At 72.9% G+C, this 53739-nt stretch carries 43 protein-coding genes and 1 pseudogene; 19 read left to right on the forward strand and 25 right to left on the reverse strand.

Features of this window, described 5'->3' with window-relative positions:
- The 4 genes from WA788_RS32675 to WA788_RS32690 all read right to left on the reverse strand — a co-directional run.
- A partial coding sequence (locus tag WA788_RS32675; protein WP_335983747.1) for a helix-turn-helix domain-containing protein occupies positions 1-664 on the reverse strand: 664 nt, incomplete at its 3' end.
- Entirely contained in the window at positions 661-1062 is a 402-nt protein-coding gene (locus tag WA788_RS32680) for a DUF6907 domain-containing protein (RefSeq protein WP_335983749.1), read from the reverse strand. The genes WA788_RS32680 and WA788_RS32675, both read right to left, overlap by 4 nt.
- 74 nt (positions 1063-1136) lie before the next feature.
- Complete coding sequence (locus WA788_RS32685; RefSeq protein WP_335983751.1) at positions 1137-1643, reverse strand: hypothetical protein; 507 nt, start codon at positions 1641-1643, stop codon at positions 1137-1139.
- Between the two features lie 262 nt (positions 1644-1905).
- Positions 1906-2586 (reverse strand): ATP-binding protein, encoded by a 681-nt coding sequence (locus WA788_RS32690; RefSeq protein ID WP_335983752.1) that lies wholly within the window; start codon positions 2584-2586, stop codon positions 1906-1908.
- Between the two features lie 214 nt (positions 2587-2800).
- On the opposite strand from WA788_RS32690, the gene WA788_RS32695 reads away from it, so the two are divergent.
- Positions 2801-4057, forward strand: a complete 1257-nt coding sequence (locus tag WA788_RS32695; protein WP_335983828.1) for a helix-turn-helix domain-containing protein — start codon at positions 2801-2803, stop codon at positions 4055-4057.
- Positions 4058-4060: 3 nt separating this feature from the next.
- Here the strand turns inward: WA788_RS32695 and WA788_RS32700 are convergent, their stop codons facing one another.
- Complete coding sequence (locus WA788_RS32700; RefSeq protein WP_335983754.1) at positions 4061-4594, reverse strand: NUDIX hydrolase; 534 nt, start codon at positions 4592-4594, stop codon at positions 4061-4063.
- Between the two features lie 263 nt (positions 4595-4857).
- Between WA788_RS32700 and WA788_RS32705 the strand changes: the two genes are divergently transcribed.
- The 5 genes from WA788_RS32705 (at position 4858) to WA788_RS32725 (ending at position 20492) form a co-directional block, all read left to right on the forward strand.
- Positions 4858-5394 (forward strand): GNAT family N-acetyltransferase, encoded by a 537-nt coding sequence (locus WA788_RS32705; protein ID WP_335983756.1) that lies wholly within the window; start codon positions 4858-4860, stop codon positions 5392-5394.
- 360 nt (positions 5395-5754) lie between these two features.
- Positions 5755-12651 carry a glycoside hydrolase domain-containing protein gene (locus tag WA788_RS32710; protein WP_443034133.1) on the forward strand — a complete coding sequence of 2299 codons (6897 nt, stop codon included), beginning with the start codon at positions 5755-5757 and terminating at the stop codon, positions 12649-12651.
- Between the two features lie 255 nt (positions 12652-12906).
- A complete protein-coding gene (locus WA788_RS32715; RefSeq protein ID WP_335983761.1) occupies positions 12907-15768 on the forward strand; it encodes an ATP-binding protein in 2862 nt (953 codons plus the stop codon).
- Positions 15769-16261: 493 nt separating this feature from the next.
- A complete protein-coding gene (locus WA788_RS32720; protein ID WP_335983764.1) occupies positions 16262-16435 on the forward strand; it encodes a hypothetical protein in 174 nt (57 codons plus the stop codon).
- Positions 16436-16544: 109 nt separating this feature from the next.
- A complete protein-coding gene (locus WA788_RS32725; protein WP_335983766.1) occupies positions 16545-20492 on the forward strand; it encodes a kelch repeat-containing protein in 3948 nt (1315 codons plus the stop codon).
- A gap of 61 nt (positions 20493-20553) precedes the next feature.
- On the opposite strand, the gene WA788_RS32730 is transcribed toward WA788_RS32725, so the two are convergent.
- The 6 genes from WA788_RS32730 to WA788_RS32755 form a co-directional block, all read right to left on the reverse strand.
- Positions 20554-21078 (reverse strand): hypothetical protein, encoded by a 525-nt coding sequence (locus WA788_RS32730; RefSeq protein WP_335983768.1) that lies wholly within the window; start codon positions 21076-21078, stop codon positions 20554-20556.
- Complete coding sequence (locus WA788_RS32735) at positions 21062-21553, reverse strand: RNA polymerase sigma factor (protein ID WP_335983770.1); 492 nt, start codon at positions 21551-21553, stop codon at positions 21062-21064. The genes WA788_RS32730 and WA788_RS32735 overlap by 17 nt, the downstream gene beginning before the upstream one ends.
- 139 nt (positions 21554-21692) lie before the next feature.
- A complete protein-coding gene (locus WA788_RS32740; protein WP_335983772.1) occupies positions 21693-22316 on the reverse strand; it encodes a class F sortase in 624 nt (207 codons plus the stop codon).
- A complete protein-coding gene (locus WA788_RS32745) occupies positions 22313-22693 on the reverse strand; it encodes a sortase-dependent protein (protein ID WP_335983773.1) in 381 nt (126 codons plus the stop codon). The genes WA788_RS32740 and WA788_RS32745 overlap by 4 nt, the downstream gene beginning before the upstream one ends.
- A 163-nt stretch (positions 22694-22856) precedes the next feature.
- Positions 22857-24239, reverse strand: coding sequence for a DUF2252 domain-containing protein (locus tag WA788_RS32750; RefSeq protein ID WP_335983829.1), 1383 nt, complete (start codon positions 24237-24239; stop codon positions 22857-22859).
- Between the two features lie 323 nt (positions 24240-24562).
- Entirely contained in the window at positions 24563-25936 is a 1374-nt protein-coding gene (locus tag WA788_RS32755) for a cation:dicarboxylate symporter family transporter (RefSeq protein ID WP_335983775.1), read from the reverse strand.
- A 128-nt stretch (positions 25937-26064) separates the two neighbouring features.
- Here WA788_RS32755 and WA788_RS32760 point away from each other — a divergent pair, with 128 nt between their 5' ends.
- From WA788_RS32760 to WA788_RS32770, 3 genes are all read left to right on the forward strand, one after another.
- Entirely contained in the window at positions 26065-27819 is a 1755-nt protein-coding gene (locus WA788_RS32760) for a sensor histidine kinase (RefSeq protein ID WP_335983777.1), read from the forward strand.
- Positions 27816-28499, forward strand: a complete 684-nt coding sequence (locus WA788_RS32765; protein WP_335983779.1) for a response regulator — start codon at positions 27816-27818, stop codon at positions 28497-28499. Before WA788_RS32760 ends, WA788_RS32765 begins: the two co-directional genes overlap by 4 nt.
- Before the next feature lie 253 nt (positions 28500-28752).
- Positions 28753-30429: a ricin-type beta-trefoil lectin domain protein gene (locus WA788_RS32770; protein ID WP_335983781.1), complete on the forward strand. Its 1677-nt coding sequence runs from the start codon at positions 28753-28755 to the stop codon at positions 30427-30429.
- An 89-nt stretch (positions 30430-30518) separates the two neighbouring features.
- On the opposite strand, the gene WA788_RS32775 is transcribed toward WA788_RS32770, so the two are convergent.
- From WA788_RS32775 to WA788_RS32785, 3 genes are read right to left on the reverse strand one after another with little or no spacing between them, the layout of a single operon-like run.
- The gene (locus WA788_RS32775) at positions 30519-31022 is read right to left on the reverse strand and encodes a DUF4913 domain-containing protein (RefSeq protein ID WP_335983783.1); all 504 of its coding nucleotides are present in this window, start codon (positions 31020-31022) and stop codon (positions 30519-30521) included.
- A complete protein-coding gene (locus WA788_RS32780; RefSeq protein ID WP_335983785.1) occupies positions 31019-35074 on the reverse strand; it encodes a hypothetical protein in 4056 nt (1351 codons plus the stop codon). The genes WA788_RS32775 and WA788_RS32780 overlap by 4 nt, the downstream gene beginning before the upstream one ends.
- A gap of 6 nt (positions 35075-35080) precedes the next feature.
- Entirely contained in the window at positions 35081-35389 is a 309-nt protein-coding gene (locus tag WA788_RS32785) for a trypco2 family protein (protein WP_335983787.1), read from the reverse strand.
- A 175-nt stretch (positions 35390-35564) separates the two neighbouring features.
- Between WA788_RS32785 and WA788_RS32790 the strand changes: the two genes are divergently transcribed.
- Positions 35565-36227: a restriction endonuclease gene (locus tag WA788_RS32790; RefSeq protein ID WP_335983789.1), complete on the forward strand. Its 663-nt coding sequence runs from the start codon at positions 35565-35567 to the stop codon at positions 36225-36227.
- A gap of 64 nt (positions 36228-36291) precedes the next feature.
- Complete coding sequence (locus tag WA788_RS32795; protein WP_335983791.1) at positions 36292-37497, forward strand: AAA family ATPase; 1206 nt, start codon at positions 36292-36294, stop codon at positions 37495-37497.
- A 284-nt stretch (positions 37498-37781) separates the two neighbouring features.
- Here WA788_RS32795 and WA788_RS32800 read toward each other — a convergent pair whose 3' ends face one another.
- Positions 37782-38537, reverse strand: a complete 756-nt coding sequence (locus tag WA788_RS32800; RefSeq protein ID WP_335983794.1) for an SDR family NAD(P)-dependent oxidoreductase — start codon at positions 38535-38537, stop codon at positions 37782-37784.
- Positions 38538-38655: 118 nt separating this feature from the next.
- On the opposite strand from WA788_RS32800, the gene WA788_RS32805 reads away from it, so the two are divergent.
- Together WA788_RS32805 and WA788_RS32810 are read left to right on the forward strand one after the other, a co-directional pair.
- Positions 38656-39084 (forward strand): Rrf2 family transcriptional regulator, encoded by a 429-nt coding sequence (locus WA788_RS32805; RefSeq protein ID WP_335983796.1) that lies wholly within the window; start codon positions 38656-38658, stop codon positions 39082-39084.
- 548 nt (positions 39085-39632) lie between these two features.
- Complete coding sequence (locus WA788_RS32810; RefSeq protein ID WP_335983798.1) at positions 39633-40511, forward strand: MOSC domain-containing protein; 879 nt, start codon at positions 39633-39635, stop codon at positions 40509-40511.
- 60 nt (positions 40512-40571) lie between these two features.
- Here the strand turns inward: WA788_RS32810 and WA788_RS32815 are convergent.
- The 4 genes and pseudogenes from WA788_RS32815 to WA788_RS32830 all read right to left on the reverse strand — a co-directional run.
- A pseudogene (locus tag WA788_RS32815) lies at positions 40572-41157 on the reverse strand (IS5 family transposase); the annotation flags it as partial.
- 180 nt (positions 41158-41337) lie between these two features.
- A complete protein-coding gene (locus WA788_RS32820; protein WP_335983800.1) occupies positions 41338-41958 on the reverse strand; it encodes a DUF6461 domain-containing protein in 621 nt (206 codons plus the stop codon).
- 72 nt (positions 41959-42030) lie between these two features.
- Positions 42031-42702, reverse strand: a complete 672-nt coding sequence (locus WA788_RS32825) for an MBL fold metallo-hydrolase (RefSeq protein ID WP_335983802.1) — start codon at positions 42700-42702, stop codon at positions 42031-42033.
- 127 nt (positions 42703-42829) lie between these two features.
- A complete protein-coding gene (locus tag WA788_RS32830; RefSeq protein ID WP_335983804.1) occupies positions 42830-43435 on the reverse strand; it encodes a TetR/AcrR family transcriptional regulator in 606 nt (201 codons plus the stop codon).
- Positions 43436-43519: 84 nt separating this feature from the next.
- Here WA788_RS32830 and WA788_RS32835 point away from each other — a divergent pair, with 84 nt between their 5' ends.
- Together WA788_RS32835 and WA788_RS32840 are read left to right on the forward strand one after the other, a co-directional pair.
- Positions 43520-44257: an SDR family NAD(P)-dependent oxidoreductase gene (locus tag WA788_RS32835; protein ID WP_335983806.1), complete on the forward strand. Its 738-nt coding sequence runs from the start codon at positions 43520-43522 to the stop codon at positions 44255-44257.
- A gap of 309 nt (positions 44258-44566) precedes the next feature.
- Complete coding sequence (locus tag WA788_RS32840; protein ID WP_335983808.1) at positions 44567-45613, forward strand: trypsin-like serine peptidase; 1047 nt, start codon at positions 44567-44569, stop codon at positions 45611-45613.
- Between the two features lie 102 nt (positions 45614-45715).
- On the opposite strand, the gene WA788_RS32845 is transcribed toward WA788_RS32840, so the two are convergent.
- Together WA788_RS32845 and WA788_RS32850 are read right to left on the reverse strand one after the other, a co-directional pair.
- Positions 45716-46384, reverse strand: coding sequence for a DUF4232 domain-containing protein (locus WA788_RS32845; protein WP_335983809.1), 669 nt, complete (start codon positions 46382-46384; stop codon positions 45716-45718).
- A 171-nt stretch (positions 46385-46555) separates the two neighbouring features.
- Complete coding sequence (locus tag WA788_RS32850) at positions 46556-47233, reverse strand: TetR/AcrR family transcriptional regulator (RefSeq protein WP_335983811.1); 678 nt, start codon at positions 47231-47233, stop codon at positions 46556-46558.
- 130 nt (positions 47234-47363) lie between these two features.
- Here WA788_RS32850 and WA788_RS32855 point away from each other — a divergent pair, with 130 nt between their 5' ends.
- Positions 47364-47984: an NAD(P)-dependent oxidoreductase gene (locus WA788_RS32855; protein WP_335983813.1), complete on the forward strand. Its 621-nt coding sequence runs from the start codon at positions 47364-47366 to the stop codon at positions 47982-47984.
- A 231-nt stretch (positions 47985-48215) separates the two neighbouring features.
- Here the strand turns inward: WA788_RS32855 and WA788_RS32860 are convergent, their stop codons facing one another.
- Together WA788_RS32860 and WA788_RS32865 are read right to left on the reverse strand one after the other, a co-directional pair.
- The gene (locus WA788_RS32860; protein ID WP_335983815.1) at positions 48216-48962 is read right to left on the reverse strand and encodes a DUF2071 domain-containing protein; all 747 of its coding nucleotides are present in this window, start codon (positions 48960-48962) and stop codon (positions 48216-48218) included.
- A gap of 99 nt (positions 48963-49061) precedes the next feature.
- Positions 49062-50027, reverse strand: coding sequence for an AraC family transcriptional regulator (locus WA788_RS32865; RefSeq protein WP_335983818.1), 966 nt, complete (start codon positions 50025-50027; stop codon positions 49062-49064).
- Positions 50028-50399: 372 nt separating this feature from the next.
- Between WA788_RS32865 and WA788_RS32870 the strand changes: the two genes are divergently transcribed.
- Positions 50400-50855, forward strand: coding sequence for a hypothetical protein (locus WA788_RS32870; protein WP_335983820.1), 456 nt, complete (start codon positions 50400-50402; stop codon positions 50853-50855).
- A 131-nt stretch (positions 50856-50986) separates the two neighbouring features.
- On the opposite strand, the gene WA788_RS32875 is transcribed toward WA788_RS32870, so the two are convergent.
- Positions 50987-51226, reverse strand: coding sequence for a DUF397 domain-containing protein (locus tag WA788_RS32875; protein WP_335983830.1), 240 nt, complete (start codon positions 51224-51226; stop codon positions 50987-50989).
- Positions 51227-51239: 13 nt separating this feature from the next.
- The gene (locus tag WA788_RS32880; RefSeq protein ID WP_335983822.1) at positions 51240-52124 is read right to left on the reverse strand and encodes a helix-turn-helix domain-containing protein; all 885 of its coding nucleotides are present in this window, start codon (positions 52122-52124) and stop codon (positions 51240-51242) included.
- Between the two features lie 295 nt (positions 52125-52419).
- Here WA788_RS32880 and WA788_RS32885 point away from each other — a divergent pair, with 295 nt between their 5' ends.
- The gene (locus tag WA788_RS32885; RefSeq protein ID WP_335983824.1) at positions 52420-52965 is read left to right on the forward strand and encodes an ATP-binding protein; all 546 of its coding nucleotides are present in this window, start codon (positions 52420-52422) and stop codon (positions 52963-52965) included.
- 74 nt (positions 52966-53039) lie between these two features.
- Positions 53040-53739, forward strand: a 700-nt coding sequence (locus WA788_RS32890) for a helix-turn-helix domain-containing protein (protein WP_335983826.1), incomplete at its 3' end; no start/stop codon positions are given.

The following is a 53739-nucleotide window of genomic DNA, read 5'->3' on the forward strand; positions in this document are numbered from 1 at the left end:
GGGGGAGGAGTTGGAGGGTGACGTTGGGGGTCTGGGCGGTGGTGATGAGGTGGTCGAGTTGGCCGTCCCAGGTGGCGGGGTTGCGGGCGGCGCGGTGGAGGACCAACTCGTCGAGGACGGCGCGGTAGCGGAGGGGGTGGGGTGTGGGCTCGGTGAGGCGGGCTTGGCGTTGGAGGAGTGCGTCGATCTGTGCGGTCAGGGCTTCCGCCGGCTGCGGGCTGGTGGTGACGAACTGCTCTTCGGCGTAGGCGGGCGTCTGGAGCAGAGCTGGGATGGTGGTGAGGGCGTATTCCTGGAGGCTCGTCGCGGCGGCTTCCAGGGCGGTGAGTCCGTTTGCGGCGTGTTTGGCTTCGCGTTTGGCTAGGCGCCAGAGGGCGGCGAGGAGGGTGCCGGTTGCGTAGTAGCGGTCGAGGGCTTGGGCGACGGTGAGGGTGCCGAGGCGGCCGCCGGTTTCCAGGCGGTGGAGGTAGGACTGTTCGTAGTGGCACTGGTCGGCCAGTCCTTGGAGGGAGAGGCCGGCCTTTTCGCGGAGGAACGCGAGGTGGTGGGCGTACAGGGCGCGGGCGCTGACCTGACCGGCCGCGAACGACACAGCGATGCGAGCGAGTTGGTTGGTGCTGGTGCTCTGGGGGTCCGCGGCGGCGGGTGTGGTGTCGGTGCTCACGGGCGGGCCCCCGTCCGATAGGTGTGGTGGGTGGTCCAAGCGGCGCGGATGTCGTTGAGGTGGGGGATGGCGACGTGGTCGAGTCGGTCGGCGACGGAGCGCAGGCTCTGGACGATCTCGGCCGGTCCCGTCGGGTCGAGGTCGGCGATCTGGTAGGCGTCGGCGACCCACACCGTGGCGACGGGGATGGCCGGCTCGGGCGCGGCAGCGTGCGGCGTGAAGGTGATGCCGGCGCGCAGGATCTCCAACCCCGCCGGCCCGGGGAACTCGGCGACGTGGCCGAGGCCGGCGAGGCGCGCGGCCATCTCGTCCGGAAGCAGGTCTTGTTCGCTGGGGTCCTCGGCCGCCCAGGGCGGCAGGTAGCCGGTGGTGCGCTCACCGGTGGTCGTGGTGATCACCCACTGCCGCACCGAGCGGGCTGCGCCATCGGACTCGGTGGCAGGTAAGGCGGAAGGCAAGGGGGCCGCGGGGTTCATCGTGCGGGGTTCTTCCTGTTCTTGGTCGGTCGGTGGAAACGGGAGGCGGCGTCGAGCACACGGCCGTCGGGTGGCCGCGCCTGCTGGGTGAGGAGCGGACCGAAGGTCATGAGGAGAGCGGGCGGCAGGACCGGGTCGGCCAACTCCCAGCTGTGCGTGCCGGGGTGCCCGGCGAACTCGCTGCACCCCTCGTCACCGTCGGCGGTCGTGGCGGGGCAATCGGGAAGCAGCACGGCGAGGCAAGGCTCGGCGCCGTCGCGCCAGGCCGCCCAGACGGTGCCGGCGTTCGGACCCCGCAGGTTCAGCACCACTCCGTGGTGGACCCGACCGCGGTGGGACTGGAGCGTGCAGGTCAGCAGTGTGCCGACGTCGTCAGCCACGTGCACCAGCCCGTCCCAGGCCGGAGGCACGCTGTTGGCCATGCCCAGGGCCGCGGTGACGAGGCCGGGTGGCACGAAGGTCCGCTGGCCGCAGGTGAAGCCGCGGGGGTGACGGCTGGGCATCCGGATCAACTCCTTCGTCGGATCGCTGGGTACGGGGTTTGGGTGGGGCCCGCTCCGGCCACGGGCAGGTGCCGTGAGTCCGTCACGCCCCGGGGGCAGGCGGGGCGTGGATGCCTGCTTGACTCGGCGTGGCCGAAGCGGGGAAGGACCGCTCCAGCAGCAAGAGGTGCCCGCTGCCGCCCGCACGGGGACGGGAGTGCGTACGGCGACAGTGGGTGACGCCTGCGGGCATGCTGCTGGAGCGGAGCAAAAAAGGGGGTGGCTACCGCGGGTGCGTGTCGTGCGCAGCGGCGGATCGGCCCCCTGAGCGCCGTCGCAGGTTCTCCAGAGCCGCGCGGTACCTGCCGTTCAGCCCGAGCCAATGCACCGCGCGAACGCGCCCACGGAAGTCGGTACCCCACCTCCTCCGCCACTTGGCGCCGGCCCGCCCAGGGACGTGACCGGTCGTGGGCGACCCGGCTTCGAGACGCAGAGCGGCCCAGACGACCTTCCCCGGACCATCCACGCGGGGGTAGAAGCCCCACGCTCCGTCGGACAGCCCGGCAACCAGCCGCAATCCACGGCCCGCCTCGGCATCTTCGGATGCGGGGTGCACGACCGGGGCCTGGTCACTGCCGTCATGAACCGCGACGTACAGAACGCCGGCCGCGACCCGCAGATCAAGGAGGAGCGGAGGCTCGCCAGCCGCCCTCACCCCCGGGACGAGGCATGCACCCGCGTGCCGCACCGCGTTCGTCGCCAACTCCGAGACGACGGTCAAGGCGTCGTCCACCGTGCCCTCGGCCAACGCCCACTCCGCGAACTTCCGCGAAGCGTCGGCCCGGACACCGCGAATCGCCGACGGCGCACAACGGAAGCCCACGCGGTACCGCTCGGTGGACGGTGGCCGGATCTGCACGTGCAGCTTCGGCCGAAAGCCGGGGTGGCGGAACTGAGCGGGCATGACGTGCTCCTTCGGAACGCGTGACCGTGGCACCGTGACGCCCCCGTCACGCAGGAGCGCGGCGCTGCGTCGATGGTTGCCGAGCAGCGATCACGCAATCAGGCCACGGTGATTACCCAACGTGGGTAATGTCGTGAAGCAATCGGGAGAGGGGGTGACAGCCGTGCCCGAGAAGCAACCAGGCTTTCCCGCCACCGCCTTGGCGGACCCGCAGATGCAAAAGGCATGTAGGGAACGCGACTTCGGCCTGATCTTCCGGCTCGCGAAGGCCCGCGCCGGCATCTACCCGTCCCGCATCGCCTCGTTGTGCGGGATGACTCCGAGCCGGGTAGGCGAGATCATGTCCGGGCAGCGCCGCCTCGCCCACATCGACGTCATCGAACGGGTCGCCGACGGACTCCGCATCCCCGGAGCGATGTTGGGCCTCGCCCACCGCCCCTGGGAACTGCCCCACAGCACCGCCGCACCCGTCCGCGAAGCCGACCCCGCCCCGCCCGTTTCCACGCCGGCGGCCAGACGCGCCCCGGACCGTGCGGACCTGGACGACCTCCTCACCGCCGTCGAAGGACCTGTCACGCGCTCCTCGCTCGTGGCCATGCAGTCGTCGATCGAGGACTACTGGCGCAGGGACGACCAGCACGGCGGCGCGTCCCTCCGCCCCGCGGTCGTCGGTCACCTGCGTTACGTGACCAGCCGGTTGGCGCATGTGCCCGCCGGGCCCTTGGCTGACGACCTCCGTGCCCTCGCCGCGGAACTGGCCCGTATGGCCGGCTGGGCGTACTTCGACGCGCGGCAGTACAGCACCGCCCGCACCTACTTCCGCCAGGCGCTCGACCTCGCGCGCGAGACGGGCGACGCCTCCTTCACCGCGAACGTCCTGTCGTGCCTGAGCCTGCAAGCGACCTACGAGAACAGGGAGACCGAGGCAGTCGCGCTGGCCTCGGCCGCACAGGACGTCGCACGGCGAGGGACCACGTCGCGACTCGTCGTCTCCATGCTCGCCATGCGCGAAGCGTTCGCCCACGCCGCGCTCCGCGACGCCGCCGCCTGCCACGACGCCCTCCGCCGCGCCAACGACGCCTTCGCCGCAGCGGAACCGCCCACCGAAGCACCAGCCTGGGTGCGCTACTTCGACGAGACCAAGCTCATCGTCGACACCGGCATCGCACTCGGCCAACTCGGCGAGGCGAGCCGCGCGGAGTCCCTGATCACCGAGGGACTGCGGCGCGAACGCGTCGACCAGCAGCGCGGACGGGCGTTCCACACCGTCTGGCTCGCCGACGTCCAGCTCCAGCAGGGCAAGCTCGACGCCGCAGTCGTTTCCGCCACGGCCGCACTCGACCTGACCGCGACCCTCGACTCACCCCGCGTGGCCGGGCACCTGCGCGAATTCCACACCCGGCTCGCACCGTTCGCACGCGAGCCGGCCGTGCTCGGCTTCGAGGAGCGCATGCGCTCAGCCCTCGCGTGACGATCAGACGCGGGTGCTGTCCAGCAGCAGGTGCAGAAGCCCGACCAGGCTGCCGCTGCTCACGATCTCCCGGCGGTCGATCATCCCCCGGATGTCCTTCAACGGAATCCACTCGATCCGGTCGGACTCGTTCTGCTCCGTAGGCGGCCCCGCGTACGTAGCCCCGTCCGCCCGGAACACGTAGTGCTCGGAGTCCGTGATGCCGTTCGCCGGCTGCGCGTACACCAGCGGCTTCATCGACTCCACCCGCCAGCCGGTCTCCTCCAACACCTCACGCGCCGCCGCCTCTTCCGGCGACTCGTCCGCCTCGATCAACCCCATCGGCAGCTCCCACGCCCACGTGTCCGTGATGAACCGGTGCCGCCACATCATCAACACCCGCTGCTGCTCATCCACCACCGCGGCAACCGCCAGGTGCCGCATCCGCACCACATGGTGTTCCCACCGACGCCCATCAGGCTGCTGCACATCGACCAACCACAGGTTGACCCACGGATTGTCGTAGATCTGCCGCTCACCGTGCACCTGCCACCGCATCCCGCCAACTCCCCACCTCGTCGCCCGGCTTCCAGGATGACACTTGGCGTGTGGCAACGGGCGAAAACGATCACTCGTCCGGTTCTCCTTGGGGGTTGGCAGAGGAAGGAGTTGCATCTCTAATGCGAACGACCGATTTCAGCCGCGTAGCGCTGCGAGCCGCGGAGGCGGAGTGGCTCTGCGGAGCGAGGGGTCGTCCAGGCACCGCACAGCCGGGCGGCGAAGGACTGGAACGACCGCACCTCGACGCGAAGGGACACCTCGTGACGGCAAGGACTTTTGAACTGCGCCACTTCCACGACATCGAACCGGCCTGGGACACATTGATCGAGCTCTACGCCGACGTGCGGGCGGACCGGTTGCACGACCCGCACTACTCGGTGGAGCGCTACGCCGAACGCCTTGCCCGCCACGCGCACGAGCCGGGCTGGGAGGCCGTCATCGGATACGACGGGGACGAAGCCGTCGGATACGCGTACGCCAACACCGTCGAGCAGGACGACCGGTACTGGAAGAGGATCACCTCGCCCCTCGCCGAGCCGGTCACCTCCGTTGCGACGCTGGCCCTCAAGGAACTGGGCGTACGCGTCCCCTGGCGAAAGACCGGGGTGTCCAAGGCGATTCACGACAGCCTCCTGACCGCACGCGGTGAGCCGCAGGCGACCTTGATGGTCAACCCCGAGGCGGGGGACGGCAAGGTCCATGACCTGTACGTCTCCTGGGGGTACCAGGACCTCGGGGTGAGCCGGCCATCGCCCGACTCGCCGGTCCTGACCGACATGGTGCGGGCCCTTCCCTGACGAGGACGGCCCGCCCCCTCCCCGCCCCCCGGGGACCGCACCCCCGCCCCGTGCCCGGGGACGGCACCCCCGCGCACCGTCCACCGCACCCGGCCCAGCAAACCCACCGGGCCCACCCCCTCACCGCCCCGACAACAAAAGATGAGGTCACAGCGTTGTGCGAAACCGCTTGTGCGGATTCCGTTTAGACGCTGTACTCCTGCCGGGTGTGTGATGACACACGTCCACAACCGTGCGGGGCGCTCCCGCACGTCCCTATCCGTCTCGTTCCGCACGCCCCGGAATTGGTGGCTGACAACGATGTCTGCTGTCCCCGCCGTCGCCGGGGCATGCGGACGGGCCGCACTCCGGAGAGGCGACATGCACGCCAGATCCCAACCACCCTTGCCCGCGGTGGCGTTCGCGAGAAGCGACCGCCGCGGCAGACGGCCGATACGCGCGGCCCTCGCCGCGCTGGTCGCCGGCACGCTCGGCGTCGCCGCCCTCGCGGGCGCCGGCACCGCCGCGGCGTCCCCCGCGGCCTCCACCACGTCGACGGGCTCGTCCGGCACGGACTACACCAAGCTCGTCGACCCGTTCGTGTCGACCGCCGGCGACGACGGCAACGACCTGCCGGGCGCGGAGGCGCCGCACAGCCTCGCCAAGGTCAACCCGATGACCACGCCGGACCGCAACCACTCCGGCTACGACTACAACCAGAGCCACATCGCCGGGTTCACCGCGACGGACCTCGACGGCGTCGGCGGCTCGGGCGGCGGCGGCGACCTGCTGGTCGTCCCCACGTCCGTGCAGTACAGCAAGCGCCCGGCGACCAGCACGTACGCGCACCCGTTCAGCCACGACGACGAGACCGCGACGCCCGGCTACTACCAGGTCGGGCTGGGCTCGGTGTCGGGCACCGACTCCTCGGTGACGCAGGACAGCGGGACGATCGACGCGGAGATGACCGCGACGACGCGCACCGCGCTGGAGCGCTACAGCTTCCCGGCCGGGTCGAAGCCCGAACTCGTCCTGGACCTGGCGAACAACTACACCAGCCGCACCCGCGCGACGATGAAGGCGACCACCCTCGCCGACGGCACCACCCGCATCACCGGGCTGATCGCCGGCTCCTTCAACGGCGCCGCCTACCAGATGTACTACGCGGCCACCACGAACGTGCCCGTCACCTCGCTGAAGAGCTGGGGCGGCGACGGCACGCTGGGCGACGCGACGACGCAGGACGGCACCGACACCGGCGCCGTGCTCGGCTTCGACCCGTCCGCGGGCAGCGACGTCGAACTGCGCATCACGCTCTCGCCGATCAGCACCGACCAGGCCGTCACCGACCAGCAGAACGAGGTCGGCGGCCTCACCTTCGACCAGGCCCGCGCGCAGACCAAGGCGGACTGGAACAGCACCCTCGGCGCGGTCGACGTGCACGCCTCGGCGGCGTCGGACCCCAAGTCGACGCTGACGAAGGAGTTCTACACGCACCTGTACCGGATGTACGGGCTGCCGGTGAACGCCACCAGCACCAGCGGCACCTACCGCGGCGTGGACGGCGCGGTGCACAAGACGAACGGCTTCACGTACTACGACGGCTGGTCCACCTGGGACGACTTCCGCAAGTACTCCGTGGAGGCGTACGTCGACCCGGCCACCTACCGGGACATGGTGCAGTCGCTGATCGAGCTGTTCGCCGACGCGCACACCTCCGGCAAGAGCCTGAGCAGCCTCACCCAGTCGGTGCCGTCGGTGCGCTGGGAGCGCTCGGAGGTGGTGATCGCCGACGCGCTGTCGAAGGGCTACAAGAACTTCGACCGGCTCGACGAGGCGTACCCCGCGCTGGAGTCGCTCGCCGGCTACTACACCGGCGCGCAGCTGCGCCAGGGGTACATCAGCAGTGACCCCGGCAGCACTGTGCAGCGCGGCTACGACCAGTGGGCGCTGTCCATCATCGCCACCGCGCTCGGCAAGGACGCGGACGCGAAGAAGCTGCGGACCCAGTCCACGATGGCGATCGACAACCTCATGAAGTCCGACGCCTGGACCGCCTCCGACGGCACGAAGGTGGGCCTGCTCACCCCGCGTGCCACCGGCGGCGACTGGCAGAGCACGGACTACGAGAAGTTCGAGGACGCCGGGCTCTACCAGGGCACGCTGTGGCAGTACAACTGGTACGACGCCTACGACATGGGCGGCCTGATCAAGGCGATGGGCGGCAGCAAGGCCGGCAAGGCCGCCGTGGAGCACATGTTCGGCGAGGACTCCAGCGCCGACGACGGCTCCACGATGCTGCACTCCAACGCCAACGAGATCGACCTCCAGGCCCCGTACCTGTTCAACTACGTCGGCGAGCCGAGCCTGACGCAGAAGTGGGTGCGCGCGATCTACACCGGCACCACCTGGAACCGGTACATCGCGACGGGCTCCACCAACGAAGCGCCCAGCGCGGGCGGTGAGTTCACCCCGCCGATCGACACGCAGGTGTACAAGCTGTCCCCGAACGGCTTCCTGCCGACCATGGACAACGACGCCGGCACCATGTCGACGATGTTCGTGGCCGCCGCGCTCGGCCTGTTCCCGGTGACCGCGGGCTCCAGCCAGTTCCAGATCGGCAGCCCGTTCTTCGACTCCACCACGATCACCTACGCCAATGGCAGCAAGTTCACCGTGAAGGCCGACGGCGTCTCGTCGAGCAACTACTACGTGCAGTCCGCCAAGCTCAACGGCGCGAAGTTCGACAACACGTGGCTGGACTACTCGCAGATCATCGCGGGCGGCACGCTGGACTTCACGATGGGCGCCAAGCCGTCCAAGTGGGGCACCGACACCAAGCCCGCGTACTCGCTGGACACCGACACCGGCAGCACCGGCACCCATCTGGGCGGCACCACCGTCTCGGCGAAGCCGGCGACCGTGGCCACCGCCGCGGACGGCAGCGTCAAGGGCAGCGTGCAGTTGACCCTGTCCGGGCCGGCGGTCTTCGCCGCCCGCAAGGGGACCAGCCTGACGAAGTCCGGCGCGGCGACCGTCACCGGGCTGCCCAAGGGCGTCACCGCCGACCTGACCGTCAGCGGCAACCGGACGGCGACGGTGACGCTGAGCGGCACCGCGACCGTCGACGCCCGCTACAGCATCTCCTTCGCCGACGCGGCCTTCGCCCACGGCACCTCGGCCTCGACGGTCACCGGCACCGGGGTCTCCCCGACCGACCCGCTGATCATCTCCGCCGCCGCGGTGTACCGCACCTCGCTCGCCGCGCTCATCGACCAGGCGTCCCTGGTCCGCACCGGCAACTACGCGGAGGGCGCCTGGAACCAGTTCCAGACCGCGCTGGAGCACGCCCGCTCGGTGCTGGCGGACACCTCCTCGGGCACCGGCACGCTGATGGCCGCGCAGGACGCCCTGAACTCCGCGGCCTCCTCGCTCACCATCGACGAGGGCGGCTACGCCGTCCTCCAGGCCGAGAGCCCCGACAGCAAGGACGGCCCCAGCCTCAAGGCCGAGGCGTACTACTCCGACGGCGACCTCGGCGGTGTCACCGACGGCGCCTGGGAGCAGTACGGCAAGCTGGACTTCGGCGGCGTCGCGCCGCAGAGCATCTCGGTCCGGTACGCCAACTCGCAGGCCACCGATGCCGCGCCGAGCAGCGTCGACATCCACGCCGGCGACGCCGACGGGCCGGTCGTCGGCACCGTCTCGCTGCCGGGCACCGGCGGCTGGCAGTACTACTCCACCGTCCAGGCCACGATCACCGCCCCCGACGTGCTGCTCAGCGCGGCGAAGGCGACGTTCGTCTTCCACGCCCCGGCCGGCCAGGACTGGGTGTCGAACTTCGACTGGTACCAGTTCTCGCCGAACCCGGTCACCTCCTCGCCCACCACCACGGTCGCCTCGCTGACCGCGCCGACCGCCACCGCCACCGGTGACGGCTCGCTCGCGCTGAAGCTGTCGGACGGCATCTTCGAGAACGTGTCGAACGGCGCGTGGGCGGAGTGGAAGGGCACGGACCTCGGCGACGGCGCCGACACCGTGACCGTCAGCTACGACAAGCCCCAGTCGCGGGCCGCGTCGGACTCCCACATCGAACTGCACCTCGCCGCGAAGGACGGCGAGAAGAAGGTCGACATCCCGCTGGCCTACACCGGTTCGGGCTGGGGCACCGTGGCCACCACGTCCGTGCAGCTCGACCCGAGCGTCTTCACCGGCGTCCAGGACGTGTACGCGGACTTCGTCTCCAGCACCCAGACCTCCGACCAGCCGTACGTCGCCAACGTCTACGGGCTGACCCTGACCCGCAGCGCCGACACCCCGGTGGGCTTCGACGCGACCGCGTTCACCACCAGCAGCGGCGGCACCCTCAAGAGCGAGGCGGCCGGCTGGAGCGACGCGGGTTCGGCCACCGACCTCGGCGGCACCTACGACGGCGCCTGGCTCGCGTACGGGGACATCGACTTCGGTACCTCCGAGAAGAACACCGTCACCCTCACCTACGTCAACAACTCCGCGCGCTGCGGCACCGGTTCGGCCGTCGAGCTCTACCTCGACTCCTTCGACTCCGCCGACCCGGGCACGCCGTACGCGACCATCGCGCTGCCGGTCACCGGAAGCGCGTGGTCCTCGGGCGGCACCACCAGCGTCACGCTGCCGAAGTCCCTCACCGGCAAGCACGCGGTGTACCTGCGGCTGACCACGACCCCGGACTCCTCGCACCCCTACGTCGCGAACCTGGGCCGGGTCACCTTCAGCCACACGGACACCCCGGCGGCGACGGACACCTCCGCGCTGAGCAAGGCGGTCGACCAGTACGCCGGGCTGGCGGACGACGCGTCGCGCTACGACGCGATCGACTTCGCCGTGTACCAGCGTGAACTGGCCGCCGCCCGGGCCCTGCTAGCCGCCGACGGCGCGACCCAGATCGAAGTCGACACGCAGACGCGTACGTTGACGCTCGCCGCCGACCAGCTGGTGCCGCTGGCGCGGCTGAAGCTGGAGGCCCTGGTCACGACCGCGTCGGCGCTCACCGACGCGCGCTACACCGACGCGTCGTGGCAGGCGTTCAGCACGGCCCTGACCGCGGCCAAGACCGCGGTCGCGGACGGCCAGGCCACCGACGCGACGCTCACCGCCCGCTACACGGCACTGCAAAAGGCTCAGGCCGCGCTCGTCACCAAGCCGAAGACGGTGCCGGCGGTGCCCGGCGCGGTGTCGGCGACGGCGTCCGGCACGAGCGTGACCGTCGTGTGGTCCGCACCCGAGGACGACGGCGGTTCGCCGGTCACCGGGTACCGGATCAGCCTCGACGACGGCCACGAGGTCACCGTCAAGGACGCGGACAGCCGCAGCACCACCTTCACCTGGCTGACGGCCGACCGGTCGTACCGGGCGCAGGTCCAGGCGGTGAACGCGGTCGGCGCCTCGGCCAAGAGCGCCGCCACGGCGCCGGTGGTCACCGGCACCGCCAAGCCGCAGCAGCCGACCGTCACGAGCGTCGTCACCCACGGCAAGCAGGTCCGCGTGAGCTGGCTGCCGGCCGGCGACGGCGGGTTCCCCGTCCTCGGCTACGTCGTGACCCTGGACGACGGCACCACGGCGCACGTGCCCGGCACGGCGACGACGGCGCTGCTGACCACCAAGAAGGCGGCCAAGGCCCACACGGCGACGGTGACCGCGGTCACCCTGGCCGGGACCTCCGCGGACAGCGCGGCCACCTCGGCCACGTCCACCTCCGCCACCGCGACGCCGGCTGCCTCCTCGGCCGCGGACGCCGCGGCCACGGACGACGACGGCTCCGACCCGTCGTCGTACACGCCCTCGCCCTTCCCCTCCGACACCCTGAACGCCGACTACGCGTCCGACGCGTGGCCCAAGACCGACGACGGGAGCGACTACTTCAACGACCTGCTCAGCGGCATCAAGGACCTGGGCACCGGCACCCTCGGCGCCAACTCCACCGTGGCGAACGGCACCACGCTGACCGCGGAGAACGACAAGATCGCGGTCGGCATCAACAACGCCGCCACGCAGGCCCAGGTGGACCGGGCCGAGATCGACGCGAACAACAGCGCCACCGTCACGATGGCCGACGGCCTCGGCTCCAGGCTCGGCAAGATCTACAGCGACGCCCTGAGCAGCGGCGACCTGCCGAAGACCAACGCCCTGTTCGGCCGGGTCACCCAGGACATCGACACCCACGACGCGGCGAAGAACTACTACGACTACCTGCGCCCGTACGTGCGGCTCGGGTTCGTCGGTGACGGCGGCGACATCTACGAGTCGCAGGACGGCTCGTACAGCAGCCTCGCCACCAGCGGCTCGTACCCCAGCGGCCACACCTACGGCGGCTACGAGGCGGGCACCATCCTCGCCACGCTGCTGCCGGAGCTGGCGCCGTCGATCCTGGCGCGGACCTCGGAGTACGGCAACAACCGCATCGTGCTCGGGTTCCACTACCCGCTCGACGTGATGGGCGGCCGCATCACCGGCCAGGCCACCGTCGCGCACCGGTGGGCGGACCCCGACTTCGCGGCCCTGCTGACGCAGGCCCACACCGAGATCGAGAACGTGCTGCTCGCGCAGTGCCAGAAGGAGGGGTACGACACGCTCGCCGCCTGCGAGGGCGACACCTACGACGGGCTGACCACCGCGCAGGACGTCGACCTGTACACGCAGCGGCTCAGCTACGGGTTCTCCCGCACCGGCAAGGCCGGCCAGACCCTGCAGGTGCCGTCCGACGCGGCGGCGCTGCTGGTCACGGCGTTCCCGAACCTCACCACCGAACAGCGCACGCAGGTCCTGGAGCAGACCGCGACGGACTCCGGCTACCCGCTGGACCTCACCGCGGACGGCCAGGCGAGCTGGGAGCGGATCAACCTGGCGGCGGCGATGACGGCGGACGTCGTGGTCAACGCCGACGGGTCGGTCACCGTGACGAACGTCGCGGACGCCACCAAGGCGAGCGTCGCGGACGCCACCGGCATCAAGGTCGGCGGCACCGCGATCGACGGGTTCGACAAGGACACCGCGACCTACGTCGTCGACTGGCCGAAGAACGCCAAGATCCCGTCCGTCACCGCGGTGCCCGCGGAGGCCGGCGAGCGGGTGAAGGTCACCGACGGGAGCCAGGTGCTCAGTTCGACCGGGTCCAAGCTCACCACGCGGACGATCACGGTGACGTCGGCGAACGGCTCGGTCACCCGGACGTACACGGTCGGGTTCGCCCTGACGGCCAAGGACCACCGGCCGTCGGCGGCGGGCGGAAAGGGGCACTGAACCGGTGGTCCCGGGGGCGCCGCTCCCGGGACCACCACCGCCGTACCCAACGGCCCCTCCGGGCGGACGCGTTCGTCCGCCCGGAGGGGCCTTCGCCGTCGAGGGCGCCGGTCGGGCGGGATACCGGGGCGGGTTCCGCGCAGGGGCCGTGCGGGGGCCGTGCGGGGTGCCGTGCGAGGTGCTGTGCGTCACGAAAAGCCGGGATTTGAGCGCGGCTTGGCACAATGTGTGCTCTCGGCCGGAGCGGAGGCGCAGATGAGTGCAGCAAACAGTGCCGGTGGCGGCCCGGCGCGGCGGCCCGACCTCGCCGTGCCCCGCCTGGCCGGCCGCGCGCGCGACCTGTCGCTGTTCGGGCAGGCCCTGGACGGGCGGTCCGGGCTCGTCGCCGTCGCCGGCGAGGCCGGCATCGGGAAGACCCGGCTGCTGCACGAACTGCTGGCGCGGCGGCCGGAGTCCGCGCTCGTCGCGGTGTGCCCGCCGTTCCGGGAGCCGTACACCCTCGGGCCGGTCGTGGACGCGGTGCGCCGGCTGGCCGGGAGCGTGGCGGGCCTGCCGCTGACCGGGTTGGCCGGGGCGCTGCGCCCGCTCTTCCCGGAGTGGGCCGGCCAACTGCCGCCCGCACCCGAGCCGCTGGCCGACGACTCGGCCGCCCGGCACCGCCTGCTGCGCGCGCTCGCCGAACTCGTCGACGCCCTGGGCGTCGGGCTGTTCGTGGTGGAGGACGCGCACTGGGCCGACGAGACCACCCTCGAACTGCTGCTGTTCCTGCGCTCGCGCTGGGAGCACGGCCCGCGCCTCGTCCTCACCTACCGGCCCGAGGACGTCCCCGCGCGGTCGCTGCTGCGGCGGATGGTCGCGCAGGCGGGCACCACCCGGCTGGAACCCGCGCCGCTCGACCCCGCGGCCACCGCCGACCTCATCTCCTCGATGCTCGGCGGGGAGCCGGTCTCCGCGGAGTTCGCCGAGTTCCTGCACGCCCGCACCGACGGGCTGCCGCTCGCCGTCGAGGAGTGCGTCCGGCTGCTGTACGACCGCGCCGACCTCGTCCACGAGGACGGCACATGGCTGCGGCGCGAGGTCGCCGAACTCGACGTGCCGCCCGGCATCCGCGAAGCCGTACTGGAGCGGACCTCCCGGTTGCGGCCGGCCGCGGCCGGGGCGCTGGCCGCGCTCGCCGTACTGGAGGGGGAGCGGTCCCCGGGCCTCGTCGCCGAGGTCGCCGCCATGCCCGCGGCGGACGTCGAACAGGGCCTGGCCGAGGCGCTTTCCGGCGGACTGCTGGCCGAGGACCGCGACGGGCGGGTCGGGTTCCGCCACGTGCTGGCCGCCCGCAGCGTCTACCACGCGCTCGGCGCCCTGGAACGCGGCCGCCTGCACCACCGCGCCGGGCTGGCGCTGGAACGCGAGCCGGTGCTGCGCTCGGCCGAGCTGGCACGGCACTTCAAGGAGGCGGCCGACCCCGGGCGGTGGGCGGCGCACGCCCGGCGCGCCGCGGACGACGCGATCGCCTCCGGCGACCCGCGCACGGCCTTCGGGCTGCTGCTGGACCTGCTGGTCGGCGGCGCCGTCCGCGGCGCGGCGGTCGCCCCCGTGGTGCAGCGCATGCCGCTGTACGCCGCGCCCGGCGACGGCCCGCTGCGCGAACTGGTCGCGGTGCTGCGCGCGACCGCCGAGGGCGAACTCACCCGCGAGGAGCGGACCGCGGCGACCTGGCAGCTGGCCCGGCTGATGTTCCACGTCGGCGACAGCGAGGCCGCGGCCGCCGCGATGGAGCAGGCCGTGCCGGGGCTGGTCCAGGACCGCCCGGTCGCCGCCGTGCACGCCATGATGATGCTCGCCCGGCCGCTGGGCACCCCGCGCCCGGCCGCACAGCACCGTGCCTGGCTGGAGCGGGCCGGACGGCTCTTCGCGACCTGCTCGGGCGCGCCGCAGGAGCGGCTGTCCTTCCTCGCGGAGCGCGCCGCCACCCTGCTGGTGCTCGGCGACCCCGCCGGCTGGGAAGCGGCCCGCGACCTGCCCGCCGGCGGGGACAGCCCAGGAGAGGTGTTCCAGCGCGCCCGGGGATACGCCAACATCGGCGAGGCCGCGATGCTGTGGGGCCGCTACGACGACGCGCGGCACCTGCTCGACGCGGCCGCCGCGCTGGCCGAGGAGCACCGGCACCTGCGGCTGCGCGACCTCGTCGCGGGGACCCTCGCCCATCTGGACTGGCTCACCGGGCGCTGGGCGGGGCTGGAACCGTGGGCGGCCGCGGCCCTCGAATCCGACGAACCCGTGCTGCGCGCCGACGCGTTGCAGATCGGCGGTCTGCTCGCCGCCGCCCGCGGCGACCACGCCCGCATGCGCGAGCAGACCCGCGCCGCCGCCGCGACCGGGCGGCCGCGCGGACCCGCCGACGGGTTCCGCGACCCGTCCGCCGCGCTCGCCCGGCTGGCGCTGGCCGACGACCGGCCCGCGGACGCGCTGGCCGCGACCGATGCGGCGTGGCGGCTGATCGAGGCCAAGGGGCTGTGGCTGTGGGCCGCGGAGATCGCGCCGCTGCGGGTCGACGCGCTGCTCCGGGACGGCCGCGCGGCCGAAGCGGCGGCCGCGGCCGAGTCCTTCGGCGCGGGGACCCGCGGGCTCGGCGCCCCGACCGCCACCGCGGCCGGGCTGCTCACCGCCGCGCTCCTCACCCGCGACCGCGGCGAACCCGCCCCCGCGGCAGCCCTCTTCGACGAGGCGGCCGCCGCCTGGCAGGCCCTGCCCCGCCCCTACGACGCCCTCCTCGCCCGGGAAGCCGCCGCCGACTGCCGCAACACCGACGGCTCCGCGCTCCGCGCCCTCCTCCCCGACCTCACCGCCCTCGGCGCCACCGGCGACGCCGACCGCATCCGCCGCCGCGCCGGCGGCCGCCCCGGCCGCCCCGGCTACGGCGACCGGCTCTCCCCCCGCGAACTCGACGTCGTCCGCCTCCTCGCCCAGGGCCGCACCAGCGCGCAGATCGCCCGCGTCCTCGGGCTCTCCCCCCGCACCGTCGACAAACACGTCCAGACCGCCATGCGCAAACGCGCCGCCCCCTCCCGCACCGCCCTCGCCATCGCCGCGGTGGCCTCCGGCGACATCCCCGCCCCCTGACGACCCCGCGTCCAGCCGCCGACGCTTCGGCGGTTCCTCGGGAGGCGGCACCCGAAGCCGCGGGCCGGGCGCGGGGTGGCCAACCGGCCCTTGTCTGCCAGGCGTTGGTGGGCTGCCCCCGTGGTGCCTTTCCGTAGGTTGCGGCGCGCGCCGCCCCGGGTTGCCTCGGGTGGTTTCGGCGGGTCCGCCGCCTGCGGCGGATGACCGGGCCGGTCACAGCGGCTGCGCGCCGGCCCGGCCAACCCGCGCTCAGCCGCCGTACGTTGGCGGCCCGCCGCCGTTGCGCGTGCCGTCGGTCAGGCGTGGGTCGGTGGTGCCGGGACGTGCCGGGGCGGCGGTAGGCGGTTCTCGGGGGCCTGCGGTGGGGGCGGGTCGGGAGGTGTTGACGCAGGTGGGGAGGGGGGTGGGGGATTTCCCGGGTAGTTCTGCGCATTGCCGCCTGCTCGCCGCGCAGCGTTCACTGCTGGGTCTGGGACAGAACGGAGCAGCCGCGATGACTACTGGCAACGGCGCCGAACCGTCAGGCGGGGAACCTGCGGCCGAGCCCGACGACGGCTCCAGCGAGGAGGAGTCCGTCGGGGAGGCCGTCGACCCGTCTGCTGAGGCGACCGAGGAGGCACCGCCTCCGCCCCGGCGCAAGGCCGGCGTGGAGTACCGGCCGGTCTGACCCGCACCCCACCCGCACCCACGCCCGTACGCACCCCACCCGCACACCACCCGCACGCACCCCGACCCGCGCCGGCCCGCCCGGCCGGCGGAACCTCCCGAGGAGTCCGATGCACAGACCCATACGCATGGGTGCCGCCGCCGTGGCGGCCGCCTGCGCGGTGGCGTTCGGCCTGACGGCCGCCGCCCCGGCACAGGCGGCGGCCGCCGCGAGCGACGGCACCGCGCCGAGCACGGCGGCCTACCGGCCCGCGGCCTGCGCCGAACCGGTGCCCGCCAGTGAGCAGAAGGGCTCCGCGCCCTACGCCACCTGCGACCTGATGGACGTGACCGACAGCCACGGCCTGGCGGCCGCCGGCTCCCCGACGCCGCCCGCCGCGGCCCTGACCCCGAGCGACCTGCGGGCCGCGTACGACATGCCGGCCGGCGGCACCGGCGAGACCGTCGCCATCGTGGACGCGGGCGGCTACGCGACCGCCGAAGCGGACCTCGCGGTGTTCCGCAAGACCTACGGCCTTTCCGCGTGTACCACGGCGAACGGCTGCTTCACCAAGCTGGACCAGGACGGCGGGCACAGCTACCCGCCGGAGGACGCCAGTTGGTCCCTGGAGACCGCGCTCGACCTGGACGCGGTCTCCGCGGCGTGTCCGGACTGCCGCATCCTGCTGGTGGAAGCCGACTCCGCCGCCATCGACGACCTCGGCCGGGCCGTGGACACCGCCGCCGCACTGCACCCGGCGGCGATCTCCAACTCCTACGGCGTGCCGGGTGAGTTGGCGGACCCGTCGGCGTACGAGCAGCACTACGACCACCCCGGTATCGCGGTCACCGCGTCCACCGGCGACTACGGCAACATCGTCAACTGGCCCGCCTCGAACCCGAACGTGGTGGCCGTCGGCGGCACGACCCTGACCCGCGACGGGTCCACCGCGCGCGGCTGGACCGAGTCGGCGTGGTCCTCGGGCGGTTCGGGCTGCTCGGGCGTGGAGCCCAAGCCGGCGTACCAGCAGACCCTGGACACCGGCTGCGCCAACCGCGCCATCGGCGACATCTCCGCCGACGCCGACCCGGCCACGGGCCTGGGCATCTACAACTCCAGCGCGGTCGGCGGCTGGGAGCAGGTGGGCGGCACCTCGCTGTCCTCGCCGTTGGTCGCCGCGATGTACGCCCTGGCGGGCACCCCGACCCCCGGCACGTACCCGGTGACGTACCCGTACGACGACACGGACAAGGCGGACCTGACCGACGTCACGGCGGGCTCCGACGGCACCTGCGGCACCCAGCTGTGCACCGCCCGCGCCGGCTGGGACGGCCCCACCGGGCTCGGCAGCCCCGCCGGGGTCGGCGCACTGCGCCAGGGCCCGCACGGCACCGTGACCGGCACCGTACGCGGCACCGGGGCGGGTACGGCCGCCGGGCCGGTGAAGGGCGCGGCGGTCACCGCCACGACCGCGGACGGCCGCACCACCACCACGACCACCGACGCGTCGGGCGCCTTCACGCTCGCCCCCGCGGTCGGCTCCGCCACGCTCACGGTGACGGAGTTCGGCTACGCGAAGGCCACCGCGAAGGTGAAGATCACCCAGGGCCGCACGCTGAAGGAGCCGTTCACGCTGCACGCGCTGCCCAGCCACACGGTCTCCGGCACCGTCACCGACGCCTCGGGCCACGGCTGGCCGCTGGCCGCGTCGATCACGGTCGACGGCTACCCGGGCGGCGCGATCGCCACCGACCCGGCCACCGGCCGGTACTCCGTACGGCTGCCGGACGGCGCGAGCTACGCGCTGCACGTCGCCTCGGCGCTGCCCGGCTACGTCGGCGCGGACACCACCGTCGCCGTCGGCACCCGCGACGTCAGCCGCGACGTGGCGCTCACGACGGACGCCTCCCTGTGCACCGCGCCGGGCTACCACTTCGGCTACCAGGGCACCACCACCGACTTCGAGGGCTGGTCCGCCGGCACCCCGCAGGACGGCTGGACGGTCACCGACGACAGCGGCTCCGGCGTCACCTGGCGCTTCGACGACCCGTCCGGCAGCGGCAACGACACCGGCGGCACCGGCGCGTTCGCCGAGGTCGACTCGCTCGACGCCGGCATCTCGACCCATGAGACGACGAGCCTGGTCTCGCCGGCCCTCGACCTGAGCGGCGACGCCACCCCGATCGTCTCCTTCGCCGACTCCTTCACCTCGCCGCTGTACAACTCCAACGCCTACGTGGACGTCAGCACCGACGGCGGCGCCACCTGGACCGCGGTCTGGCACCTGTCCAGGACGATCGCCCACGGCCCGGAGACCGTCGCGCTCCCGCAGGCCGCGGGCGAGAAGGACGTACGGGTCCGCTTCCGCTACGACGCCGTGCACTCCTGGTACTGGAAGGTCGACGACGTCTTCGTGGGCGACCGCTCCTGCGATGCGACCGCGGGCGGGCTGGTGGCCGGGACCGTCTCCGACGCGCAGACCGGCAAGGCGCTGTCCGGCGCCACCGTGAGCGTCGCGGGCACGGCGGCGGCCGCGACCGCGGCGGACGGCACGTACGAGCTGTTCGCCCCCGCGACGGCCGCCGGCCGCGACGGCCGCACCGCGCTGGGCGTCACCGACGGCGCCTACACCGCCGCGACCGCGAAGGCGGCCGTGGCGCGTGACCGGGTCACCGGCAAGGACTGGAGCCTGGGCGCGGGCCGGATCACCGTCTCCGGCGGCACGTTGAGCGCCACCCAGGCCCTGGGCCGCTCGACGACCCGTACGGTGACGCTCCGCAACACCGGCACCGCGCCGGTCCATGTGGTCCTCAACTCCCAGGAAAGTTCCTACACTCCGGCCTCGCACGCCGGAACGTCGGACACGTCGGGCACCTCCGGCACCCCTGGTAAGGGCTCGGCCGTCCGGCACGCCACCGGTGACTTCACCACCGGCCCGCTGCCGGCAGGCAGCAACAGCACCAACGGCACGGCGGCGACCGGCAGTACGGCGACCGGCACCTCGGCGGGCACCACCGCGTGGACGACTGCCGACGCCCTCCCGTCCGAACTCCAGGACAGCGGCGCGACGGCAGTCGACGGCAAGGTCTACGTCTTCGGCGGGACCGACGGCTCCGGCCCGCTGTCCAAGGCCCTCGTCCACGACCCGGCGGCCGGCGGCTGGCAGCGGCTGGCCCCGATGCCGGCGAACCTGGAGAAGCCCGGCGTGGAGGCGCTCGGCGGGCAGATCTACGTCCTCGGCGGCTGGACCGGCAGCGGCGCCGTCTCGGCCGCGGTCTACCGCTACGACCCGCGGGCGGACACCTGGGCCTCGGCCGCGCCGCTGCCCTCGGGCGTGGTCGCCGGCGGCACCGCGGTCCTCGGCGGCCGGCTCTACGTGGTCGCGGGCTGCGGCGGCAACTGCGCCCCCGCCTCGCAGGCGACATACGCCTACGACCCCGGGACCGACACCTGGAGCCGCGTGGCGGACTACCCGGCCACCGACTCGTGGCTGTCCTGCGCGGGCGCCGGCGGCCAGGTCGTCTGCGCGGGCGGCACCGACCCGGTCACCGGCCAGGCCACGGCGGCGACGTACGCCTTCGACCCGGGCACCGGCGCCTGGACGGCGCGGGCCGCGCTGCCGTACACCCTCTGGGGCGCGGCGGTCGCCTCCTCCGGCGGGCGGCTGCAACTGGTCGGCGGCGTCGGCGACGGCGAACTGACCAACCAGGCCGAGGAGTACGACCCGGCCACCGACTCCTGGTCGGCGCTCCCGGCGGCGGGCGCGCTCGTCTACCGGGCGGCCGGGGCCTGCGGCCTGTATGTCGCCGGCGGCTCGGACGCGGCCGGCGAACCGACCGCGGGCGTCGAGCAGTTGCCCGGCTACGCCGACTGCGGCAGTTCCGGTGCCGCCGGCTGGCTGTCGGCGCCGCACACCGTCACCGTCGCCCCCGGGGCGGCCGTGCAGGTGCGGGTGACCCTCGACGCGGGCGCGGTGGACCGGGCCGGCACGTACACCAGCGGGCTGACCGTCGGCACCGACTCGCCGTACGCCGTCCCGTCGTTGGCGGTGGCGATGAAGGTGACCGCCGGGCACTGACGGCACCGCACGCGGAACACGTCCGGCCGGCCTCGGGGGAGGCCGGCCGGACGTGCGCGGTTCAGCGGCGGTTCGCGGTGGCGGGGACCGTGGCGGGGACCGAGGGGCTCGGCGGGGACTCGGCGGAGGGGACGGAGGTGGCGGTGGCGGCGGTGGTGGCCGCGCGGCGGTCCTGGCTCGGTCGGGCCGGGGTGGCGGTACGGCGTGCGGGGGCCTGCCGGGTGGGGTGGGCGCTCGGGGTGGGGCGGCCGGTGGTGGGCGTGGGGACGGGCGCCGGTCCGGTGGGTCCGGTGGGTCCGGTGGTGGCGCCGCTCGCGGGCGCAGGGACGGGCGGCCCCGCGGGGGAGGCGGGGCCGGCGGGCCCGCCGGACCCGGCCAGTCGCAGCGGCAGCACCGCGAGCGCGGCGGCCGCGCCGCACAGGCCGAGGCCGAGCACGGCCCGGCGCATCCGGCGGCGGGCGGCGCCGCGGCGGACCTTCTCGTACCGGCCCGGGGGCAGGCCGAGGTAGTCCGGCCCGGGCCGCAGGATCACGGTGAGCGGGTCGTCGGGGTCGAAGTCCTGACCGTCGTCAGACTGAGTGATCAAGGCTTCTCCTCAGATGGGCGCGCAGCAGTTCCCTGGCTTTGTGCAGGTCGGACATGATCGTGCCCTCCCGGCGGCCGGTGAGCCGGGAGATCTCCCGGATCGGGAGGTCGGCGTAGTAGTGCAGCAGGATCGGTACGCGCAGCCGCTCGGGCAGCGACTGCACGAGCAGGCGCAGTGACGGGTCGGCCGGCTCGGTCTGCGGCCGGATCGCGGCCTCCACGGTGGCCCGGCGCACCGCCCGCCGTTCGCGCTCCAGCTTGCGCCAGTGGTCGCGGACGAGGTTGGTGGCGGTGACGTAGAGGAACCCGCGCGGCTCCGCCACCGCTGTCCACCGCGCCCACAGCCGCATGAACGCCTCCGAGGCGATCTCGTGGGCCGTCTCGTCGTCGTCGACCAGGCGGCGGCACCAGCCGGCGAGGCGCGGGTAGAAGGCGGTGAACAGCTCGGACGCTGCCTTCTCGCGGGACCGTTTCAACGCTCTCCATGTCGTGGGGCCACGGGTCGGACGGACGGGCGGGTGCGGGTGGGGGCTGGGGCTCCCCGGTGGCAGGGTCCCGGGCCGCACGGGGGTGCGGCGGCCCGGGACCCTGCGGTCGGTCGGTCGGCGGCCGGTGTCAGGTGCCCGCCGGGGCCAGCTCGGCGAAGACGATCACGTTGTCGAGGTAGCCGGTGCCGGTGCGCGGGCCGCCGCAGGTGATCAGCCGCAGTTCGGGGCGGTCCACGTCGCCGTAGACCGCGTCCGTCGGGAACTTCGACTTGGCGACCGTGCGCACGGAGGTGACCGTGAACCGCGGTGCCGTGCCGTCCGCCCGCCGCGCCACGACACCGTCGCCCGGGCGCAGTTGGGCGAGGTGGCGGAAGACCCCGTCGCCGTAGGCGCCGAGCGTGACATGGGCGAGGATCACCGACGGGCCGGTCTGGCCGGGCGTCGGGGAGTTCCGGTACCAGCCCGCGCGGTCGTGCGGCGCGATCGGCGGCACCTGGACGGTGCCGTCGGCGGCCAGCCCCAGCTGCATCAGCGGGGTGTCGACCCCGATCGCGGGGACCTGGAGCCGGACCGGGACCGAACGCCCCAGCGCGCGTACGGACTTGGCGGTGGGCGGCGGCGCGGTCGCGGAGCCGCTGCCGCCCGCCGGGCGGCCGGTGGCCGCCGCACGGCCGGCGCGGTGGCCACCGCAGCCCGCGACCAGCGCGGCCGTCGCCGCCGCGGTGAACGCGCGCCGGGAGAGCGGGGTCACGCCCCGGTCGCCCGCCTGCGGCGTACGAGGAAGGTCGCGCCGCCGCCGAGGACGAGTGCCGCGGCGGCGCCGCCGCCGATCAGCCCGCCGCCGGGGCCGCTGTGCGAGGACGCCACGGGCGCCAGGCCGGTGTCGGGGGCACCCTTCGGCACGGCGGCGACCTGGCCCGGCCGGGCCGCGCGGGTCGGGGCGGGGGCGGCGGTGGCGGCGCGCGTCGAGGGCACGGCGGAGGGGGCCGCCGCGCTCGCCGACGGGGTGGCGGCCTGGCTCTGCGCGGGGGCCGGGGACGGGGCGGACCCGTCGGCGAACGCGGGGACGGTGCCCGCCAGCACCGCGGTGCAGGCAAGGGCCAGGGCGCTCAGGGCAGTTCGGCGCATGGGGCGCATGGATCGCTCTCTTTCGTCGGTCCGCCCGCGCGAGGACGCGCGGGGCTCGCTTGCGGATCGACTCCATTGACGAGGCGGCACCCGGGCCGATTGTAAAGTCCCGGCAAAGTCCTGTGAGTTGCCCCAGCGCCGGCCGCCAGGCCGGCGAACCGCGTCAGCCCTGCTCGGTCTTGACCCGGCCCGAGCGGGCGGCCTTCGCCAGGGCCGCGTGGTCCCGCTCGTTCTGGTCGGCGTACGCCTCCGCGAAGTCGGCCACCGCGCGGTCGAAGACGTCACCGCTGCCCAGGTAGGCGGCGATCGCGATCCGGTCCCCGGTCCTGGCGTGGGCGCGCGCGAGGGTGGCCCCGCACAGCTCCCCGAAGACGCGCAGGCCGCGCGGCACCATCCGCGAGGGGTCCACGACGCCCTTCCAGTCGCGCAACTGGCGGACGTAGAAGTCGCGTTGCACCCCGTCGAGGCCGAGCGTGCGCTCCCAGCCGAGGAAGATGTCGCCCGCCGCCTGCATGAGCCGCTGGCCGACCGCGACCCGACGGCCCTGCAAGGCGTAGCGGCTCGCGCCCGCGTACGGCGCCAGCACCGAGGTGTCCGCCTCCTTGGCCTGGAGGAACAGCGGGTCGCCGCTGTCCCGGCCGACCAGCAGCACGATCCAGCAGCGGGTGCCGACGCTGCCGACGCCGACCACCTTCCGCGCGATGTCCACCACCCCGAACTGCTCCAGCAGATGCTGCCGGTCCGGCGCCAGGGACCGCTGATAGCCGGTGAGGAGGCCGCGCAGCAGTTCCTCCACCCGGGCCGCGTCCGCGCCGGGCAGCAGGTCCTCCAGGCGGCGCAGCGTCGGCGGGTCGGAGATGATGCGCGTCCTGCCACCGACGGACTCGGTGAGCTTGCGGGCGGCCTGGAGGCTGTCCCGGCCGCGCGCCTTGGCGAGTTCCGCGGCGAGCCTGCGGCGCCCGCGCGCCTGCAACCGGCCCGCGGCCAGCTCCCTGAGCAGGTCGGCGTCGGCCCGCGCGTACCAGACGTCGAGGTCGCGCATCCCGGCGAACCGCCGCATCTGCTCGCGGTAGGACCGTACGGTGGCGCGCACGGTGCTGCGGCGCTGCGCGGTGCTGAAGCCGTTCTCCCGCGCGGCGATCACCATGCTGGCCGCCAGCCGTTTCAGGTCCCACTCCCAGGGGCCGGGGAGCGTCTCGTCGAAGTCGTTGAGGTCGAAGAGCAGGTTGCGCTCGGCGGAGGCCAGCAGCCGGAAGTTCATCAGGTGGGCGTCGCCGCACAGTTGGGCGCGCAGGCCCGACACGGGGGTGCGGGAGAGGTCCTCGGCCATGATGGCGGCCGCGCCCCGGTAGAAGCGGAACGGCGACTGGAGCATCCGGCCGTAGCGCAGCGGCACCAGCTCCGGCACCCGGGTGGCCGACTGCCGCTCCAGGGTGTCCACCGGGTCGGTGCGGTCCGGGGCGGGGGCGTACTCGGCGTGGGAGGAGCGCGGCGCCCGGGCCCGGGCCGCCCGGCCCTGCCGGGCCCGCTCCTCGGGGGTGCGCATGGCCGCGCCGCTGACGGTGACGATCCGCCGGGTGTCCTCGGGCGCGTCGCCGGTCGCCCCGGTCCCGCTTGCCCCGCTTGCCCCGGTCTCCTTGGTCGCCTTCATCGCCGGACCTTCCTGACCTCTGCGCGCACGGAGCCGGTGTCGCGCGGGTTCGCCGAGTTTCGCCCGATTTCGCGCCCCTCCGTCCGGACTCTAGGGCAAAGGGCGGCGGCCCACCTCCCGGGCACGGGGCCAGGGAGGGGGCCGCAGGGGGGCCAGCAAGGGGCCAGGGAGGGGGCCCGCGAGGGGGCCGGGCGCCGAAAAGGGCTGCCGCGCCGCCGTCACCCGTACGCCGGGTCCGGGGCGCCGCCGGGGACTGGGACCCGGGGGGAGGGCTCCTCCTCGGCGTCCACGAGGGTGCGCTCGTCGAACGGGAGGTCGCCCGCCAGCACCCGGCTGACCCGCTCGCGGTCCACCTCGCGCACCCAGGTCCCCACCAGCAGCGTGGCGACCGCGTTCCCGGCGAAGTTGGTCAGGGCCCGCGCCTCGCTCATGAAGCGGTCGATCCCCACGATCAGGCCGACGCCGTCCACCAGCGCGGGCTGGTGCGACTGGAGGCCGCTGGCCAGCACCGCGATCCCGGAGCCCGACACCCCGGCCGCGCCCTTGGAGGCGATCATCATGAACAGCAGCAGGCCGATCTGCTGGCCCAGGCCCAGCGGCCGGTCCAGCGCGTCCGCGATGAACAGCGAGGCCATGGTCAGGTAGATCATGGTGCCGTCGAGGTTGAAGGAGTAGCCGGCCGGCACCGTGACGCCGACGACCGGGCGGCTGACGCCCAGGTGCTCCATCTTGGCGATGAGCCGGGGCAGCGCGGACTCCGAGGACGAGGTGGAGAGGATCAGCAGGAACTCCCGGCCGAGGTAGCGCAGCAGCCGGAAGAGGTTCACGCCGGTGACCAGCCGCAGCACCGTGCCGAGCACCACGACGACGAACAGCAGGCAGGTCGTGTAGAAGCCGATCATGATGGTGGCCAGCGCCTTCAGCGCGTCGGTGCCGGTCTCGCCGACGACCGCGGCCATCGCCCCGAACGCGCCGACCGGGGCGGCCCACAGGATCATCGACAGCACCCGGAAGACCAGCTTCTGGAGGTGGCCGATGCCGCGCAGCACCGGCTCGCCGGAGCGGCCCATCGCCTGGAGGCCGAAGCCGACCAGCAGGGCGACCAGCAGTGTCTGGAGCACCTCGCCGTCGGTGAGGGCCGACACCATGCTGGTGGGGATGATGCCCAGCAGGAAGTCGACCGCTCCGACATGGGCGTTCGCCGCCGCGGTGTGGCCGAGGTGCCGGGTCGCCTCGGTCAGGTGCAGCCCGGAGCCCGGGTGCAGGATGTTGCCGACGACCAGGCCGATGGCCAGCGCCACCGCCGACATCACCATGAAGTAGACGAGCGCCAGGCCGCCGACCCGGCCGACCTTCGCCGCCTGCCGGACCGAGCCGACGCCCAGGGCGATGGTGCAGAAGATCACCGGCGAGATCATCATCTCGATCAGCGAGACGAAGCCGGTGCCGAGCGGCTTCAGCTCCCGGGCGAAGTGCGGCCACAGGAAACCGGTGGCGACGCCGAGCAGCACCGCGACGATCACGGCGAGGTACAGGTACCGGGTACGGTCCCGCCGGGCGGCGGGCGGGGTCTGGGCGAGCGGTTCGGGCATGGCTGGCCTCCTTGACGGCAGTGCGTGCGGCTCACGTCCGGCGGTCCCCGCGACTATCGCGGGACACGTGACGTGCGTCACGGTTGTGGTCGTTGAGTTCACGCCGAGTCGAGAGGCGGCCCGTTGCCATGGCGGCGCCACGTGTCCCGTATCCCCGCAGCCTGGCGGGGCAGTTGTTCGCGGTGCAGGCGGTCCTGGTCGCGCTCGCGGTGACCGCGTGCGCGATCTTCGGCTACCTCAGCGACCGGCGGCAGGCGGAGGCGTCCGCCCGGCGGCAGGCCACCGCGGTCGCCCGGTCGGTCGCGGACACCCCCGCGGTGCAGCAGGCGGCGCTGCGCGGCGGCGACCCCACCGCGGCCCTCCAGCCGTACGCGCGGTCCGTCCAGCGCGACACCGGGGTGGACTTCGTGACGATCATGGACCCGCACGGCATCCGCTGGACGCACCCCGACCCGGCCGAGATCGGCCGCCGCTACCTGGGCCACACCGCCCCGGCGCTGCACGGCCGCACCTTCGCCGAGACCTACACCGGCACCCTCGGGCCCTCGGTGCGGGTGATCACCCCGATCCGCTCCGGCACCCGGATCACCGGGCTGGTCAGCGCGGGCATCACCGTGCAGGCGATCAGCGCCCGCTCCCGCCGCCAACTGGCCGCGCTGGTCGGCGTCGCGGCCGTGGTGCTGGCCCTCGGCGGGATCGGCACCTACCTGGTCAACGCCCGGCTGCGCCGCCACACCCACGGCATGAACGCGGCCGACCTGCACCGGATGCACGACTACCACCAGGCCGCGCTGCACGCCGTACGGGAGGGGCTGCTCCTGCTCGACGGCGAGCAGCGCATCGCGCTCATCAACGACGGCGGGCGCGAACTGCTGGGCCTGGCCGGGGAGGTGGTGGGCCGGCCGGTCGCCGGGCTCGGGCTGCCCGACGCGCTGACCGCGGCGCTGCTGGACCCCGCCGCCCGCGTCGACGAACTCCACCTGACCGCCGAGCGGGTGGTCGTGGTCAACACCGCCCCGGTCTCCGGCGGCGAGCAGCGCGGCACCATGGTCACCCTGCGCGACCACACCGAACTCCAGCGCATGATCGGCGAGTTGGACTCCGAGCGCGGCTTCAGCCGGGCGCTGCGCGCGCAGGCGCACGAGGCGGCCAACCGGCTGCACACGGTCGTCTCGCTGATCGAACTGGGCCGCGGCGCGCAGGCGGTGGACTTCGCCACCGCCGAACTGCGCGCGGCGCAGGCCCTCACCGACCAGGTGGTGGCGGCGGTCGACGAACCGGTGCTGGCCGCACTGCTGCTGGGCAAGGCGGCGCAGGCGAACGAGCAGGGGGTCGAGCTGGTGATCACCGACGACAGCCGGCTGGAGGACGGGCTGCTGCCGGCCGGGCTCGCGCCGCGGGACCTGGTCACCATCCTGGGCAACCTCATCGACAACGCCGTGGACGCCACCCGGGGCCTGCCGGCCGCGCGGATCGAGGTCACCGTCGCCGCGCGGCAGGCCCCGGGCGGGCTGCTGCTGCGGGTGGCCGACACCGGCCCCGGGATACCCTCCGGCGACACCGACGCGGTGTTCGAGAGCGGCTGGTCCACGAAGCCCGCGCCGCCCGGGGGGCGCGGGCTCGGGCTGGCGCTGGCGCGGCAGGCGGTGACCCGCAACGGCGGCACCCTGACGCTGGCCGCGGGGCCGGAGGGCGGCGCGGTCTTCACCGCGCGCCTGCCGTGGCGCCCGCAGCCGGAACCCGCGGCGGCGGGCCCGGCCGCATCCGGGGCTGGGGCCGCACCCGCGCCCGCACCCGGGGCCGTACCTGTGCCCGTACCCGTGGCCGTACCCGCGGCAGCCCCCGCGGCCGACGACCGCCCGGCGCGAGGAGCACAGGCATGAGCGCGGCGGCCATCCGCGTGCTCGTCGTCGAGGACGACCCGGTCGCCGCCGACGCGCACGCCCTGTACGTCGGCCGGGTGCCCGGCTTCACCGTCGTCGGCACGGCGCACAGCGCCGCCCAGGCCCGCCTGCTGCTGCTGCGCGCCGAGGTCGACCTGCTCCTGCTCGACCTCTACCTGCCCGACGGCCACGGCTTGGAGCTGGCCCGTTCGCTGCGCGCGGCCGGGCACCGGACGGACGTCATCGCGGTGACCTCCGCCCGCGACCTGGCGGTGGTCCGCGAGGGCGTCTCGCTCGGGGTCGTGCAGTACGTCCTGAAGCCCTTCGCCTTCGCCACGCTCCGCGACCGGCTGCTCAGCTACGCCACGTTCCGCGCGGCGGCCGGCGAGGCGGGCAGCCAGGACGAGGTCGACCGCGCGCTCGCCGCCCTGCGCCCGTCTCGGCCCGCAGTCCTCCCCAAGGGGCTCAGCGCCCCCACCCTGGAGGCCGTCGTCCGCACCCTGCGGGCCGCCCCCGACGGCCTGACCGCCGCCGCCACCGCCGCCTCGGCCGGGATCTCCCGCATCACCGCCCGCCGCTATCTGGAGCACCTCGTCGACGAGGCCCGCGCCGCGCGCAGCCCCCGCTACGGCCAGGTCGGCCGCCCCGAGCTCCACTACCGCTGGATCGCTCCCGACTGACCGATCTGCCGGATGAGTTGGTACAGACAAATGCTGCTGGTGTCTTGTCGAACGGCAGGCCGATCGACATGCTGTGCACATGACATTCACATCGTGTCTGTCCTGTGGAGCCGGGCCCGGCGGCCCGGCCCCGCGCACCTCGTGACACCCGCCAGCGGCGGCGTAGCGGAACTCGAGAACCACGCCTTTCCCGGAGGACGGACGTATGCGCGCACATTCGGCAGGGCCGCGCCGCGGCAGGTGGCGGAGAGCGGTGATCCTCGGCCCCGTCATCGCGGTTCTGGCGGCGGCCTCCGCCGCCCTGACCCCGACCGCCCAGGCCACGGTGCCCTCGGCACCGTCGGGCTTCACGCTCACCTGGAGCGACGACTTCAACGGTGCGTCCGGCACCGGAATCGACCAGAGCCTGTGGAAGTACGACACCGGGCCGGGCAGCAGCTTCGGCACCGGTGAGATCGAGACCATGACCAACAGCACCTCGAACGTCTACTACGACGGCCAGGGCCACCTGGTGCTCCAGGCGCAGCACTCCGGCTCCGACCCGTCGAGCGGGTGGACGTCCGGCCGGGTGGAGACGCAGGCGGCGACGTTCGGCGCGCCGGCCGGCGGCGTCGTACGGATGGAGTCCGTCCTCCAACAGCCCAACGTCACCACCGCCAACGGCGCGGGCTACTGGCCGGCGTTCTGGATGCTCGGCTCCACGCTGCGCACCGGCACCACCTGGCCGACCTCCGGCGAGGTCGACATCATGGAGGACATCAACGGCCGCAGCTCCGACTTCAGCACCATCCACTGCGGGGTGAACCCCGGCGGCCCGTGCAACGAGTCCACCGGCATCGGCTCGGGCGAACGCGCCTGCTCGGGCTGCCAGACCGGCTTCCACGACTACGCCGTGGAGATCGACCGCTCGGTCTCGCCCGAGCAGGTCCGCTTCTACCTCGACGGGAACAACTTCTACACCGTCAGCGCCAACCAGGTGGACGCGACGACCTGGGCCAACGCGATCGACCACCCGTTCTTCATCATCTACGACCTGGCGATGGGCGGCGGCTTCCCCAACGCCTTCGGCGGCGGCCCCAACTCGGCCACGGTCTCCGGCGGCAAGCTCGTCATCGACTCCGTCGCCGTCTACAACAAGGCGCCCGGCTCCGGCTCCGGCGGCTCGGTGAGCGGCCAGACCATCACCGGCCCGGGCGGCAAGTGCGTGGACGTGGCAGGTGACGACACCGGCGGCGACGGCACCGCGGTCCAGCTGTGGGACTGCCAGTCGGCGGCGAAGGACCAGCACTGGACCTGGAGCGGCCAGACCCTCCAGACCCTAGGCCGCTGCCTGGACATCGCGGGCGGCGCCAACGCCAACGGCACGCAGCTGCAACTGGCCACCTGCAACGGCGGCGGCTACCAGAACTGGGTGCGCCGGACCGACGGTTCGCTGCTGAACCCGACCACCGGCCGCTGCATCGACTCGCCCTCGGACGCCACCGCCAACGGCACCCGGCTCCAGATCTGGGACTGCAACAGCTCCGACGCCCAGAAGTACGCCATCGGCACCCCGATCTACGGCCCCGGCGGCAAGTGCGTCGACGTGGCGGGCGACGACGTCGGCACCGACGGCACCGCCGTCCAGCTGTGGGACTGCCAGCAGGCGACCTCGCTGGACCAGAAGTGGACCTGGAGCGGCCAGACCCTGCGCACGCTCGGCCGCTGCCTGGACATCGCGGGCGGCGTCAACGCCAACGGCACGAAGCTGCAACTGGCCACCTGCAACGGCGGCGGCTACCAGAACTGGGTGGTCGACTCCGACGGTTCGATGTCCAACCCGACCACGGGCCGCTGCATCGACTCCCCGTCCGGCGCCACCGCGAACGGCACCCGGCTCCAGATCTACGACTGCAACGGCTCGGCCGCGCAGAAGTTCGCCCTGGCCTGACCGGCGGACGCGCGGACGCAGCGAAGCACTGGGAGGGGCCCCGCCGGTCACGGCGGGGCCTCTCTCCCACCCCGGGTCGGCCGGGGAGTTCAGCCCAGCGAGAGCGGGTCCCTGGACGGTGCGTCGCGCTGGTCGGTGAACAGCCCCTCGGGCGGCGCGAGGACGGGCAGCGGCTCGGGCGGGTCCTGGTGGCCGTCGGCGCAGCGGCCGAACGGGCCGAGGTCCGGGTCCATCAACACCCGCAGGTGCGGGTCCACATGGTGCAGCCACCAGTGCGACAGGCCCATCGCCGGGTCGAAGCGCAGGTGCTCCCACGCCCGCCAGATCGCGTCCAGCCGGGACAGCGCCTGGGCGTGCCGGTACCACTCCGGACACCACACCCGGCCCGACCCGGGCGCCGGGCGCGGGACGAGGTGGATGAAGCGGTCGGTGACGAACTCGTTGACGTTCCCGTAGAGCAGCTCCGCCGACCGGGCCGCCCGTACCTCGTCCTGCCGGATGTCGTCGGCTGTCTCCGCGGCCTCCGCTGTCTCCGCCGGCCCCGCTGTCTCCGCCGGCCCCGCGCCCGGCTCTCCGTCCTGCGGTGCGGTCATGGCCTCATCCACTCCTCTGCTCTGCGGCGTTGTACGTCAAGGGCGTCGTCGTAGCGGCCGACGCGGTGCAGCACCTCGGTGAGCCGGCGCAGCGACCGGTTCAGGCCGGCCTGGGCGTCGGTGTCGTGCGGGTCGGCGTCCACCAGCAGCCGGTAGCCGCGGACCGCGAGCCGCGCCGGCGCCACCGCGCGGGCCGCCCGGCGCACATCGTGCGCCCCGCACCGGCTCAGCGCCCCCGCCAGGCTCCCCAGCAGCGCCGCGGTCCGCCGCGGTGTCAGCTCCCCGCGGCCGGCCAGCGTGTGGCAGGCTTCCTCCGCCTCAAGGGCGGTCGTCCAGGCCGCGGCGTCCCGGCCCGTCATGGCCTGCCCCTCCGCGAGGCGCAACAGGCCGTAGCAGAGCAGCAGTTCGTGGGCCGACCGGTCCGCGCCGGCCAACTTCCGCCGCAGGTCCACCTCATGGGCCGCGACCTGCACGGCCTCGCCGAAGCGGCTGGTGAGCATCAGGGCGCGACCCAGCTCCGTACCGGCGTCCGCCAACTGCCGTTCCGCGCCCGGGTCGTCGGCCGCCAGCCGCGCCCACAGACCGTACGCCTCCCGCAGCGCGGGGACCGCGCGGCTCTGCGTGGCCTGGGTCGTCAGGTAGCTGGAGCCGAGGTCGTACAGGCAGTACGCCAACTGCCGCCGCGCTTGGCGGTCGGTCCGGGCCAGCCGCCGGTAGGCCGGGAGCGCCTGGCGGAGCACGATGCGGACGGCGACCTGCCGGTCGTGCTTGCGGTAGAGGTCGGACAGGTCGTGCAGGGCGCTGGCGTACTCGTACGTGTAGAGGCTGGGCGCGTACCGGCTCAGGGTGCGGCGGATGGCGAGGGCCTGGTCGTGGGCGGCGAGCGCGTCCGCGGGGCGGCCCAACGCGTCGTAGGAGCGAGCGAGTTGGAGGGCCAGTACCGACTGGTTGTGCAGGTCGCTCGCGCTGAGCGGCAGCGCGGCCTGTGCGTAGCCGGCCGCGGCCTCCTCGCCGAGTTCCACCGCCGTCCAGTGGTCCCGCTCGTCCTCGTGGAGGAAGGCGAGCATCCTCAGGGAGTCGGCCAGGCGGAGCCCGGCCGATCCGTGCCCGTCGCGCGCGAGGGCCTGGCGGTGCCCGATGGCCGCCATGACGGACGCCCGCGCCGCGGCGCGGTCCCCCTCGTAGAACTGGTTCCAGGCGAGGTTGTGCAGCACCTGCGCCAGGGTGGAGCGGTGGGCGGGCACGTCCGCGGCGAGCGGCCCGAGCAGGGCGATCGCCTCCCGCTCCAGCGCCATGCTCCCCTCGGGGGGCCGGCCCGCGGCGGCGTAGTCGACGGCCAGGCCCATCAGCGCCTGGGCGAGGTCGCCGGAGTACGCGTCGGGATTCTCCCGCGCGGCTTCGCGGAAGGTCCGGACGGCCTCCTCGCTCAGGGCCAGCGCCGGGGCGTCGGTGTTCCGCTGGAGGCGCCAGAGGTTGGCGCTGCGCGCGGTCAGCGCCATCGGGAGCAGCTGCGGGTCCGGGTCGGGCAGGCGCCAGGCCAGCGCGCGGGCGCGCCGGACGGCCTCGGCGGTGTGGTCGTCGGACCGCGCGACCTGGTCGAAGTCCGTGGTGGTCGGGTCGAGTTGCCAGACCACGTACGACTGGTCGATCAGCGCCCGCACCAGGCCGCTCTCGCGCTCCGCCGTGTCCTCCTCGCCGCCGCCTTCCTCGGTGAGCGCGCGGAAGAGGGCGAGGGCCCGCGTGCCGGCGCGGTGGGCCCGGGGGAGGTCACCGGTCTGGCGCAGAGTCCGGGAGAGCAGGAGCAGGGAGTCGGCCCAGCCGGCGCGCTGGGCCGGTGCGCCGGTGGCGGCGGCGAGGCGTTCGCGCAGGGCCGCGGCGGCGTCGGCGGCCTCGCCGGCCGCGGCCAAGTCGCCGGTGGCGAGGTGGCGTTCGGCGAGCTGGTGCAGGTCGGAGGCGTGCTCGCCCAGGGTGCGCGGGTCGCCCGTGGCGCTGTGCCCCGGCCCGCTGCTCAGGCTGTCCGGTCGGCTCAGCTCGCTCAGCTTCCGGGCGACGTCCAGCGCGTAGCCGCGCAGCACATGCGACTGGTCCGGCAGCGTATGGGCGTGCGCCCGCAGCATCGCCGCGGTCAGGGGCGCGTCGTCCGGCGTGGCGCGCAAGGTCTGCCGCAGCCGGTCGACGATGGTGCGCGCCGCGCCGGGGCGGCCCTCGTTGGCGTGGGCGACGGCGGCGCGGGCCAGCACCGTGAGGATCTGCGCGCGCTGGTGGTCCGGGGCCCGGGAGAACAGCCGGGTGAGCAGCCCGTCGTCGCGTACGACCTGCTCGGAGGCGTGGTACTCCGCGAGCCGGTCCGGCTCCAGCCGGCCCCAGTGGCTCCCCTCGGACGAGGGGTACAGGTCGCGCAGCCAGTCCGTGAGCGCCGCGACGGTTCCGTGCGGGGCGTGGGGCAGCAGCCGCCCGACGGTGGCGCGGGCCTCGTCGGCGTCCTGCGCCGGGCACAGCACGGCGGTGGCCGCGGCCTGCGCGAGCAGGTCCTTCTCACGGCGGCTCATGCCGCGCTCGTCGGCCACCTCCAGCCAGTACCGCCGTTCGTGGCCGATGAGTTCGGCCTCCAGGGTGCCCTGGTCCTCCTCCGCGGGCGGGGCCGCCGCCGGGTCCTGCGCGGGCCGGGCCTGGCGCAGCAGCGCGGCCAGGGCCGACATCTGGACCGTCAACGCCGTCTGCCGGCCCGGGTGTTCGGCCGCGAGGCGCCCGGGCGGGGCGTCGGCCAGGGCCGCCGCGGCCGCGTGCCAGTCGGGGCCCGCCGGGTCGGCGGTCTCCGCCAGGCGCCGGGAGAAGTCCGCGACCGCCCGCTCGAACGCCGCTGCCCGGTCGGCGACTTCGGGGCTCAGCGCGTGCAGCCGCACCTCGCGGACGGCGCCGGGAACCCGGTCCTGCCAGGAGCCGAGCGAGCGGGCGAGCAGCAGCAGGCGCACCGGGTGCCAGACCTCCGCGGCCTGCTCCAGCAGCTTCCGCACCACGTCGGGCCGCGACTCGGCGTAGTCCACGACCAGCAGCAGCGGGTGCTGGACCGTACGCAGCAGCCTCAGGTCGGCGGGCTCGCCCCGCACCTGGCCGACCACCCAACCCCGCCCGCGCAGACGGGACATGAGCTGCCGCGCCAGCCGGGTCTTGCCCTGGCCGCCGGGCGCGGTGACCACCCGGAGCGACGGCACGGCGCCGTGGTCGGCCAGGCACCACCGCTCCAGGTCGGCCAGCGTGTCCTGCCGGCCGTGGAAGGACACCACCTCGGCGTCGGCGCGCAGCAGCGTCGTCGGGGACGTCAACTCACGCTTGGGCGGCGCGGGTTCCAACAGGTCGGCCAGCTCGGCCGGTTCGAGCAGCGGCTCGGTGCCGGTGGCCGCGCGGACCGCCGTACGGAAGCCGTCGCACGCGATCAGGTCAGCACTGCGGGTGTACGTCAGCCGGGTGCCGTGGCGCGGCCGCCGGTCCGCCCGCACCACGCCGAGCAGCAGCGGCTGCCCGGCCGCGAAGACCGCCGCCCCCGACATCCCCGACCACGGCGTCGCCCGCGCACCCGCCGTACCGTCGCCGTCGATCCCCAGCACCCCGGCGTCGTCCAGGATCTCGAACATCGCGCCGCCGTGCGGCCGGACCCGGCCCACCAGCTTCTCCCAGTCCCCGCCGCGTGCCCGCTGCTGCCGCGGGAAACCCGCCGCGGTGACCGGCACCTCGCCGCCGCCCGTCACGCACCACCCCCAGCGCTGCGGGCGCCGCCCGAAGTCGCCGCGCAGCGGCCCCGGCACCGTCCACCGCGGGCTGCCCGCCGGGATCTCCAGCAGGGCCGCGTCCACCGGGCCCGCCGCGTCGTACCGCCACCACCGCACCGCGGCAGGGCAGTCGGCGCCCGTGCCCGGGAGCGAGACGGCCACCTGCCCCGGGGCCGCGCCGTCGCGCGCCAGCAGGTGGGCGGCGGTCAGCACCAGCCGCGGCGCGATCAGGTAGCCGCTGCCGAAACCCGCGGCCTGCACCTGGACGACCCGCTGGAACTGCACGTCCCGCTACTCGAAGTCACCCACGGCGACGTCCGCGCCGCCGCGCTCCGGCCTCAGCCGCAGCGTCACCCGCTGCACCGACCGGGTCGACCGCTCCCGCCGCGCCTCGGCCTCCACCACCCCGAACCGCAGCCGCCCGCCGCCGTTGCCCGCGCGCACCAACTCGACCTCGAACTCCGCGGTGATCTCCCCCAGCACGAACCTCAGCTCCGACCCCCGGGCCCGCTGCTCTGCCTCCGCGACCTGCGTCCGCAGCACCTCGATCGCGTCCGCGAGGTCCAACCACTCCCCGCCGCCCTGCCCCACCTCACCCATCCCCGCCACCCCTCCCCGTTCCCCGTCCCGGCATCGTATCGGCTCTGCCCCGAAACGGGCCTGCGGACAGGCCGCGGACAGGCGTTGGCCAAGGCGCGGTCTTTCGCGGTGGGGCCCGGGCGGTCACACTCGCGGGCGGCTGCTGTAGGGGACGTGCGGGATGCGAGGGGGAGGCATGGCGAGGAAGCGCAGGCGGCGGTCGGTCGCGCGGCGGAACGCCCTACTGGGGGGCGCGGCCGTGGCGGCGCTGCTGGTCGCGGAGGCGTGGGCGCGGGTGTGGCCGTACGTGGTGGGGGTCGCGGGCGTGGGGGCCGTCGGGGTGGCGGCGTGGTGGATGTGGCGCACGGACCGGCTGGCGCGCGGGGCGGACCGGCGGTGGCGGGCGGAGGAGGCGCTACGGCTGGGGCGCCGTTCGCTGGCCGAGGTGGACGCCCTGAGCTGGCAGGACTTCGAGCGCTACGTCGCCGAGCTGTGCCGCCGCGACGGCTGTACGGACGTCACCGTCACCGGCCGGTCCGGCGACCTCGGCGCGGACGTGGCGGCGACGCTGCCCGACGGCCGCCGCCTGGTCGTGCAGTGCAAGCACTACGCCCCGCACCGCACCGTGCCCAGCGGCGACGTGCAGAAGTTCATCGGCACGGCCTGGCTGCACCACCGCGCGGACGCCGCGGCCTTCGTCGCCACCCGCCGTTTCAGCAACGCGGCCCTCGCACTCGCGGTCCGCCACCGCATCCTCGCCGTCCACCGCGACCTGCTCGGCCAGTGGGACACCGGCACCCCGCTCCTCGCGCTCTACCCCCTCAACGGCACCGCCCAGGGCCCCCGCCCCACGCGCTGAGCGCCCCGCCGTTGCCGAGCCGGCGAATCTTGGGGACGAGCCGTCTTGCTGCCAGACTGATCGCATGCAGGACAACTCTTTCTCCCTCACCCGCGTCCGGCTCAAGCACTACCGGAGCATCGCGGCAGCCGACGTCGCGCTGGGCAGACTGCTCCTGCTTGTCGGGCCGAACGGGTCCGGGAAGAGTAACTTCCTCGACGCATTGAGGCTGCTTTCCGAATCCCTGCAAACATCTCTGGACCAGGCTCTGCGGAGCCGCGGGGGAGTCGCGGAAGTACGCCGGAGGTCGACCGGGCATCCGACCCACTTCTCGATCGATCTGGAGTTCGGAGGTCTGGACTACCGCGGGGAGTACGGATTCGAGGTGGCCGCGGTGAAGGGCGGCGGCTTTCGTATCTCGCGCGAACACTGCAAAATCCTTTACGACGCGTCGCCCGGCGAAGGCGTCGGGAACGGCGATGCCGGGTTTCGGGTCGAGAACGGGCGGCTGGCGGATGCTTCTGAGCCGGTGATGCCGCCGGTGAGCGAGCAGCGCCTGTACCTGGTGTCGGCTGCCGGCATCGACGCGCTCCGGCCGGTGTACGACGGTCTCGCCGGCATCAGCGTCTTCAGTCTGAACCCGGATGTCATACGGCAGCCCCAGACGCCGGACTCGGGCGATTTCCTGCACCGTGACGGCTCCAACATCGCCAGTGTCCTGCACCGCCTGGAACGCAGTGCACGCGGCCGGGACGACAAGGGCCGTATCGAGAGCTATCTGCGGCTTATCGTCCCTGGAATTCACAGCGTCGCCCGCTCCGATCTGGGCACCTGGGAAACTCTGGAGTTCGCCCAGGACGTGCCGGGGTCGAACAATCCGTGGCGTTTCCGGGCGCAGTCCGTGTCCGACGGAACTCTTCGCGCGCTCGGTGTCCTCGTCTCCCTCTTCGCGGGCACGGGCAGCACGCTCAGCACCGTCGGTATCGAGGAGCCGGAGAGCGCGCTCCACCCGGCGGCGGCGGGCGTGCTTCTCGACGCGTTGCGCGACGCCAGCGAGCGCCGTCAAGTGATCGTCACCAGCCACAGTCCCGATCTTCTCGACCGCCACGACTTCGATCTCTCCGAATTGCGTGCCGTGCGCTCCATCGGCGGGGAGACCAAGATCGGCCAACTGGACGAGGCGGGCGTTCTCGCCCTTCGCGAGCAGCTCTACACTCCCGGTGAACTCCTCCGGAACGACCAGCTCCTTCCCGACGTGACCGCGGCGCCAGGTCCGGGGGCGCAGCGATGACGTCCACCCCCACGGTGGCCCCGATCGTGGAAGGCCACGGCGAGGTCCGAGCGGTGCGCGAGCTCATCAGCCGTATCGCCGCGGAGATCTGCGGGACCTGGACGGAGGTCGCCCCCCGTTCGGCCTCGTCATCCGGGCGTGGTGCGGGAGGGCTTGGAGGCGTACGAGGGTCTGGGCGGCGGTGAGGGGCGGTGTCGCGGAGGTGGTCGACGTCCTCGGGGTCGTTGGCGGTGCGCGCCCCGAAGACGCGATGTCCTTCGGGGCGCGCGGCAGGGGTTTCGGGTTCAGGCGTTGTAGCCGCCGTGGGCGTCCAGCACCGCGCCCGTGACGTACGACGCGGCGGGGCTCGCCAGGAAGGCGATCGCCGCGGCGATTTCGTCGGGGTGCCCCATGCGTTGCAGGGACAGCGAGCTGAGCAGGGCCTTGAGGGTGTCGGGGTCCGGCGGTTGCATGCCGCTGTCCATCAGCCCGGCTTCCACGACGTTGGCCGTGATGTCGCGGGGCCCGAGGTCCCGTGCGACCCCCATGGTGTACCTCTCGATGCCTGACTTGGTCGCCGAGTAGTCGGCAACGCCCGGGACACCGACCCGGGAGCCCAGTCCGGAACTCACCGTGATGATGCGGCCGCCCGTGCGCAGCACCCGGGAGGCGGCCCGGATGACGGCGATCACGCCGAGGTAGTTGGTGGCGTGCATCCGGTCCAGTGCGGCGGTGTCGGCGTCCGGGTCGTCCACCGTGCGGCCCTGCTCCACCGAGATCGCCGCGTTGTTGACGAGGATGTCCAGACCGCCGAAGTGCGCGACCACGTCGTCGATCAGCGCCGGCGCCCGGCTCGTGTCCGCCTGGTCGGACTTGAAGGCGACGGCCTTCGCTCCCTTGCCCTGCACCTCGTCGACGACGGCCTGCGCCTGCTTCTCGGAGCTGACGTACGTGAAGGCGACGTCGGCGCCCTGCTCGGCCAGCAGCCGTACGGTCGCGGCTCCCAGGCCGCGCGACCCCCCGGTGACCAGGGCGACCTTGCCCGTGAGTGGCTTGCTCATTCTTCTCACCTCGTTGATTGGTCCGACAGTCGCAACGGTAATTGTTACGACAGTCTGTTGCAACATTCGCTGTTACGACTGACGTATCATGGAGCGTTGCGGCCGAGAGGAGGAGCCCATGAGCGCCAACAGCAGGCTGACCATCGCCGCGCACGCGCTGGCCTGGATCGGCCTCTACCAGCGCCAGGGACATGAGGTCGCCACCTCCGAGCAGATCGCGAGCAGCGCGAACACCAACCCGGTGGTGATCAGACGGCTCCTCGGCGAGCTGCGCAGGGCCGGGCTCGTGGAGTCCCGGCGGGGCGTTGGCGCGGGCTGGTCGCTGGCCCGCGATCTGGAGTCGATGACCCTGCTCGACGTGTACGAGGCAGTGGAACCCGGGCCGCTGTTCGCCATGCACCGCACCACCCCGGACCAGGGATGCGTGGTGGGTCACGGCATCCAGCCGGCGATGCAGAGCATCTACGAGGGCATCGAGGAGACCGTGAGAGCCGAGCTGGCCCGCGTCACCCTCGCGAACGTCCTCCGGGACGTACTCGCGGCATGACGTGATCTTGTTCCCGTGCCGCGCTCCGGCGTGACACTCGACAGGAAGCGGTTGGGGCGGGCAGTCGAGCGGAGTCAGGCGACGACCCGGGGGTCGGGCCGGAGGCGGGCGGTGAGTTCGGCGACGACGTTCCTGCCTGATCGTCGTCGTAAGAACGCCCGCCGAACTCCAGCTCTTCGAAGGGGCTGGACAGCAGGAATTCCTCGAAGCCGTCCGTGGCCAACCGGACCCACCGGTTGAGCATCTCCGGTAGCGCTTCGAGCTCGGTGTCAGCGAGCTCCGCGTCGAAGTGTCCGGCCTGGTCCTCAGGCAGGGAGCCCCGAATATCGCGGACAATTCGCAACGGATGGCCCGGCGCCGCAGACCCGGGCGCACGCGCAACGTCGCCAGTCGCACCTGTCACGGTCACCCCCCAGGCGTCTGTCACCCGCCAGGCTGAGAACTCCTGACGAAATGATCTCCAAGGTGGTTGGATTACTCCGGGACTGATGACGTCACCTCAGTGAGACCGACGTTCTGATGTGGCCGTCGACCGAAGGAGGCGGCACATGGCTGTCGTCATGGATCTGATCTGCTACCCCATCAAGGGATGCGCGGGCACTTCGATGAGCGATGCGCTCCTTACGTCGGCGGGCCTCGCGCACGACCGCAACTTCATGGTCATCAGCGAGGACGGGGTCTACCGCACCCAGCGCCGCCACCCGCGCCTCGCCCTGATCCGGCCCGCCGTCAGCGCCGACGGCGCTCGACTCACGCTCGACTCGGCCGACAAGACGGGCCGTTACGGCACAGTACGCCTCGACGTGACCACGTCCGCGCCGCGCCGCGACGTCGATCTGTTCGGCGCCGCCTTCCAGGGGATTGACCAGGGTGACGACGCCGCCGCATGGCTCTCGGAGGTCCTCGGCACCCCCAGCCGTCTGGTCCGCGTGCCACCGGAGCACGACCGGGTCGCCGACGGCCTGACCCCTGGCCCCTCCGGCTATGCCGACAGCAGCGCCGTGCACCTGCTGTCCCGCGCCTCCCTCGCCCTCCTCAACCGGCGGATGGCCGAGCGTGGCGCCCCGCCCCTGTCGATGAACCGCTTTCGCCCGAACATCGTCGTCGACAGCCGCGACGGTCTCGGTCATGACAGCGACGGCGGCGACTGGGCCGCCGTACCGCACGCCGAGGACCGCGCACGCCGCATCACCACCGGCGGGGCCGAGTTGGGCTATGCCAAACTCGCGGTGCGCTGTGCGGTCACTCTGGTTGAGCAGGAGGTTGGAGCGCGGCGGGGGCGGGAGCCCCTGCGTACGCTCGCAGGCTACCGGCGAGCGGCGAGCGGGGGCGTAGTGTTCGGCGCGAAGTTCTCCGTGATACGGCCGGGGAAGCTGTCAGTCGGCGACGAGGTGGTCGTCCAGGAGTGGGGCGACGCCGAACGGTAGGAACACCTAGTGCGATGACTTCAGGCGCCGCCAGCAGATCAGTGCGCACCCAAGGGTGAGGAAGGCTTCGTGGTCGTAGCCGCGGTCGCCCAGCACGACGTCCGGGCGGCGGCGGGGCCGGCCGCGTTCGCCCCGCACGGGCGGCACGGCCTGGAGCAGTGGGATCAGCTGGGTGACATCGTTGCGGTTGCCACCGGTCAGGGTGGCGGCGAGCGGGATGCCGGTGGCATCGGTGATCAGGTGGTGTTTGCTGCCCGTCCGGCCCCGATCGACGGGGCTTCGTCCGGTCTTGGGCCCCCTTTAGCGCCCGGATGTGGGGGCCGTCGACGGCCGCCCGGGTGAAGTCGAGGGCGTTCACAGCACGGAGCTTGGCGAGGAGGTCTTCGTGCAGCCGGGGCCACACACCGGCTTCTGTCCACTCGGCCAGGCGACGCCAGCAGGTCATACCCGAGCCGAAGCCGAGTTCCTGCGGCAGGTGTTCCCAGGCGATCCCGGTGTGCAGCACGAACAGGATGCCCTGGAACACCAGCCGGTCAGGATGCCGCTTGCGCCCAGGATGTCGGGTCCGACGTTCGACTGTGGGCAGCAGCGGCTCGATCACCACCCAAAACTCGTCGTCAACTTCCCACGGCTTCAGTCGAGCCACCCCACACCTCGGATCATCGGTCCCGGAGTGATCCGACCACCTCGTGGATCATTTCGTTAGGAGTTCTAAGGCCACCCGCTGGCTCCCCGAGCAGGGATCAGCGCCCGAGCCCGCCCGTCGAGGAGCCCCCGCCCGTCGAGGAGCCCCCGCACCGCAGGGGAACCGCACAGCGGGGGCCATTCAGAGGGCCGGGGCGGGGCGGACCGGGTAAGCCGGGAGGCGGGCCTCCTTGAGGGAGGACGGGGAGAGCGAGAGACCGAAGCGCTGCTCCACGACCCCGAGGGTGCGGCGGCGGACCTCGGTGTACGGCTCGTCCTCCGCGGCGAGGAGCGCGGCACCGTCCGGCCGCAGCACCTGCCCGCGTACGAGGTCGGGAACGAGCAGGTCCGGCTCCTGACCCCAGCGCCAGATCTCCTCGCCCAGCCCGAAACCGCACAGCGTCACCCCGTCCCGCGCGTAGAAGACGGTGGCCGGCGGGTGCTCCCGCATCGGCGCGTAGCGGACGGCCTCGGCGCCGAGGCGGGACACCTCCGCCAGCCGCGCCGCACCGCCGGTGTCCCCGTACTCCACGGCGAACGACCAGCCCTCCTGCTCGCCGACCCGGACGACGCCGTCGCCGTCCCCGTCCGCCTCGTACGCCTCGCCGAGGTCCCAGGCATCGGCGTCCGCGATCGGCTCGGTCACCGCGCCCGGGTCGCCGCCCATGCGTACGGCCAGCTCGTGCGGCGATATCCCCCGCGCGAACACCACCCCGGACATCCAGTGCTCCAGACCGACCAGCCAGCGAATCCCGTCGCCCATGCAACTTGCTCCCTCACCCTGCGGCTGTGTCACCCGGCACGCACCCTACGCAGTGCCACCGACAACGCGGCTTCAGCGGTGCTCGGCGGAGGCCGCTCGCAGGGCGGCCGCCGCACCGTGCGGAACCGGTTCACCGTGCCCGAAGACCGCGGTGTCGACGTCCAGTTCGGCGAGGCGGTGGAGCGACGCGATCGCCCGGGCGCGGTCGGTGTTGAAGACGCCGAGGGCGGTCCGGCCGACGTTGGCGACGGCGTCCCCGGTGAACAGGGCCCGCGGCCCGGGCAGATGGAGCGCGATCGACCCGTCCGTGTGCCCGGGCACCGCCACCACGACGGCCCCGCCGCCGAACTCCAGCACGTCGCCGTCCGCCACCTCGCGGTCCACCGCGCACGGCGGGGCCGGGGGCAGCGCCGGAAGGGCCGCCATCAACTGCACCTCGAACTCCGCGAGGACCGGCGGCGCCCCGGCCGCCTCTCCCCGGATCACCGGTGCCTCCAGGCGGTGGGCCACCACCTCCGCGCCGTGCCGGGCGGCCAGTTCGGCGGCCGAGCCCGTGTGGTCCTCGTGCCAGTGCGTCAGGACGATCCGCCGCAGTACGCCGTCCAGCACCTCGTCGATCGGCGCGGCGCTGCCCACCGCTCCGGTGTCGATCAGGGTCAACTCGTCGCCGTCACGCCACAGATAGGCCGCGCCCACCTCGAAGCGGAGCATGCGCAGGCTCGGCAGTACCTCGATCACGTCCATGCCGTCAGTGTGCGCGGCTGCCCGGACGGGCGTACGGCCGTTCGCTGACGGCTCACCGCGGTTCGCTGACGGCTCACCGTTCGCGGTCAGCTCACCGTTCGCCGGCGGCTCGCCCTCCGCTGACGGCTCACCGCCGCCCCCCGGGCCCGGGCAGCACCGCCAGCGCGGTCTCCGCGACGTGCCGCACCGTCTCCGGGTCCAGCCCGGCCTTGCCGACCGCCTCGACACCGCGGACCACCGTCAGCAGCAGCGCCGCCAACCGCTCGGGGTCCGCGGCGCTGTCGATGTCGCCGTGGCGCTGGGCGGCGCTGATCTCGGTCCGCAGCAGGGCCAGCAGCGCCGTCATGGTCTCGGCCGAGCGCGCGGCGACCGTCGGATCGTGCTGGGCGAGTTCCGCCGCGCCCTTGGCGAGCAGGCACCCGCGGCGCTCGGCGTCGGAGGCGGTGTTCTCCGCCATGAGGTGCACGTATGCCGACAGCCGGTCCCAGGCTTCCGCGTCCGGGCCGCCGGTCAGCTGCCCTTCGGCCACTTCTACGACCGCGGCGCACCAGTCGCCGAACACCCGGTGGAACAGCTTGCCCTTGTCGCCGAACGCGCCGTACAGGCTGCCCTTGCCCAGGCCGGTCGCCTGGGCGATGTCGTCCATCCGGGTCCCCGCGTAGCCGGTCGCCCAGAACTGCTCCCGGGCCCGCTCCAGGACGTGGCGTTCGTCGAACGCGCGTGGTCTCGCCATGGTCCCAGGCTAACCGTTCTTGACTCGATCGTCCATTACTGCCTACGTTGTGGACGATCCATTCCACAACCGAAGGGGTTCGACATGGCAGGCGCGTTGCAGGAGAAGGTGGCCGTGGTCACCGGGGGGAGCAGCGGGATCGGGCTGGCCATCGCCCACCGCTTCGTCCGGGAGGGCGCGCGGGTCTTCGTGACCGGCCGGGACGCCGACCGCCTCGAAGCGGCGGTCGGGGAGATGGGCCCCGCGGCCACCGGCATACGGTCCGACGTCTCGGTCCTGGCCGACCTGGACGCGCTCTACGCGCAGGTCCGCGAGCAGGCCGGACGTATCGACGTGCTGGTGGCGAACGCCGGAATCGTCGCGGACGCCGCACTCGGCGCCCACACCGAGGCGAACGTCGACCTGACGCTCGCCGTCAACGTCAAGGGCACGCTGTTCACCGTGCAGAAGGCGCTGCCGCTGCTGGCGGAGAACGCCTCCGTCCTGGTCGTCGGTTCGAGCAACAGCGTGCGGCCCAACGAGCACCTCGAGGTCTACAGCGCCTCGAAGGCGGCGGTCGCGAACCTCGTGCACAACTGGGCCCGGCAGTCGCGGGAGCGCCGGTTCCGGGTCAACGTCCTCAGCCCCGGGCCGACACGGACCCCCGGCCTGCTGAACGCCGCGGGGCCGGACGCCGACCGGTTCGCCGAGGCCGTCGTGCCGCTGGGGCGGCTGGCCGACGCCGAGGAGATCGCGGAAGCCGCCCTCTTCCTGGCCTCGGACGCCTCGTCGTTCGTCACCGGCGCCGAACTCTTCGCCGACGGCGGCTACACCCGGGCCTGAACGACGGACGGAGGCGCGCCCCCTTCCGGAGCGACGGGGCGCACCTCCGCCCGCGCGGGCGCGCCGTACGAGGGCCGGCGCGCCGCGGTCGCCCGCACTGCCCCAACTCCCGCCCGACACACGCGAATCCGCCCGCCGCCACCTGCGTCCGCCATGGACGCGACAACCGTTCCCCGCTACTCTCACTGCTGTTCCGCCGCCCCACGCACCCCACGACCCCCACCCGACGTGACAACGTTGTCGGGTACATGGCGGCGGAACGGCCCGCGAGAACTCCCCTTACCCCCACAAGGACCAGGAGCCACCGCCATGAAACGTACTGCCGCCTACCTCGGCGCCCTCACCCTCGCCGCCACCGCGTGGACGGTGGGCACGGCCCACGCCGCCCCGCCCCCGTCCGGCACGACCACCTCCTCAGGCTCCGTCGAGCGGACCACCTTCTCAACCGCCCAGCAGGACAAGGCGATCAGCTTCTGGACGCCCGAACGGCTGAGCGCCGCCAAGGACGTGTCCAGCCTGACGCCGGCGCAGGCGGCGGGCACGGCCGCGAACACCCGCGGCGCGAGGGCGGGTTCGGCCGCCGACCCGGCCGGACCGGAGGTGAGCGTGCCCCCGGCGGCCGCCCCCGCCTCGCCCACCCGGACCTCCTCCGGCGCGGTCTCCCCGCTGTCGTCGCCCACCGCCTGGACCGGGGGCGGCCTGATCGCCACCACCGCCGGGAAGGTCTTCTTCCAGAACGCGGCGGGCGGTACCTACGCCTGCTCGGCCACCGTCGCCAACAGCGACAACAAGTCCGTGGTCCTCACCGCCGGGCACTGCGTCGTCGACGCCTCGACCGGAGAGGTCTACCAGAACTGGGTGTTCATCCCGGGCTACGCCAACGGCAACCGGCCCTACGGCACGTTCGCCGCGCGCAGCCTCTTCCACGACGACCAGTACGTGTCCACCGGCGGCAACGCCAACTGGGACTACGGCTTCGCCGCGGTCGGCACCGTCAACGGCAGCACCCTCGTGGACACCGTGGGCGCGCAGGGCATCGCGTTCAACTCGGCGACCGGCCAGCACGTCCACTCGTTCGGCTACGGCGGCTCGGACGCCGAGGGCAACGGCGAGCGGCTGAACCACTGCGAGGGCGACGAGTTCGCCGACGCGGGCCGCGCCGACTCCACGATGTGGGGCATCGACTGCGTGCAGACCGGCGGTTCGAGCGGCGGCGGGTTCCTGGCGTCCTTCGACAGTTCGGCCGGCAGCGGCTACCTGGTCGGCAACATCAGCGTCAGCTCCGGCAGCAATGAGTACCACCCGGTGCTGGGCAACAGCGCGCTCAGCGTCTACCAGCAGGCGGGCGCGGCCTGATGCGTGCGGGCGCGGTCTGAGCCGCCGCTGTGCCCGCGCGCGTTCGTGCGCCGCACCGTGTCCCCGCGGTGCGGCGCACGGCCGACTGCCCCCATGCTGCGGCTACTTGCCCGCGCCGACCGGGTCCACGGTGATCGAGGAGGTGGTGCTGTCGGTCACCGGGACGTTGATCGAGACCGGGACCGTGTGCGAGTGCGTCTCGTTGGGCGGGGTGACGACCATGGACGTGAAGGTGACGCCGCTGCCGCCGGTGGTGTTCTCCGGGTAGTGCAGGGTGAAGCGGGTCTCCTCGCCGGAGGCCAGCGTGACGTCCGGCGCGCTCACCGAGCTGCGGTCGACGCTCTGCGTACCGTAGTTGCTCTTGAGGTCGACCCCGGGGAAGCCGTGCATGGTGCAGGTGCCGGCGCCGGTGTTCTTCATGTTGACCAGGATCTCGCCCTCGCCCATCCCGCCGGAGACGCTGAAGGAGAGGTTCGCGGTCTTGCACATGCCGCCGTCTGCGGTGCCCGAGCCGCCGGAGCTGCCGGAGCCGCCGGAGCCCGAAGTGGCCGACGTGCCGGTGCCGTTCGTGGTGCTGGAGGAGGTGCCGCCGGCGGTCGTGCCGGAGGAACCGGAGGAGGAGCCGGAGGAGCCGCCGTCGTCCAGGGTCGAGCCCACCGCGGTGGAGGGCGCCGTGCCGGACGCGCTGTCGGTGTCGTCGTTGCAGGCGGTGAGCGACAGCCCCGCGGCCACCGCGACGAGGGCGACGATCGAGAGCTTCCCAAGACGCATTGCTTCTCCTCCGACATGGTGCCCGCCCCTGCCGAGCGGACCCTTCTGATCTTCCAGGACACCGCCGCCACCAGCGGAGTTCCGCGCCGGACCGCATCAAGACCGCGCTGTGACACACGAGTGGGGTCCCTGTGACGTACGCGGCCGGCGGCTGGGGGAGCACGCCGCCGACTACGGCAGGGCGGCCGCGATCTCGGCCTCGGGCCGGCCGGTGTGCAGGGCGAGCAACTCCGTGATCAGGTCGTCGAGGGGCGGCCAGGGGATCGTGCCGTGGTCGTTGTAGAGGCTGATCAGGCCGTGCATCGCGGTCCAGAGCAGCAGCCCGGCCTGCCACCGCTGCTCCTGCGTGGCCCGGACCCGGTCCGGTGCGGCGGCCGCCGCCAGAGCGTCGATGACGGCCCCGAGCATCTCCGCGCCGGCGCCGTGCTCGGACCGCGGGACGAGGTCGGCCGGCATCCGCCCGCCGAAGAGCGTGCGGTAGGGGCCGGGTTGGCCGACGCCCCAGCGCACATAGGCCGCGCAGCGGGCGACCAGCTCGGCGAGCGGGTCGCGGGCCGGGCGGGCGGCCTCCTCCATCAGCCGGGCCAACTCGTCGTAGCGCAGCCGCAGAACGTGCTGGACCAGCGCGCCGAGGTCCGGGAAGTGGCCGTAGATGCTCGCCGGCGCCACGCCGACCTCGCGGGCGACCTGCCGGAGGGTGAGGGTCTCCGGCTGGTCGAGGGTCGCCAGCAGCTTCGCGGCCGCGTCCACCAGCTGGGCCCTGAGCACCTGCCCCTGGCCGCGCGGATTGCGGCGACGGGCCGCGGGCGCGGCCTTCTCCGCGGGCTCGGCTTTCTCCTCGGGTGCCACCTCGCCCCCTTCCGACCAGCGTGAACCGGTGAGCAACGACGGTCCAGCCTACCGCTCGGCCGCCTTGACAGCCGTAACCAACACTTGTTTACTCATGTAGCCAACAGTTGTTCAGTAAAGGCGGACGATCATGCGTATCGCAGTACTCGGAGCGACCGGCCGGACCGGTCGCCTGCTCGTCGAGCAGGCGGCGGAGCGGGGCCACGACGTGGTGGCCCTCGTCCGTGCGCCGGACCGCTACACCCCGCCCGCCCCGGCGGGGCGCAGCCGGGTGGAGGCCCGGCGCGCCGACGTCACCGACCCCGGCGCCTTCCCCGCGCTCGACGACGTCGACGTGGCCCTCTCGGCGATCGGCATCGCCAAGGGCGACGGCCCCGGCGCGCTGGTGGCCGGCGCCCGGCGGCTCGCCGAGTCCGGGGTCCGCACGGTGTGGCTCGGCGCGCTCGGCGCGGGGCCGTCGAAGGGGGCCGGCGGGCTGCTCTACTCGGTGGTGATGCGGGTGTTCGTCGGCGGCGAGCTGGCCGAGAAGGCGGCGGCCGACCAGGTCGCGCTCGATGCGGGCGCCACCGTGTTCCACGCCCCCGACCTCACCGACGGCCCGGTCGCTCCGGCCTGCCGCGTCCTTCCGCTGGCGGACTACCCGCGCCCGCTGCTGCCGCCGCGGATGTCGCGGGCAAGCGTGGCATCCCTCATGCTCGCCGAGGCGGAGAAGCCGACCCCGACTCCGGGGATCGTCGTTCCCCTCGTATGACCCGGGTCGCGCTGGGAACGGGGGAGCCCGCACGGCCGGAGCGCCCCGCCCCCTCTCCACGCGACGTCGACCGTACGTCGTCCCCGGCGGCCGCCCATCCGCCGCCGGGCGCCGGCCCCCACGCGGCGGCCCTCGGCGCGGCGACCTCCCACAAGGCCCGGTCCTCCGACAACCGGGCGCCCCGGCGACGTCGGGGCGCCCGAAGTCAGCGGGCGGCGCCGGCTGGGCGCTTCAGTCGGCGGGTCGAGCTTCTCGCTCAGAAGCCATGGCCGGGAGCGGCCGCCAACTGGCGGCGACATCGCGCATGATCAGAGCGCAGTCCAGGGTCGCGCTCCCCGACGGGAAGGCGGCCGGGTCGTCGAAGAAGGACGACGCGGCCGAGCGAACCCGGCCGGCCTCTACGTGCCATGTGCCGGCCCGCAGTTCCATGCCCTCCAGGTGAGGGCCAGAAGTGGTGGCCGAGAAGCCTTTTGTCCCGCCTCGGAAGAAATGGGAAGCCTCGGCCAGATCGGCGAAGAGCTCGCTGCCTCGGAGCTCGTCGGACGGCTCGACGGTGACGTCCACCCGGGTGTCGCCGTCCCATGTCGCCAGCGCGACGCGCAGCTGACCAGGTGTCTCGTGCACCTCGAAGTGTGCTCGGCCGTGTTCGCCGGGGAAGAGGCGGCCTCCGGCCCAGACGTTGAGCCGCGAGGCGGTGTCGCGCCGTGGGATGTAGACGCCTGACTCGACGCCGTCCTGACCGTCCCACTCGACGGCGATCCGATGTGCCGCGTTCTCGCTCCGCAGGCCGAACGCCTTTGGTGCCCATGCCGGGCGGACATGTCCCAGGCGCAGCAGGCAGATCCCCGCAACCGCGTAGCCGTGCACGAGTTGCGGGCGCAGGGGCCCAGGAAGGAGGCGTGCTGCGGCGTCCGGGGCGACTCGATAGTTCACCAGGAGCCGTCGTTCGATGACGCTGGACAATCGCGGCTGCCTCATGATCCCTCGCTCTGCGCCCCGGCGCGTCATTTGGTGTGGCGACACACGATCTGCTCGGGGCAGACGGTGCTGAGGAACCGGTCGGCACCGGCGACCGCGTCAGAGGTGAGCCGCCTGCCGGTAGTCGCGCGGAGTGATGCCGTAGGCGGCGCGGAAGGAGCGGGTGAAGGTGGCATGGTCCTTGAAGCCGCAGCGGGCGGCGATGGCGTGGATCGGCTCGGCGGGCGTGGAGGCGTCGGCCAGGGCGCGGCGGGCGGCGGCCAGGCGCTGGGCGCGGATGTAGGCGGAGACGGTCGCGCCTTCGGTTTGGAAGAGGCGGTGCAGATGGCTTCGGGATATGTGGTGCTGGGCGGCGACGGCACCCGGGGTCAGGTGGACGTCCCCCAAGTTGCGCCGGATGAAGGCTTGCATTTCCAGAATCTTGGTACGTGTGCGGGTTTCCGGAGAGAGGCGGTCGTCGGCGTCGAGGGCGCGCGCGAACAGTCCGGTGACGAGGTCGGTGAGCACCTGGCCGAGTCGGGGGGCCTCGGCGGGAGCGTAGTTGTCGGTGTCGTGCGACACCTGGATGAGGAACTGCGCCAACAGTAGGCCGATGCCGTCGCGGGCCGACAGGCCCTGTCCAATCACCTGCTGCACCCGGCTCCAGGGGAGGCCGAGCGACGTCCTGGGCAGTTCGACGCCGATGATCTCGTGCTGCCCGGGGTGGCAGTGGATGACGTAGGGCACGGAGGTGTGGTTGGTGTGGAAGTCGTACGGGCCGAGGGCCCTCTCGGAGCGGTCCCACTGGGCCACGCCGCCACCGCGCAGGACGAGGGTGAGATGGCAGCTCTCCGGGTCGGACTGCCGCACGAGCCTGACGGGCCGGTGCCAGGTCAGATGCGGGTAGGCCGCGGGCCACAGCATGGCAGCGCCCAGCGTGAACTGGCGCAGCGTCGCACGGTAGTCGTCGGCGGATTCGCTGGTCAGGTGTACCGGCGCGTGCGTCTGGCCCAAGAGCTGCTGCCATGCGTCGAACCGGTCGGCCGCCGGTAAGTCGATGCTGTTGAAGACCTTTACGTCGAGCATCCGGCCCCCCCGATGCCTTATGTCTGGAGATACGCCCACCTCGCGAGGTGGAAGGTTCTCTCCCCCCGACCACTACACACCGCGACTCGACGCCCGACAAGAAGCGGTTTCAGCCTGCCTCGCCACTCTGGTGAAGAGGGAACGACGGGCAAGGTCCATGCGCCACCACCGTGGGGCTGCGATCGTGATCGCTGCGTGAAGATCCGAGCCTTGCCGGGATGGTGCGCGGAGGGCCTGCTGGGGACGCAGAGACAAGAAGAAGGCCACTGTGTGCCAAGGCGCAAACCGTTCTGACGGCGATATTTTCATGCGGCGGGAACATATACCGCGAGGAATGCGAATGCGCCGCCGGGAGGGATCTCGGGGGCGCAGATGGGGGAAATGATGAAATTCGCTCGTAGGGCGGCCATCGCCCTGACCGGTGTCGTGATGGCCGGCGGCCTCGCCACGGCGACGGCCGGGTCGGCTTCCGCCACGACCCAGCAGACGGCCATGGCCGGGCGGGTGGCACCGGCCGACTGCGTCATCAACTACGTTCCGGTCTACAACGGCTCCACCTTCGCCGGTGATGCCTTGTGGAACGCCAACCCCGACGATTGCGCGAACGGGGACAACCTCGGGGCCTTCGACGACCTCACCGACGGGTACAGCGTCGTCGCCCACCTGAGCACGGGCCGTCGGGTGGCCACTTCCGGATACACCGCCCCGTCGCCGATCATCTGGAAGGGCGGTGATCTGCCCGAGGGCCACCTGTACCACATGTGGGGGTGCCTGTCGAAGAACGGCGTCGAATCGCAGTGCACTCGGGAATACGACGTGTATTCCTGACAGTTCGCGGCTTCTTCTGCTCCCGGGCGACGTCACAGGCGTGAGCTCCGATCCTGAACGACCAGTGCCGCTCCCCTCACTCACTACGCATGAGGGGAGCGGCACTGTCGTGGTCGAGCTGTTGTTGCCGTTCAGATGACGCCGAAGTCCACGTCTCCCGAACGGACCAGGTCCAGGAGCGCTCCCCAGCCCTCGTGCGTCACGTGCAAGGCCGGACCGCTCTTGTCCTTCGAGTCGCGGATGAGGATGTCCGCGTGCACCGAGAGCCGGTCGGCCACCTCGACGCAGTTGTTACCGGTGCCGTCGCTGTAAGACGACTTGAACCAGGCACCTTCGGGAGCCAGTTGCTCGGCGGGGATGTGAGTGTTGATGGCTCTACTACTTTCAGACTAGTTCTTGCAGGAACTCGATGGTGTCTTCGAGGCCGAGGGCCACACCCACCATCGCGTCGAACCGGCGGGTGAACCGGTCCACTTCACGGCGCTTGTCGCTGGTGGACGCTGCACCCCAAGCGTTGTCGGTCTGTACGCGAGCGGGCAACTCGCCCAGGTCGAGGATCGTGAAGTCGTTCGTCGATCGATACCCCCTCTTGAAAGGCAGCACCTGAATCGAGATGTGATCTTCCTTCGCCAGCTCGATGATCTCTGCGTACTGCTCACGCATCACGTCATCGTCGCCGACAGGAATCCTCAGCGCTGCTTCGCCGATGATGATGCGGATGCGCACAGAACCCGCACGCTCCAGGACGCGCCGCTTCCGTTCCATGCGCAACTCAACGTTGCGGCGCATGAACTCGCTGGTGTTGTCCTCGATGGGACGCTGTACCTCGAAGAGCGCCTTCGCGTAAGCCTCGGTCTGGAGCAGTCCGTAGACGACTGTGGGGTGGTAGCCGCTGATCACAGCAGCCTCCGTCTCAAGGCCCACGTAGTGCGGCATCCCCGCTGGCATGAAGGTCCGGTACTGAGTGATCCACTCATCGCCCGTACCCTCCCGGTTCAGCTCGACCAGCTGCTCGATCAGTGTCTCATCCGTGACGCCGTAGCGCTTCAGGAGTGCGCGTAGATCCCCGGGGTTCCGGCGGAAGTTGAGCTCGCCGTGCTCGATCCTGGCGAGCGACGGTTCCGAGAGGGCCTTGAGGCCCTTGACCGCCGACCTGCGCGTCATGCCGCGCACCCGGCCCTCTTCGACGGGCGGGCAGTTCTCACGCAACTGCCTCAACTGGATGCCCAGCTCCAGCCGTTGCCCGGTCGCCCCACGTTTCGCTGCCATCTGCGCACTGCCCCCATGTCCTGTGTGTGCCGTTCGCCAACCCGTGCACAGTGGCACAGTCACTGCGCACCGTCCACTCGTCCGTGGGCAAGCCTCCGCATAGTCCGTTTCGCTGCTCTCAGAAATTTCTGGAGCGATCCGCTTGCACCATGGAGAGCCTACGCGGCACGGTAGACGGGCCACCGAGAACCGCGGGCTTCAGGCTTCTGACCTGTTCGAATCCGAGCCGGCACCGTTCTGCACGCAGACCCGCACCAGCCCCCGTACCGGCAGCCGGGATAGGAAAAACGCGAGCATGCCAACCACCTCCGCATCAGGGCCGAGCCCCGTCTCCGAGTTGCGCGCAGTGCGCGCGCTCTTCGACATATCCACCGTCGTCGACGAGCTGTCGGTGAGCATCAAGTGCTCTGAGAAAAAGCGGAGTTGTGACAACGGGCCGTCCTTCGCCGAGTGGGTGGGGCGCCTCCGCCGGGTCGGGGCGTACCGGCTCAGCTCGTGCGGTTTGTCTTTTCTTGTGGACGATGCGCAGCTTCTGATCAGTGAGTTGGTGACCAACGGGTTCGAGCACGGCAGCGGCCATCGGATCGTGTTCCGTCTCGTGGTCACCACGGACGTGGTCGTGATCGAGGTGGACGACGGCTCGCCGAACCGGCCCGAGGTTCGTACGGCCGGCGACCTTGAGGAGGGCGGCCGCGGCATGCTGCTGGTCAGCGCGCTCGCCGACTCCTGGGGGATCAGCCCCGACGGGAAGCGGACGTGGTGCACCCTCGCGGTTCCGGCTCCGGCTCCGACGCGGCCACGTTCCCGCGCCTGTCTCGAACGGACGCCCAAGCCGCCGTAGCCACTCCAGCCCCGCTCCGGCGGTCCGCCAGCAGACGTCACTGACCGATCACGAACGAACAGGAACCCAGCACCATGAAGCCCGCGGCCCCCGCGCCCACTGCTTTACCCGCCACCGAGCCCGACGCCACGCCCGCCGTGGACACCGAGACCACCGGCGCCCCTCAACTCGCCCGCGCGAACGCGTTGTTCGCGGCCGGTCAGGTCAGCGCCCGGGCCCTGTACGCCCACCACCTCGCGTTTCTCCGCGAGAAGGCCGGCCTGTCTCTCCAGGGGCTGGCCGACCAGTGCCACTACGAGCAGTCCTACCTCCACCGCCTGGAAACCGGCGGCCGCCTCGGCACCCTCACCGTCGCCCAAGCCCTCGACCGCTACTACAACACCGGCACCCTCCTCGCCGCCCTCTGGCGCCTGGCCAAACGCGAAGCCAAACACGCCGCAAACGGACTCACCGCCCTCGAAGCCGCCGCGACGAGCCTCCAGGAATACGCCCTCACCACCATCCCGGCTCTGCTCCAGACGCCCGCCTACGCCGAAGAGCAGTTCGTCACCACCAGCCCGCAGTCGGCGGAGGCCCTGACCGCACAGATCGACGCACTCCGCGAACGCCAAGCCCGCCTCACCGAGCCCACACCCCACCCCCTCCGCTACCGCGCTGTCCTCGACGAGTTGGTCCTCCACCGCGCCGCCCGCAACCCCGCCACCTGGGACGGCCAACTCGACCACCTCATCACCACCGCCCAGACCCCCAACGTCACCCTGCAACTCCTCCCCG

It is taken from the genome of Streptomyces sp. CA2R106 (assembly GCF_037034245.1).
Classification (GTDB): Bacteria; Actinomycetota; Actinomycetes; order Streptomycetales; family Streptomycetaceae; genus Actinacidiphila.

What these genes read in the sequence shown, in the direction of transcription:
- WA788_RS32810 (WP_335983798.1), top strand. Translation starts at nt 39,633, where the DNA reads ATGGCTGTCGTCATGGATCTGATCTGCTACCCCATCAAGGGATGCGCG.
- WA788_RS32725 (WP_335983766.1), top strand. Translation starts at nt 16,545, where the DNA reads ATGCACAGACCCATACGCATGGGTGCCGCCGCCGTGGCGGCCGCCTGC.
- WA788_RS32835 (WP_335983806.1), top strand. Translation starts at nt 43,520, where the DNA reads ATGGCAGGCGCGTTGCAGGAGAAGGTGGCCGTGGTCACCGGGGGGAGC.
- WA788_RS32880 (WP_335983822.1), bottom strand. Translation starts at nt 52,124, where the DNA reads ATGGCAGCGAAACGTGGGGCGACCGGGCAACGGCTGGAGCTGGGCATC.
- WA788_RS32785 (WP_335983787.1), bottom strand. Translation starts at nt 35,389, where the DNA reads ATGGGTGAGGTGGGGCAGGGCGGCGGGGAGTGGTTGGACCTCGCGGAC.
- WA788_RS32685 (WP_335983751.1), bottom strand. Translation starts at nt 1,643, where the DNA reads ATGCCCAGCCGTCACCCCCGCGGCTTCACCTGCGGCCAGCGGACCTTC.
- WA788_RS32830 (WP_335983804.1), bottom strand. Translation starts at nt 43,435, where the DNA reads ATGGCGAGACCACGCGCGTTCGACGAACGCCACGTCCTGGAGCGGGCC.
- WA788_RS32760 (WP_335983777.1), top strand. Translation starts at nt 26,065, where the DNA reads ATGGCGGCGCCACGTGTCCCGTATCCCCGCAGCCTGGCGGGGCAGTTG.
- WA788_RS32820 (WP_335983800.1), bottom strand. Translation starts at nt 41,958, where the DNA reads ATGGGCGACGGGATTCGCTGGCTGGTCGGTCTGGAGCACTGGATGTCC.
- WA788_RS32695 (WP_335983828.1), top strand. Translation starts at nt 2,801, where the DNA reads ATGCAAAAGGCATGTAGGGAACGCGACTTCGGCCTGATCTTCCGGCTC.
- WA788_RS32690 (WP_335983752.1), bottom strand. Translation starts at nt 2,586, where the DNA reads ATGCCCGCTCAGTTCCGCCACCCCGGCTTTCGGCCGAAGCTGCACGTG.
- WA788_RS32700 (WP_335983754.1), bottom strand. Translation starts at nt 4,594, where the DNA reads ATGCGGTGGCAGGTGCACGGTGAGCGGCAGATCTACGACAATCCGTGG.
- WA788_RS32805 (WP_335983796.1), top strand. Translation starts at nt 38,656, where the DNA reads ATGAGCGCCAACAGCAGGCTGACCATCGCCGCGCACGCGCTGGCCTGG.
- WA788_RS32800 (WP_335983794.1), bottom strand. Translation starts at nt 38,537, where the DNA reads ATGAGCAAGCCACTCACGGGCAAGGTCGCCCTGGTCACCGGGGGGTCG.
- WA788_RS32885 (WP_335983824.1), top strand. Translation starts at nt 52,420, where the DNA reads ATGCCAACCACCTCCGCATCAGGGCCGAGCCCCGTCTCCGAGTTGCGC.
- WA788_RS32710 (WP_443034133.1), top strand. Translation starts at nt 5,755, where the DNA reads ATGCACGCCAGATCCCAACCACCCTTGCCCGCGGTGGCGTTCGCGAGA.
- WA788_RS32855 (WP_335983813.1), top strand. Translation starts at nt 47,364, where the DNA reads ATGCGTATCGCAGTACTCGGAGCGACCGGCCGGACCGGTCGCCTGCTC.
- WA788_RS32750 (WP_335983829.1), bottom strand. Translation starts at nt 24,239, where the DNA reads ATGCGCACCCCCGAGGAGCGGGCCCGGCAGGGCCGGGCGGCCCGGGCC.
- WA788_RS32720 (WP_335983764.1), top strand. Translation starts at nt 16,262, where the DNA reads ATGACTACTGGCAACGGCGCCGAACCGTCAGGCGGGGAACCTGCGGCC.
- WA788_RS32840 (WP_335983808.1), top strand. Translation starts at nt 44,567, where the DNA reads ATGAAACGTACTGCCGCCTACCTCGGCGCCCTCACCCTCGCCGCCACC.
- WA788_RS32795 (WP_335983791.1), top strand. Translation starts at nt 36,292, where the DNA reads ATGCAGGACAACTCTTTCTCCCTCACCCGCGTCCGGCTCAAGCACTAC.
- WA788_RS32860 (WP_335983815.1), bottom strand. Translation starts at nt 48,962, where the DNA reads ATGAGGCAGCCGCGATTGTCCAGCGTCATCGAACGACGGCTCCTGGTG.
- WA788_RS32775 (WP_335983783.1), bottom strand. Translation starts at nt 31,022, where the DNA reads ATGACCGCACCGCAGGACGGAGAGCCGGGCGCGGGGCCGGCGGAGACA.
- WA788_RS32755 (WP_335983775.1), bottom strand. Translation starts at nt 25,936, where the DNA reads ATGCCCGAACCGCTCGCCCAGACCCCGCCCGCCGCCCGGCGGGACCGT.
- WA788_RS32845 (WP_335983809.1), bottom strand. Translation starts at nt 46,384, where the DNA reads ATGCGTCTTGGGAAGCTCTCGATCGTCGCCCTCGTCGCGGTGGCCGCG.
- WA788_RS32865 (WP_335983818.1), bottom strand. Translation starts at nt 50,027, where the DNA reads ATGCTCGACGTAAAGGTCTTCAACAGCATCGACTTACCGGCGGCCGAC.
- WA788_RS32870 (WP_335983820.1), top strand. Translation starts at nt 50,400, where the DNA reads ATGGGGGAAATGATGAAATTCGCTCGTAGGGCGGCCATCGCCCTGACC.
- WA788_RS32745 (WP_335983773.1), bottom strand. Translation starts at nt 22,693, where the DNA reads ATGCGCCGAACTGCCCTGAGCGCCCTGGCCCTTGCCTGCACCGCGGTG.
- WA788_RS32765 (WP_335983779.1), top strand. Translation starts at nt 27,816, where the DNA reads ATGAGCGCGGCGGCCATCCGCGTGCTCGTCGTCGAGGACGACCCGGTC.
- WA788_RS32790 (WP_335983789.1), top strand. Translation starts at nt 35,565, where the DNA reads ATGGCGAGGAAGCGCAGGCGGCGGTCGGTCGCGCGGCGGAACGCCCTA.
- WA788_RS32825 (WP_335983802.1), bottom strand. Translation starts at nt 42,702, where the DNA reads ATGGACGTGATCGAGGTACTGCCGAGCCTGCGCATGCTCCGCTTCGAG.
- WA788_RS32715 (WP_335983761.1), top strand. Translation starts at nt 12,907, where the DNA reads ATGAGTGCAGCAAACAGTGCCGGTGGCGGCCCGGCGCGGCGGCCCGAC.